The following is a 56,687-nucleotide window of genomic DNA, read 5'->3' as shown; positions in this document are numbered from 1 at the left end:
CGCCGGGAGGCCGATTTCGTCGAGCGGCATGATGCTAGAATAATCGGTCTATGCTGCTGAAACATCGAGGAGGAAGCCGTTCGTGCGAGCCAACAAACGCCAGCTAGTGGTAGACAAAGCGACCGAACTGTTCTCCAGGCACGGATTCCATCCGGTGGGCGTCGACTGGATCATCGACGATTCCGGTGTCGCCCGCATGACGCTGTACCGGCATTTTGCGAGCAAGGACGAGCTGATCCGCGAAGTGCTGCTCCAGCGCTACGACCTGATCGTCGGCAGCATCGCCGCGCAATTGCAGCACGTCGCCGATCCGGTCGAGCGCGTCAAGACCATCTTCGACTGGTACGCGGCGTGGTTCAGGACGCCTGAATTTGCCGGCTGCCTGTTCGAGCGCGCGCTGGCCGAATTCGGCACCGCTTATGCGCCGATCTCGGATGTCGCGATCCGCTATCGCCGCAAAATGGTCGAATGGATCGCAGAACTGATCGAGGCCCTCGTGCCGCCCGAAGCCGCCAACCGGCTGGCAACGGTCTTCATGATGCTGCTGGATGGCGCCACGGTCGAGGCACGGGCGTTCAACGATTCCGCTGCTGCCGCGCGCGCGTGGCAAGCCGCGCACGCCCTGCTCGAACAGGCGATGCACGCGACGGTTCCGGCCGCCGACGGTGCGGCTAGCCCGACGTAACGCAGGTCGCGCGCCGTCGTATTGCAGGCAAACCGTCGGTGGGAAGGCGCCGGGCAAGGTCGACGCAGGCGACATCGCGAAGTCGAACGGGCCGTAACGCCCGCCCGGGCCGCCAGTGCGCGACGCGCCCGACCAGGCACGGCGATTGCGCCTGCTGGACTCCCGGGAGGCCGCGATCATGAACGACAACGATTTTCTCCAGCCGGAGCCGACGGAGCCCGCCCCGAATGCGGCCACGTGGGTCCGGCGTCTCGGTCCCGGCCTCGTCACCGGCGCCGCCGACGACGACCCTTCCGGCATCGGCACGTATTCGCAGGCGGGTGCGCAGTTCGGCTTCGAATTGCTGTGGGCGCTGCTGTTGACGTACCCGCTGATGACGGCCATCCAGCTGGTCAGCGCGAGAATCGGCCGCGTGACGGGCAAGGGTCTCGCGTCCAACATGCGCACGCACTATCCGCGATGGCTGCTGTACGGGACGGTCGTGCTGCTGATCACGGCCAACGTGATCAACATCGCGGCCGACCTGTCGGCCATGGGCGCGGCCGTCAATTTGTTGCTGCCCGGCCCGCAACAGCTCTACATCGTGTGCCTCGGCGGCGTGTCGGTCGTGCTGCAGGTGTTCGTTCCGTACGACCGCTACGCGCGATTGCTCAAATGGACCGCGCTGACGCTGCTGGCGTATGTCGCGGTCGCCCTCATCGTGCCCGTCAGCTGGGCCGAGGTCGGCCGCGCGATCGTGCAGCCCCATGCGCAACTGACCGCCGCTTATCTGACCACGGTCGTCGCGGTGCTCGGCACGACCATCAGCCCGTATCTGTTTTTCTGGCAGGCGTCTCAGGAAGTCGAGGAATTGCGCGCCGCGCCGAACCAGCGGCCGCTGCGACGCATGCCGCGTCAGGCGCCCGCGCAGTTGCGTCGGATCAGCTTCGATACGTGGTTCGGCATGGGCGTCTCGAACGTGATTGCGTTCTTCATCGTGCTGACGGCGGCGGCCACGCTGAACGCGCATCACATCGACGTCAAGACTTCCGCGGACGCCGCGCGGGCGCTCGAGCCGGTTGCCGGTCACTTCGCGTACGTGCTGTTCGCGCTCGGCATCGTCGGCACCGGCCTGCTGGCGCTGCCGGTGCTCGCGGGATCGGCCGCGTATGCGGCGGCCGGCACGTTCCGCTGGCGCAACAGTCTCGCGTTGCAGCTGGGCGTCGCGCCCGAATTCTATGCGGTGATCGTGTTGGCGATCGTCGGCGGAATCGCGTTCACGTTCACGCATTTCGACCCGATCCGCGCGCTTTACTGGAGCGCCGTCATCAACGGGGTAAGCGCCGTGCCGATCATGGTCGTGATGATGCTGATGGCGAGAAGCAGACGCGTCATGGGGGAGTTCGCCGTCAGCGGCACGCTTGCGTGGGGCGGATGGATCGCGACGCTCGCGATGGCGATCGCGGCGCTGGGCGTGTTCGTACCGGGATAAAGCCCGCGGCGCGGTTGGCGCGGGTCGCTGCGCTCACTTCAGTTCGCCCCTGTTTATCGCCGCGCCGACCGCATTGCGCAGCACGTCCGCGAGCCGCTGGTTTTCGTCGATGCGAGCCTGTTCGATCGCGACGTCCTCGGCGTTGCCCGTGCGGCGCGCCCATTCCTGGCGCTCGCGCGCAAAGATCATGCGCTCGTGAACCGCGCGGATGGCCCCCCATATCGCATCCTCTGCTTTCTGGGCTTCGGCGTCGTCGAGCGAAAGCACGGAGAACGCATGCCCGGTATGGCATCGATATCGCAACGGACGATCGTCGCGCATGCGCCAGAGCACGCCGTTGCAACTGGGGCACGTGAGGGCGGAACGCGTCCCGATCTCGTCAAGCAGTCCCGGGTCGACGAGGCCGTCCTCTGCAATCCGGCTCTCATGGTCCAGGTCGCGCAAGTCTGCCATTTTCCGCTGCTCCTTCACACGTGCGCCGTAGACCGCTGCATGAATGGTCCCCGGCAGTTCCCCGGCCTTTGCGACCGCATCGGCTCCCGTCGCGGCCAGCGCGCTGCGCGGCATCGACGGCGCTTCGCATTCGTCGGGGTCCTGAACGATACCGTAGCCGCCCCGTGCGCGAATCGCCGCCAGGCCGGCCGCGCCGTCATCGAGATCGCCGCTGAGGACGACGCCGATCGCACCGGCGCCATATTCGCGGGCGGCAGACCGGAACAGCGGATCGGCGGCCGGTCGGGCGAAGTTCTCGGCCGCGGTATCGAGCAGCCATAGATTTCCGTCGCGCACGATCATGTGCCGGTCGGGCGGCGCCACGTAAATTCTGCCCGCTTGCGGCGGTTCCCCTTGTAGCGCCACGCTCGCATCCAGCGTACCCCATCGCGACAGCAGCTCCGGCAACATCGTCCGATGTCGACCAATGTGCTGCACGATGCAAATCGGCACCGGAAAATCCGCGGCGACGCCGGCCACCAGCGTCCGGAGGACCGGGAGACCGCCTCGGGACGATGCGATTACGACGATATCTCGACGATCCATAGCCCCCCCTTTGCGGAGATAGCCGCAAATCGGGTGCCTGAACCGGGATTCCGCGACGGGCGGCCGCCCACGCCGCAATGCGGGTCGAATGGCGATTGCCGGAAACGCCGCCGTGGCAAGCCGCGCCCGAACGACCCGCGACGCACGCGCGGGCCGTCGGCGGTCATCGGGTGTCCCGACGCGCGTCGCCGAGTGCCGCGAGCAACATCCCGAAATCGAGCGGTTTTGACAGATGGCTGTCGAAGCCGGCTTCCGCCGCGGCCCGGACATCGTCCTGGCGATTGCGGCCGGTCAGCGCAACGGTCCGGAGCGTGGCCCAGCGCGGATCGGCCTTGATCCGGCGAAGCAACGCGTAGCCGTCCATGTCGGGAAGCCCGATGTCGGACACGATCGCATCGACGGACGCCTCCTGCAGCATCGCCAGCGCCGCGGCTCCGTTTTTCGCGGTCTGGACTACCGCCCCCGCCAGTTCCAGCAGCGCGGTGAGCGACATCGCCGTCTCCTGATCGTCCTCGACCAGCAGCACGCGCAGGCCGGCGATATTCCCCTCCGGCACGCCGCTGCCCGCAGACACGGCGCGCTCGATCGGTGCGGCCGGCAGCCATACCGTCATCGTGGTGCCGGACCCCGGGCCGTCGGACGTCGCGGCGATCCGGCCGCCGTGCATTTCGACGAGTTGCCGAACGAGCGCCAGCCCGATACCGAGACCGCCGCGGGTCCGGTCGCGCGGCGCCTGCCGGAACATGTCGAAGACATGCGGCAGCGTATCTTCGTCGATCCCCCGCCCGTCGTCGATCACGTCGACACGCAGCATCTTGCCCTCATGCGCGAGCCGCACGACGATCTCGCCGTGCGGCTGCGTGTACTTGAGCGCGTTGGACATCAGGTTCCAGAAGATCTGCTCGCATCGCACCGGATCGGCAAGCGCGATGGCCGGCTCCGTCGGCAGCTCCGTTTGCAGGATCAGGCCGCGCGCGTGCACGTCGAGCTCGCAGGTATCCGTGATGCTGCGCAACATCGCCGTCAGATCGACCCGGCCCAGCTCGAGCGCGAGCTTGCCGGTCTGGATGCGCGACAGATCGAGCAGGTCGTCGATGATCTGCGCCTGTGCGCGCACGGCCTGCCGAATCGAATCCGCGGCGTCGCGCACGGCGGGAATGTCGCGCGTCTCCGGCAGGCGCGGCAGCATTTCCGACTTGACGCCGATCAGGTTGAGCGGATGCCGCAGCTCGTGGGACACCACCGCAATGAACTCGTCCTTCAGCTGGCTCGAACTGAGCGCCTGCTCGCGTGCCGCCTGTTCCCGCGCCAGCGCTTCGCGGTTCGCGTCGTCGCTCTGCTTGCGCAGCGTCATGTCGCGCACGATCTTCGCGAAGCCGTTGAACGACGTATCGGAAATCGGCGTGACGACGCCGCTACAGAAAATCCGCCGTCCGTCCTTGGTCCGGTGCCAGCGCTCGTCGTCCGCGCGCCCTTCGCGGGTCGCGATGTCGCGCTCGCGCGTCGGCACGAGCGCCTGTCGGTCGCTCGGCTCGTAGATCAGATCCACGTCCTGGCCGATCATCTCTTCTTCCGTATAGCCGAAGATGCGTTCCGCTCCGGCGTTCCAGCTCACGATGGACCCGTTGCCGTCCTGGATGATGATCGCGTAGTCCTTGGTCGATTGCGCGACCAGACGCAGGCGCTGCTCGCCTGCCCGCGCCGCCTCTTCCGCGTGATGCCGGTCGGTGATGTCGATCAGCGTGATCACCGCGCCGTCGATGTGGTCGTCCGCCGTCCGGTAGGGCAGCAGGCGCATCAGATACCACCGGCCGGCCTCGCTCTCGATCTCGCGCTCGATCAGCCGCAGCGACTGAAACGACTGCCGGACGTCGTCTGCCAGCGTCGGATACCGCAGTGCGTGGGTAATATGAAATAGCGACCTACCCAGGTCCGTATCGATCAGATTGAAAATCGCGGTGGCGTTGGGCGTAAACCGCTTGACACGGATTTCCTTGTCGACGAACACGGTCGCGATCTCGCTCGACGCGATGATGTTGTGGAGGTCGTCGTTCGCTTTCGCGGTGTCTTCGATCCTTGCCTGCATTTCGGCGTTGGCCGTCGTCAACTCCTCGTTGACCGATTGCAGTTCCTCCTTGCTGCTTTCCAGCTCCTCGCTCGTGGAGCGCAACTCTTCGTTGATCGCCTGCAGCTCCTCGTTCGACGCCTTCAATTCCTCGACGGATGTTTCGTACTGCTCGATGATCGTCGCGAGTTGCTCGCGGCTGTGCTGCAGCTCCTGTTCGAGCTGGGCCAGACCCGGATCCTGCCCGCTCGTCTCGACCTAGTCCTCCTCGGTCATGCGGCCGGCCACCTCGTCGAACACGATGAGCAGGAATTCCGCATTCGCGACCTTGTCGTGAAACGGCCTGACCGTCATGTTGATCTACGACACGCGGGCATCGTGTGCCCATTTCACCCGGCGCGCCTCGACGCTCGTGCCCGTTTGCAGCGCACGGAAAATCGCGGTGCGCAGATCGAGCCGCAGATCCGGCAACACCAGCGTCATGATGTTGCTCGACAGCTCGCCGCCGACGTGCCGCAGGAACCGGCCCGCGTTATCCGACAGATGAACGACGTTCGATTCCTTCGTCGGATGCGCTGGATTCGACCTGGAACAGCGGCGGAAAGCCCGTGGCCGGCTTCGCGCGATGCGTGACGACGCGTGCGCGGTAGATCCGGCGTTTCTTGTCCACGACGGCAAACAGATCGTCCGACGCGTCGGCGGACTCCGCGGTGCCGAGGAACAGATAGCCGTTGGGGCGCAACGCGAAATGGAACAGCTCCAGGATTTGCCGCTGCACCGCCCGCTCGAGATAGATCAGCACGTTGCGGCACGAGATCAGGTCGAGATGCGAGAACGGCGGATCGCGCAGCAGGCTGTGCGCCGCGAACAGGATACGTTCGCGTACCGCCTTCGCGATCACGTAGTGCGCGCCTTCTCGCGTGAAATACCGCTGCAGCAGCGGGGCGGGCACGTCGCTCGCGATCGACAGCGGGTAGGAACCGGTCCGCGCGCGGACGATCGCCGCTTCGTCGATATCGGTCGCGAAGACCTGGATGGCCTGGCTCGACATCGCGGCCTCGCGCGCCCGCGCCAGCAGCAGCGAGATCGAGTACGCCTCTTCGCCCGTCGCGCATCCGGCCACCCACACGCGTACCTGCTCCTCGCCGGACTCCGACGCGAACAACGAGCCGATCACTTCCCGTTCGAGGAAATCGAAGGCTTCGCGGTCGCGGAAGAACTGGGTCACGCCGATCAGCATGTCCGCCAGCAGCGCGTTCGCTTCTTCCGGCGTGGCCCGCAGGAAATCCCGATACGCGAGGAGATCGCGCTGGCCGTTGACCTGCATGCGCCGCTCGATACGTCGCAGCACGGTCGCCCGCTTGTACAGCCTGAAATCGTGGCCGGTGCGTACCCTCAGGTGCATCAGAATGTCGGAGAGCGCCCGTTCGGGATCGTTGACCGTCGGCCGATCGACGTTGTGCAGCGATTGCGCGAATTCGAGGCTTTGCTGTTCGATGCGGCGCGCATTCGACCAGAGTTCGAGCAACCGTTGCGGCATCTCGGCCGCCGGCAGCACGATATCGACGCGCGCCATCGCAATCGCGTGCTGCGGCATCTCCGCGTGCTCGGCGTCGTCCGGCGTTTGCGCGAGCGTGATGCCGCCCGCCTCCTTGATGCGGCTCAAGCCCGCGGCGCCGTCGGAGCCGGTGCCGGACATCACGATGCCGACCGCGCGCCAGTCGTGCGCGTCCGCCAGCGTCCGAAAGAAGTGGTCGATCGTGAACGGAACCTCGTCGGACGGGTCACGGCTGCGGCAACGAAGGCAACCGTCCGACATCTCGAGCTGCATGCCCGGTGCGATCACGTAGATATGGTTTTTCTCGATCGGTACCGTGGACGTCACCTGATGCACCGGCATGCCCGTCGTGCGCTGCAGGACGGCGTCCATATGACTGACCTGTTCCGGCGCGAGATGGACGACGACGACGAACGCCATGTCCATGCCCGTCGGCGCGCTCTCGAAAAAGGTCTGCAAGGCCATCGTGCCGCCTGCCGACGCACCGATGCCCACTACCGGAAACGACAGATCGCTCTTCAACGTCGCGGGCGATGGAGGCAGCTCCTTGTGCGTAGGCGCTTGCCGTGCCATTGAATTCTCCTGATGGTGTGCGGAACATCGTGTGCCGAGCGCCGATCGGTGCCGGGTCGCATCGCCCTCGTCCGGTCGTCCCACGATCCCGCTGGTGATACTTCCCCCTAGGCTTCCATGCGCATTGCACGGCACCGGAAAGCGCGACCGGGCGCCTGACGCGAGGCTTGCAACCCTCGTGCGGCGGAGCACCACGCCCGCACACGGGTGTGTCACCGGAACGTCATTCGTGCCGACATACCATTTCCGTCGGTTGGCGCAACGCGATGCCTCCCCCGCCGATCGCCACCGGGAACGAATCGTGCTCGGGCGCCGGCCCGTCGGATTCAATTTATTTCCTTTGACGGATGCCGTATTACCGGCGAATATTCGCGTCGATCAAGTGGTTAGTACCGCTCAAAAACAAAACGAAACGATGCTCGCCCACGCAGTCGGGGACGTTACGCTGCTTCGCCAACAGATACTGAATCGAAGGGGAAGAAATGACGCCGTTTTCCCAGGATGTGAGCAAGCAAACCGCCGCCGTCTCCAAGGCAGCCACGCCGTCGCCCGTTTTCTGGAAAGCGGGGCCGATCGTCGAAGCCGCTCCGCCGGAGCCGAAATCCGCGACGCCGGACCTGCGCGATTTCTTCGCCGCCGCCGCGCTGCAGGGCTTGCTGTCGCGCGACGCCGGGCGCAACGTGTCGACGATCGCCGACTACGAATCGAAGCGCGCGGTCAGCGCCTATCGGCTCGCCGACGAAATGCTGAAAGCGCGCTGAACACGGGCTGCCGCGATCGTCCGGACGCTGACGCTCGGGCCGTTCAGTCGCCGCCCAACCGCAACGCCATCGCGCCGATCGGCCCCGCCAGCAACACGGCATTCAGCCCGACGACGACGGCAGTCGCGCCAAGCGCGGCGCAGCGCGCGATACGTCCGCTCGCGAAGGCGCCCATGACGTCACGTCGTCCGCAGAAGTAAATCAGCGCCAGCATCGGCACCGGCAGGACGACGGACAGCACGACCTGGCTGATCACGAGCGCCTGCATCGAATCGACGCCCATCCCGACGACGACGAACGCGGGCGCCATCGTGACGAGCCTGCGCAGCCAGACCGGAATCCGGAACCCGACGAAGCCCTGCATGATCATCTGCCCGGCCATCGTGCCGACGACGGAACTCGAGATGCCGGCGCTCATCAGCGACACGAGAAAGCAGGTCGCGGCGACCGGGCCGAGCAACGGGGTGAGCATCCGGTACGCCGCTTCGATTTCCACGACATCGCGATGGTCGGCATGAAACGCCGCGCTCGCCATCACGATCATGGCCATGTTGATCGCACCCGCAACGGACAGCGCGACGATCACTTCCCGATCCGAGAAGCGCACCATCATCCGGCGCTGCGCGTGGTCGAGCCCCGCCGCGCGTCGCTGCGTGAGCCCGGCGTGCAGATACAGCGCATGCGGCATGATCGTCGCGCCGACAATGCCGACCGACACCATCAACGCATCGCCGCGCGGCCATTCCGGCACGACGGCATGCCACGCGACGTCGGCCCACGCGACCGGCGCGATCGCGCCGCCGAGAAATTCGGCGAGCTCGGTCGCCATCGCGGCGAGTTCGCTCGCGAGCCACATGGCGAACACCAGCGGCCGCGGGAAATGCATGCGGCACAGCTCCGCGAGATTCCGGCCGGTGACGATGCCGAGCTTCGCGGACAGCGACTGGAACAACATCGCGATGCCGTTCGCCATCAGCACCACCCAGAGCAGCGTGTAACCGAACTGCGCGCCGGCCCGGATGTTCGTCGCGAAATTGCCGGGGTCCATATAGGCGACCGACGCGACGATCGCCGGCCCCGCGAACGGCAGCGCCGCCTGCGGCCCGCGCCGTCGGCCGGCAAACACCTCGCGCATGTCCATCGCGGTGCGCTCCGTCGCCGCGTTCCTGTCGAGCGTCGCCATCTGCACTCCTTTTCAAAACCGCCATCACGTGCGTGCCGACGCGCCGCGCCGCACCCTTGCCCGGCGTGGTACGGCCCATGCCGCCGAAATGACAACTGCTTGAAAATCCGGCAACGAGGGCTTCAGGTCATGCGATGCGCGCTCGTATTGCCGTCGACTCCACCCTTCCCGCGTGCCGCATCCGTGCATCGACAGCGGTCCGCGCCGTTCGCGAGAAGCGACGCCTCGCGACCCGGTCGCGCCGTCTCCATCCGGCGCGCGTCCGTGCCTCGCCGGCCGTTGTCGCCTGCCGTCGCGATACGCGCGCCACTCAACGAACGCTGCCGGCGTCGACGGGAAACCGCTGCCGCTACACAGCCCGCACCAGCCAGCACCGCGCGTACCCGGCTGTGGCGGTGGCCACGGGATCGATTCGTGCTGGGTCGCCACCGCGAATGTCGCGCAACCCTTTCCATGGAGATGCCATGTTCATCCACAACACACGGCTTCAGTACACGGTGCGCGTGGGCGCGCCGAACCCCGGCCTCGCCAATCTGCTGCTCGAGCAGTTCGGCGGCCCGCAGGGCGAACTCGCCGCCGCGATGCGCTATTTCACTCAGGCGATCACCGAGGAGGATCCCGGCCGCAAGGACATGCTGCTCGACATCGCCACCGAGGAGCTGAGCCACCTCGAAGTGATCGGCTCGATGGCCGCGATGCTCAACCGCGGCGCCAAAGGCGAACTCGCCGAAGCAGTCGACGAACAGGCCGAGCTGTACCGCAAGCTGCACGGGGCGGGCAACGACAGCCACGTGACGCAGGTGCTGTACGGCGCGGGCGCGCCACTGACGAATTCCGGCGGCGTGCCGTGGTCGGCCGCGTACATCGACACGATCGGCGAGCCGACCGCCGACCTGCGTTCGAACATCGCGGCCGAAGCGCGGGCGAAGATCATTTACGAACGGCTCATCAACGTGACCGACGATCCGGGCATTCGGGACGCGCTCGGCTTCCTGATGACGCGCGAGGTCTCGCACTTGAAGTCGTTCGAGAAGGCGCTGTATGCGATCACCGCGCATTTCCCGCCGGGCAAGCTACCGCCGAAGGCGCCGTACGACAGCGTGTACTTCCGGATGCAGCCGGACGCGGCGCCGCTGGTCGGCCCCTGGAATCATGGAGAGGGTCTCGAAATCCGCGACGCCGAGCCGGCCGTCGACGGCGGCACCGGTATTGCCGAAGGGATGCTCGAGCCGCAGCAGGTGGACGCCATCGAGGCGATGGCGCAGCGGCTCGCGTCCGATCCGAACAGCGACCCGGTGACGGGCGCCGAACTGGGTGCAGGCCAGCCGGTCCCGCAGAGCCGCGCGCCCGGCAAGCCGGACGGTGGTACCTGACCGGAAGCGCGAAGACGGGCGCTCGGACATCACCGCGAGCGCCTCTTCGTTCTACTGATGATGAAATGACAACAGCCTGACGCTGCAGGCGACGAACGTTCGATGGACTGGCTGCGCGACGCGCACGCGCTCTCGCACGCTCCATCGCGTGTTCGGCGTGCGTCAGGCGCCTGCTTCGCCGCGCCCGGCCTGGTCGGCCTGGTCGGCCATCAGGTACTGGATGACCAGCGTCGGATCGGCGATGTCGAGAATCAGGCGGCGCATCACGCGCTTGCGCATATGGTCGTCATCCAGCGTCCACGGCCCCGCCGCATCGCCGAGGTAGCGGCCGATCGCGACGCGATGGTCGCCGTCCGGAGGCAGGCCGAGCCGCGCCGCGAGCAGGCCGGCGATGACGTCGTCGAGTTCGACGTGCAGCGGCCTGGAATCGATCGAGAGTTCGAGCTTCATGGTCGGTTTCGCAAACATGAAAAGGCGGCGCGGCGCGCCCCCGCTGTCGCGCGCGCCGGGAAAGGCCGCTCCGGCCAGCGGCCGTTCGACGATCGCAGGCAAGCCTGCGACGCCGGTCAGTAGCCGAGTTCGGGCGCGGGAGCCGGCTCGGCGCTGTCCTCTTTCGGCGCTTGCGCGACGGTCGCATCGGTCGTCAGCACCAGGCTCGCGATCGACGCGGCGTTCTGCAGCGCGGTACGCGTGACCTTGGTCGGGTCGACCACGCCCGCGTCCACCAGATCGCCGTACTCGCCGGTCGCCGCGTTGTAGCCGAAGGTCCCGGTGCCTTCGAGCACTTTCGACACCACGACCGACGGTTCGTCGCCCGCATTGGCCGCGATGACGCGCAGCGGCGCCTCCAGCGCGCGCAGCACGATCCGGATGCCGGCGTCCTGGTCCGCATTCGCGCCCCGCATGTCCGACAGCGCCGCGCGCGCACGCAGCAGCGCGACGCCGCCGCCCGGCACGATGCCTTCCTCGACCGCGGCGCGCGTCGCATGCAGCGCATCGTCGACGCGATCCTTCTTCTCCTTCATTTCGACCTCGGTGACCGCGCCGACCTTGATCACCGCCACGCCGCCCGCGAGCTTCGCGACACGCTCCTGCAGCTTCTCGCGATCGTAGTCGCTCGTCGCTTCGTCGATCTGCACGCGAATCGACTTCACGCGCGCGTCGATGCGCGCCGCATCGCCCGCGCCGTCGATGATGATCGTATCGTCCTTGCGCACCTCGACGCGCTTCGCGCTGCCAAGATCCTCGAGCGTGGCCTTGTCGAGCTGCTTGCCGGTTTCCTCCGAGATGACCGTCGCGCCGGTCAGGATCGCGAGATCCTCGAGCATGGCCTTGCGTCGGTCGCCGAAGCCCGGCGCCTTGACGGCGACGACCTTCAGGATGCCGCGCATCGAGTTCACCACGAGTGTCGCGAGCGCTTCGCCTTCGACATCCTCGGCGACGATCAGCAACGGCTTGCCGGCCTTGGACGCCGCTTCGAGGATCGGCAGCAGGTCGCGGACACTGGAGATCTTCTTGTCGTGCAGCAGAATCAGCGCATCGTCGAGATAGGCCGCCTGCTTCGCCGGATCGTTGATGAAATACGGGCTCACGTAGCCGCGATCGAACTGCATGCCTTCGACCACGTCGAGTTCGTTCTCCAGCGACTTGCCGTCCTCGACGGTGATCACGCCGTCCTTGCCCACTTTCTCCATCGCGTCGGCAATGATCTTGCCGATCGCCTCGTCCGAGTTCGCGGAAATCGCGCCGACCTGCGCGATTTCCTTGTGGGTCGAAATCGGCCGGGACAGCTTGCGCAGCTCGTCGAGCACCGCGCCGACGGCCTTGTCGATGCCGCGCTTCAGATCCATCGGATTCATGCCGGCCGCGACGTGCTTCATGCCCTCCTGCACGATCGCCTGCGCGAGCACGGTGGCGGTGGTCGTCCCGTCGCCGGCCACGTCGGCGGTCTTGGATGCGACCTCCTTGACGATCTGCGCGCCCATGTTCTCGAAGCGGTCCTTCAACTCGATTTCTTTCGCGACCGACACGCCGTCCTTCGTGATCACGGGCGCGCCGAAGCCGCGTTCGATCACGACGTTGCGGCCTTTCGGGCCGAGCGTCACCTTCACCGCGTCGGCCAGCACGTTCACGCCCTTGACGATCTGCTGGCGCGCGCCATCGCGGAATTTCACGTCTTTTGCAGTCATTTTCTTGCTCCGGATACAGTCGTTGAACGGGATGCCGCGCGCATCGGGCTGCCACCCGTGCGACGCGGCCGAATCGGCATTCAGGCCGCTTTCCTGGCGGCCGGCGATTCGGGTTCGAGTACGCCCATGACGTCCTCTTCGCGCATCACGAGCAGTTCCTCGCCGTTCACCTTCACGGTCTGGCCTGCATATTTGCCGAAGAGAACCTGGTCGCCGACCTGGAGCTGCAGCGGGCGCTGCGAGCCGTCCTGGAGCAGCCGGCCGCTGCCGACCGCCATCACTTCACCCCGCTCGGGCCGTTCGGCGGCCGAATCGGGAATCACGATGCCGGAGGCCGTCGTCCGCTGCTGTTCGATTCGCTTGACGATAACCCGGTCGTAGAGGGGACGAATCTGCATTTTCATCTCCTGAGCGATGAGATCACCTGGAAAAGGGAATCCGCTGGCGCGTGCGCAAGGCTGCGCTGCGCCGGCGTGCCATCGATTGGCGAAAAGCGAAATAGTGGCGCGGGAAGCGCGCTTCAAGAGGGTGAAAAAAGGACGTTTGTAACAAAATGTTTCAACACGGAATGGACTGTTTGATGATCGGCGGTTGTCTCGCGACGGGCCATGCGAATCGTCGCGAAGCGGCGCTTGAAATCCGCGCTTCCCATCCTATTTTGGGTAGCGCTCAAGCAGCCGCGGCTTATGCGCTGCGTGTTTCGATTGGTTTGTCAACGAGGCCTCTCGTGGATCGACGAACTGGAGCGCGTAGTCCGGTTTGTCCTCCGTGCGAGGTTCAACCCGGAGCGAATCATGAACGATCCTTACTTTATCTTCGATCGGCTGCCGGAGGTCGGCCGCCGACCGCGACGCGCCGCCCGCGTCGTCACGGGCCTGCCGGTCGGCCTGCGGGCGGCGCGCAACGGCACGCGTCGCTTCGCGCCGACCGGCGCTCGCGTACGTGCTGTGCGCAAGCCGTTCGCGTTGCGCGGCGCGCCCCAACCCGCCGCGATCGGCCGACCGAAGCCGCCGCGCCGTCGGATCGCCGCGCGCGGACGCGTGGTGCACCCTGTTTCGTTTTTCCGCGTCATGCCCGCTGTCGGCGGCGCCGTACGCGACGGGGGGCGGCCATGCTGAGCCCGCATGAATTCGCGACGCTGATGCTGGTGTGCCAGGCGCCGGATCAGCTCGACATGAATCGCGCCGAACTCGATGCGTTGCTCGAACGGCAACTCGTCATGCTCGAACATGGCGCCCCCGGCCGCCGACGCGCGTATCTGACGAAGAAAGGCCGATCGATTCTCCATGCGCTCGGGGCCGACATCGCTTCCCGCCTGAGCCATGGGTCGACGACGGAGCGCGGCGGTCAAGGCGAAGCGCCCGCCGCGCCATCGGACGACGCCGGATGACGCGGCTCGGTCGCCGACTCGGCGACCGAACTGCTTACGATGTCATTCGCTTTGGCAATGACAGGGGCGTCCACCATTTTTCCATCGACGCTAATGGCCGAGCCGTCGCTTTCCTGAACGGCAGAAAGGACGCGGTGCGCCCACTCGATCTCTTCCAGGCAAGGGCGGAGAGCCGCGTGTACATGCTCGATTTGTTTGGGGTGGATGCACAGCTTGCCCCTGAAACCGAGATTGCGAGCTCGAACCGTATCCCGACGGATCCTCTGGGCATCATCGATTGCTGCAGTGACTCCGTCCACGGGCGCCGCGATGCCGGCAATCCGTGACGCTATGGTCAGTTGCGAGCGGAAGTACACGAGCTCATCGCCATCACCTTGAATACCGGTGTCGACCTGAAAGTCCAAGGTTCCGAACAGAAGGCGCTCGACTTTCGGCACCTTCGCAAGCGAGCGGAGGTCATCAAATGCAACCGCGGTCTCGATGAGCAGCAGCAGTGCCGCTTCATCGGAGATCTCGTTCGCAAGGTTCGACAGCAGGTCGGCTCGCTCAGCCTTGGGGACGACGATGCCCTGGAGGCTCCGACACGTCCGAAGAGCCGCTATATCGTCCTTGTACCACTCGGTATCCACCGCGTTCGCTCTCACATACGCTCGTCCACCATTCCTGAGCCACGACATGACGGCATCACGAGCCTGCGCTTTTGCGGTGGGTGGCACCGCGTCTTCGAGGTCAATGATTACCGCGTCTGCGCCCGCAGCGCACGCTTTGTCGAATCGTTCCGGTCGATTGCCGGGAACGAACAAATAGGATCTCGGATACATACGATTTGTCCAGGGGCTGAGCTTGCGTCTTGCAAGCCGTAACAGGCATCGGTCTTCCGACGCGAGCATCGTGATGAGCTTAGCGAGCGACCTCTACGAAACGCTCTGATACCGACTTCTGTTCGACAGTCTTTTGCCTGCCAAGGAAGAACGCCGCGCACGCGCTGACGACAGACATGGCCGCGAGAAAAGCGGCAACGGCGTAGGCGGAATGGAACGTCTGAAACAGCCAGAGCGAAATCATCGGTGCGGGGCCGCCGGCAATAATCGACGCGCCTTGGTATCCAAGCGACGCACCGCTGTAGCGAATGCCGGGAGGAAACGACTCGGCAATGAAAGCGGCCTGCGACCCGTAGAGCGCCGCGTGAATGACCATGATGACGACCGTGCCTGCAATGACGGCGAGCGGAATCTTCGTATTGAGCAAGGCGAAGTACGGGAAAGCGAACAACATCATGCAGATGGCTGCCGACATGTAGGTCTTCCGACGGCCGATACGGTCCGCCAGATGCCCAAAGTACGGCAACGCGAAACACGCGACGACAGCAGCAATCAACACCGCGTTCAGGATGAACGCCTTGCCGAGGCCAAGGTTCTTCGAACCGTACAGCATGGCAAACGACGTGAGCATGTAGAACGCGGCCTGTTCGCCGGGACGGACGAGCGCCGAAAGCAATATCGCTTTCCACTCGGTTCTGATGGCTTCCCGAATCGGACTCCTGGTGCGATCGATCGACTTGTTGGCCTCGACGAAATCCCGGGTCTCCGGCACGCCCATACGAATCAGCAGGCCGAACACCAAAAGCACGCCGCTTGCATAGAAGGGAACGCGCCAGCCAAATTCCATCAGCGAGTCGCCGCTCCAGCGGCTGCAGACGCTCCACACGAGCACCGAGATAACGAGGCCGAGAGGAACGCCAACATTCGGCAACGACGCCATGAAGCCGCGACGCTTGCCTTGATGACTTTCCATTGACAGGAGGACAGCGCCACCCCACTCGCCGCCCACGCCGATTCCCTGGAGGAACCGAAGTCCGATCAGAAGCCAGCCGGCAGCGGGTCCAATCTGTTGCGAGGTGGGCAGTAACCCCACGAACAACGTCGCAACGCCCATCAAGGTCAGCGTGGCGACGAGCGTCGATTTGCGGCCGACACGGTCACCCATGTAACCGAAAATGGCTCCGCCCAACGGGCGCGACAGAAAGCCCACGAAAATCGTGGCGAACGACTCCATGAGGCCTTCCGAGCTGCCGTGTGCAAAGAAAAGCTTCGGGAAAACGAGCGCGGCTGCGGTGCCGTAGATGAAGAAGTCGTACCATTCGATCGTGGTGCCAATGACACTTGCGATTGCGGCGCGGCGCTCGATGCGCTTTGAGTCTTTCGACAGGGTCGAGGCATCGGCCTGACCGAGAGGGGCGTTCGGGTGCATCCATGTCTCCAATCTTGAAAAATTTTGTCGAGGCAAATTTGTGTGCGTTCAGAACGAGGCTTCGGCTCGCATGGACACTGCACCGCCGGGCAGGCTCACCCAAACGACGAGTGGGTCGCCGTCTGGCGCGGCGTTGAACTCCAATTCGTTGCCCAGCACCGACGGCTGAATGCCGCGATAACGAAAGTGCTTCAGGCGACGTCCGCTCACTTCCTCCGCGAAGCTTGCAAGGAGCGTTGCATTGAGGGGCCCGTGAATCACGAGATTCGGATAGCCCTCGACCGCTCGGCAGTAGTCCGCGTCGTAGTGAATGCGGTGGCCATTGAACGTCAGCGCGGAGTAGCGGAACAGCATCGTCGAATCGGGTTTCACTCGACGCGTCCGCTGCGGTTGGGGCATGTCCGTTTGCGCAGGCGTGGCGCCGCCCTTCGACGCTTCCTTGTAGACAATGTCGTGGTGCTCGGTGACAAGCACCTTCCCTTCGCGCACGACTTCATGCAGGACGGTCACGAAGACGAGTTCGCCGCTTCGTCCTTGTTTGTGCTCGACCGATGCGATGCTCGAACGCTTTTCAACTTCCGCGCCAAGCGGCAGGTCGCCATGAAATTCGAGCTTGCCCCCGGCCCACATGCGGTTCGGCAACGGGACGGGAGGCAGGAAGCCGCCTCTTGCGGGGTGCCCGTCTCGACCGAGCGCCGAAGGTGCGTCGCCACTCAGGAAATAGAGCCAATGCCAAAGCGGGGGCAATCGTGCGCCGTCGACGAAGTCGGACTGAGGCATTCCGAGGGTCGCGGCCATCAGTCGCGCGTGGCGCGACGACAGGACGTCACGGTCGGACTGGCTCTTGCCGATCCATTCGCGGAGGTGGGCAATGTCGACGACGCTCATGCGAATTCTCCCACTAGTTTCGTGGCGAACTCGGCGCGAATCCGCTCGGTGTGTTCTCCCAACTTAGGTGCTGCATCAAAGTGTTGGCTGTCCCACGGCGCGCGAACCGCCGGCGCAATCATTCGCAATGCTTCGCCGTCGACTGTCATCGGCCACGTCCGCAACGCGGGGTGTTCAGCCATCTGGGCAACCGAGCGAACCTGACCATACGCGGTGTTCGAGATTGACAGGCGTTGAAGTGCTTCGCTGGAGTCGACCTTCGCGAATGCGTCGGCAATCACCCGTTCGAGGGATGCGCGGTTTTGCACGCGATTCGTGTTGGACGAGAAGCGCGCGTCTTCCGCCACGTCCGGTTGCTGGAGGAACGCCGAGCAGAACTGACGCCACTCGCGCTCGTTTTGAATGCTGATGACGATTTCGTCACCGTCCTTGGTCTTGAACGCGCCATACGGCGCAATGGAAGGATGCTTCAGCCCCTGGCGTGCAGGTGCTCCATTTCCGTAAACGTGGTGTACGTAGGGGATCGTCATCCAGTCCGCCGCACCGTCGAACAAGGAAACCGAGACACCCGATCCCTTGCCGGTGCTCGAGCGAAGCGCGAGAGCCGACAGCACCGCAATGGTCGCGTTCATCCCCGCGCCAATGTCGCAGATGGAAACGCCAACGCGCCCACATGCATCCGGTGCGCCGGTGATACCCGCCAGACCGCTTTCGCACTGCACGAGAAGGTCGTACGCCTTGAGATGGCTCGCAGCGTTGTTCGTGCCGTAGCCGCTGATATCGCAGGTGATCAGACGCGTGTGCATTTCACGCAGTCGTTCGCTGCCGAATCCGGCTCTATCCAATGCGCCGGGCGCCAGGTTTTGAATGAAGACATCGGCCTCCGCGATAAGCCGATGCAGGAGGGCGGCGTCATCGGCGTCCTTGAAGTCCAGCACGACCGATTCCTTGCCGCGATTTGTCCAGACAAAATACGACGATTGACCGTTCGCGGCCGCGTCGTAGCCACGCGCAAAATCGCCTTCCGCGCGTTCGATCTTGATGACCCGCGCCCCCATTTCCGCCAGGCGTCCTGTGCACAAAGGCGCCGCCAGCGCTTGTTCGATGGAGACGACGACGACGCCGGCGAGTGGCTTCGCCGAGGATGCTTCACCCACTGATGCGACCATCACTGCCTTCCCGAGTTAGGTTGATGGCGACCAGTATCGGAAAACGCGGCGGTCGATTACAGCGAGATTTCACGAAAGGATCGTTCGGAATTAACGAAATCGTGCAATGCAGCAATTTGCGTACCGCAAGCTGGCGAGTGCTGCTGTGCTATAAAGCGGGCGTCATCTTCGCCAAATTCGAACACGATGAGCTATGACTTGACTGACCTGAAGGTGTTCGTCGCCGTCGCCGAAGAAGGCAACGTCTCGCGCGGCGCCGAACGCTGCCACCTTGCGCCATCGTCTGCGAGCCTTCGCGTGAAGAATCTTGAAGACTCGGTAGGGGTGACGTTGCTGAGTCGGCATCCGAGAGGCGTCGCGCTGACGGCGGCGGGCCAGGTTCTCGTGGAGCACGCACGGCGTTGTCTCGCTCAACTCGACCAAATGCGCTCGGATCTTTTGCCTTTCACCGAGGGAATGACCGGGCACGTCACCGTATTCGCCAACAACAACGCGATCAGCTCCCATCTGCCGGACGACCTCGCTCGTTTCTTCGCGGCGTTCCCGAGCGTGCGCATCACACTGGAAGAACGACTGAGTCACGACATCGTCGCCGCGGTGGTGGCCGGTCGAGCGGATGTCGGTGTCGTGGCCTTGGATTCCGGGCATTCGGCGCTGCGATTCGTACCGTACAAGAAGGACCAGTTGGTCTTGCTCGCGCCTGTGACCCACGCGCTCGCCACGCAGAGCGAAGTCAGCTTCGAGGCGTGCCTGGGTCAGCCGTTCATTAGTCTGCAATCAGGGGCGGCGCTGCACACGTTTCTGGTGAACCATGCCGCCGCGCTGGATGGACGACTCGACATTCGCGTGCAGGTATCCGGTTATCGGGCTATCGCTCGCCTCGTATCGTCGGGAGCTGGAATGGGTATCGTTCCGCGAACAGCGATCGAATCATCGGATGAAGGAAAGATCGCGGTCATCCCGCTGATCGAGCCTTGGTCTCAGCGTAACCTGCACGTATGCGTACAGCGCAGTCCGGCAGAGAAGAACCTGTACCGAGACAAGTTGGTCGACACGCTGTGCCATGCTTCGGAGTGATTCGCCGAAAAATAAAACAAGTACATCGGCCTCACTCAGCGCTCCGTGACGGCTCAGAGATCCAGCACCAGCCGTTCGCCGCGGCATCGCGACACGCACGGCATCATGCAGTCGTTGCGGGCCTTTTCCGCCGCGCTCAGGAACGCGTCACGATGATCGGGCGTGCCCTCGAGCACGGTCGTCCGGCATGCGCCGCACACGCCCGCCTCGCACGACGTGGCGACCGCGATGCCGTGCTCGTACAGCACATCGGTGATCGACTGCCCCGGCGGCACGAGCAGCGCGCGCTGCGAGCGCGCGAGCTCGATCCGGAACGCGTCGGCCTCGCCGTCGGCAGGCTCCGCGGCTGGCGCGGAAAAATACTCGTGATGAAGCCGCGCATCGCCGAGCGCCGGGCGCGCGATCGCGTCGACGGCCGCCATGAACGGCGCCGGTCCGCAGAAATACAGATGCGAGCGCGAATCCATCGCGCCGACGATCGTCGCGATCGCGTCGCGGGTCGCGTCGGGCGTCAGCCCCGTGTGCACCGTCGCGACGTCCGCGAGCCGCGACGCGAGCGTCGCCCCGTACGCGGCCGCGTCGGCCGAACGCACGAAGTAGTGGAACGCGAGCGGCCGCCCCGCGCGCATCAGGCTGTGCGCCATCGCGAGTAACGGCGTCACGCCGATCCCGGCGGCGAGCAGCACGGCCGGGCTGTCGTCCGGCGCGAGCGGGAAGTAATTCAGCGGCGCGCCGATCCGCAGCACGTCGCCTACCCGGATCGCATCGTGCACGTGCGCGGAGCCGCCGCTCGACGCCGGCTCGCGCTTGATCGCGATCTCGTACACGCCGCGCTCGACCGGATCGTTGCACAGCGAATACTTGCGCGTGAGCCCGTCGCGCAGATGCAGGTCGATATGCGCGCCGGCCTCGAACGCGGGCAGGGGGAGACCCGGCGCGTCGCTGACGAGCCGCAGCGAAATCACGTCGCACGCGACGCGCTCGCGCGCAATCACGCGCGCGGCAAGCAGATCGTTTTCGATCATTGGATTCACCGTTCAGGAAAACTCACAGCAGCCCGATCAGCCGCCACCACAACGCATTGATCGGGATCACGAACACCACGCCCAGCAGCGCCGTCGCGATGCAGTACCGGAGCACCGCCCCCCGGTCCAGCTGCGCGAGCGCGTTGCCGAACACGATCGGCGGCGACTGGTACGGCAGGACCGTGGTCGCATAGCCCATCACCTGCGCGAGCAGGCCGGCCTTCAGGTGCAGCCCCTGCGCGAGCAGGCGCGACACGATCGGCACGTATAGCGCCGGTTCCGCATTCGACGTGACCGCGAAGCAGACGACGATCGACAGCGCGGTCAGCGCGAAGTACATGAGCATCGGGCTGTCGCGCAGCGCGTCGAGCGCGAGCGTGTCCGGCACGCGCATGTCGAGATGGTTGACGAGCGCGGTCAGCCCGATGATCGCCGCGATGAACCACAGCAGGTCCATCTTCAGCGTCGCGGTGAAGCGCTCGAGCTGTGCGGGCGGCGACGTGCCGAAGTAGACGAGCGCGAAGCCGAGCCCGACCCAGCCGGGCGCGATGCGATGCACGGCGTCGGTGAACCAGAACGCGAGCGTGATCGCCAGCAGCACGATCGCGTGCCATTCGCGGCGGCCGAGCGCGACGCGCGCCGCCGGTATCTCGACTTCGCCGACCGTATCCGCGAACAGCCACCAGGACGCGAACACCAGCACCGCGCCGCGCACGATCACGCCGGCCGGAAAGAACAGCAGCAGATACTCGGAGAAGCGCAGATGCATCCCGTGCGACTGCTCGAGAATCCCCGCCATGATCACGTTCGGCAGGTTCGCGGGCAGCACCGCGGCAGCCAGCTCGTACGAGCCGACGATCACGAGCAGCAGGATGCCGCGCCGCCCGTTCGCGTGCGCGCCGAGCTTCACGACGTCGCAGTAGCCGATCGCGATCGGAATCAGGATCGCGATCCGCCCGAACGTCGACGGCATCACGAGCGACAGCAGGAAGCTCAGCGTCGCGAATGCGAGCAGCGCCTTCAGATACGAGCCGCCGATCCGGCGCGCGAGCGCGATGCCGATCCGTTCGCTCAGGCCGCTCTCCTTCAGCGCGAAGCCGATCGCCGCGCCGCTGAACACGAGCCAGAACGCGCTCGACCCGAAGCCGGAGAAGATCTCGGCGGTGGGCACCGGCGTGCAGGTCGCCGCGAGGAAGAAAAACAGCAGCGACACCCACAGGCTCGCGACCGCGCCGGTCGCCCACAGCACGATGCAGGTGAACACGATCGCGACGATGCGTGCGTCGCCGGCCGACACCGTGCCGCGCGCGCCGAGCGCGGCGACGCTCGCGAGCCCCGCCGCGAGCAGCGCAACCGTGACGCGGCCGGCCGTCAGCATGCCGGCGCCGCGGCCCGGCCCGCCGAGCGCACCGCCGCTCAAGCGCGCATCACCGGCGAGTTCGCCGGGATCTCGTACTCGACGTGCGACTCGTCGAAGATGTCGCCGAATTCGCGCTGCTGGCGGAACGTCGGGTCCGGCGCGCAGCTCATCGGCAGATAGCCGCCCATCCACGCGCGCAGGTCGGTCACGTCCGGCGCGCCGCCGTACACGTTCGCGACCGGCCGCTCGCCGCGCGCGACCGCGTCGATCTGCTCCTGCAGCATCTGGCGGAACATCACGATGCCGCGATCGGACGCGCCGAGGTTCTCGCGCGAACGATCGAAGATCGGGCCCTGCGTCTCGACCGCCATCGCATCCTGGCTCATGAACGTGTCCATCAGGTAGCGGCCCGCCGCGTCGGTGCGCGCCGGCTGCCGGACGATCTTCGGCGCCTCGTGAGCGGGCGGCTGCGCGCCGTCCGCGTTCGGCGTGAACGACACCCAGACGATCCGCGTCGTCGTATCGTCGACCGGCACGCGCCAGTGCATCTCGGTCATGATCCGCAGCATGTTCGGGAACACCATCAGGTTGCCCCAGCCGCGGCCCTCGCCTTCGTATTCCCAGCTCTTCACGATGCCCCAGTCGAAGCGCTGGAAGCCGAACCGCTTGAACGGCTTGCCGAAGCCGGACGCGTCGCGCATGCCGAGGCGCTCGAAGTATTTCGAGTGCGTATAGAAGGTGTGCGTGACGTCGACCGCGTTTTCCTGCACCTGGAACCAGTTGCACGCGAGATCGTCCTGCACCTCGAAATGGCGGACGCCGTCGTTGCGCACGAGGATGTCCCAGTTCGGAAACGCGGGCTTGTGCTCCGCCGGCCCCATGTACGCGAAGATCAGCCCGCCGCATTCGTGCGTCGCATAGCTGTCGATCAGCTTCTTGCAGACGCGGCTCGCCTTCGCCGATTCGAACGGCCGCTCCACGCATTCGCCGGCCGCGTTGTACTGCCAGCCGTGATACGCGCAGCGGATCGTGGCTTCCTCGACGAAGCCGTACAGCAGCGATGCACCGCGATGCGGGCAACGCTCCTGCACGAGCAGCACGCCGCCGTTGCCGGTGCGCGCGAGCACCAGATCCTCGCCGAGAATCCGCACGCGTTTCGTCTGGCCGGCTTCGGCCAGCTCCGACGAATAACCGACCGGATGCCAGTAGCGACGCAGCAACTCGCCGCACGGCGTGCCGGGCCCCACGCGGGTCAGCAATTCGTTGGTGGCGTGGTCAAGCATGAATACACCTCTCTCTCAGGTTGTAGCGGGCTGTATCGCCCCGGAGACGGCTGCGTACCGGCGAACCCTCGAGTCGCGATACGTCCGTCGATAAATCTATTTTTTTAGACTAAATAAAGTGAAGGAAAAATGCAAGGCGGGAAAATCCACAATTTTCAGCCCATCATCGCCGCCGCATCACCAGAAATCGGTCGATGTGTATAATTAAAAAGACGAACGGTGCGCGCGATCGCCGAGATCGACACGCCGCGCGTCGGCCAACCAGGAGGACAAGATGGCGATCATTGGCGTGATGGGCTCGGGCAAGAACGAATGGCCGGAGTGGGCGACGCCGCTCGGAACGTGGATCGCCGCGCAAGGATTCGACCTGCTGACCGGCGCCGGCCGCGGCGTGATGCTGTCGGTCGCGCGCGCCTACGCGACGACGCCGGGGCGCCGCGGCCGCTCGATCGGCATCGTGCCGAGCGAAGCGCACCCGCTGTTCGGCTTCGTGCCGATCGCCGGCTATCCGAATCCGTTCATCGACCTGCCTATCGTCACGCCACTGCCGCGCAAGGAAGCTGACGCGCCGGACGACGCATTGAGCCGCAACTACGTGAACGTGCTGACGAGCGACGTCGTCGTCGCGCTACCGGGGAGCAAGGGCACGCTCGACGAGATCCGCCTCGCGACGCGCTTCGCAAAGCCGTTGATCTGCACCGGGCCCGCGAGCGCGTTCGATGGCGTCGCGGCCGGCACGCGCATCGTGTCGGCGCTCGATGACGTCTATGCATTCGTGCTCGCGCACGTGAACCGCGCGGCGGGCGGCGCAGGCGCGCACGTTCCGTCGGCGTGAACCGCACGCGTTCCGGCTCCACGGCGCGTCGGCCGCCATCGCTTCCCGTCGCTTCCCGTATTGCCGGTCACAGCCGCGCAATCGTGTCGGCGAGCACGCGCACGCCCAGCATGAAATCATCGATCGACATCGCCTCGTGCGGGTTGTGCGATCCGTGATCGTTGCGCACGAACAGCATCCCGCTCGGCACGCCCGCGTTCGCGAACAGCGCCGCGTCGTGGCCCGCGCCGCTCGGCAGCGTCGCATACGGCACGTCGAGCCGCGTGCACGCGTCGGCAAGCGCGGCGCGCAGGGTGGCATCCATCCGCGCCGGCGCGCTCGCCAACCGTCGGTCGAAATCGAATCGCACGCCACGCTCGCGCGCGATCGAATTGCATTCGGCGATCAGCAGCTCATGGAAGACGTCGAGCGTCTCCGTGCTCTCGCTGCGCGCCTCGAAGCTGAAATGCACCTGGCCGGGAATCCGCGAAATCGAATGCTCGTCCTGGTCGGTCGACACGATGCCGGTCGTCACGACGAGATCGATGTTGCGTTCGAGCAGCCGGCGCCAGTGCTCGTCGAGCCGCGTGATCAGCTCGGCGACCGCGAAGATCGCGTCGTGCCGCAGGTCGCGCGGCACCGCGCCGGAGTGGCCGGCCTCGCCGATGCAGCTGATGGAGTTGTGCCGCACGTTGCCGCGAATGCCGGACACGACCGCGACCGGCAGCCCGCGCGCGACCATCACGGGCCCCTGCTCGATGTGGAGCTCCAGATACGCATGCGCGCGCCGCACGTCGAACAGCGGCTTGCGCGCCCGCACCGCGTCGATGTCGACGCCCGCCGCCGCCATGCAGTCGGCCAGCGGGCGGCCGGTGCTGCGATGCTTCATCGCGAGATCGTCCGGCGTCAGCCGGCCGAACAGCGCGCTCGATCCCATGTAGGCCTTGCCGAACCAGGCGCTTTCTTCGCCGCGCAGCGCGATCACGTTCAACGGGTGCGGCGACGCGGCGCCGCTGCGCCGTTGCGCGACGAGACACAGCAGCCCCGCGACGATGCCCGCGAGCCCGTCGTAGTTGCCGCCATGCGGCACCGAGTCGAGATGCGAGCCGACCCAGATCGCACGCGCATGCGGGTCCGCGTCGGGCAGGCTGAAGACCAGGTTGGCCGCACGGTCCACGCGCACCGCGATGCCCTCGCGTTCGGCGTGCGCCGCCAGCCGCTGCGCGGCCGCCGTTTCGCTGTCGCCGTAGCTCTCGCGCGTGACGCCGACGCCGTCCGCCGACAGCACGCGGATCTCGTCGAACCACTGCTCGGCGAGCGCCGTCAGTTCGGCAAGCGGCAGCGCCGCCGCGTCGTGCGCTTCGAGGTCCGCCGGCGCGTCCGGCCTGTCGGTATGCGCGTTCATCACGCCCCCGCCGTCGTGCCGCCCGCGCGCGCCGGCGCCGCGCAAAAGCGCTGCCAGCGCTCGCTCAGCTCCGCGTCGAGCCTGACCTGCCCGGTCAGCGACGCGATCGCGCCGACGCCCTCGTCCGCGCAAAACTGCTCGAGCCCGTCGATGATCGTGCGCATCACGCCCGGATCGCGGAACGACGCCGTGCCCACCTGCACCGCGCTCGCGCCGGCGAGCAGGAACTCGATGGCGTCGGCGGCGCTCCGGATGCCGCCGCAGCCGATCACCGGAATCGACACGGCGCGATAGCACTGGTGGACGAGCCGCAGCGCGATCGGCTTGATCGACGGCCCGGACAGGCCGCCCATCACGTTGCCGAGCGACGGCCGGCGCGTGCGCACGTCGATCGACATGCCGAGCACCGTGTTGCCCATCACGATCGCATCGGCGCCCGCGTCCTGTGCCGCTTGCGCGATCTTCGCGATGCTGCCCGCGTTCGGCGTCAGCTTCACCCACAGCGGATGCCCGGTGCGCATGCGGATCGCGTCGACGACCTGCCGCGTCATGCCCGCGTCCATCCCGAATGCCATGCCGTCCGCCTCGAGATTCGGGCACGAGATGTTCGCCTCGATCGCCGCGACGTCCGGCCGCGACAGCGCCTCGCACGCGCGCGCGAACGCGTCCGCCGTATCGGCGGACACCGACGCGACGACCGGCGTGCCGTGGCCCGTGTACGCGGGCAGCACGTGTTCGAGATAGTCGTCGATGCCGCGGCTCGGAATGCCGATCGAATTCAACATGCCGTCACCCGCGTCGGCGACACGCGGCGTCGGGTTACCCGGGCGGCTGACGGGCGACACGCTCTTGATCACGAGCGCGCCGAGCCCGGTCAGGTCGAGCGCATCGCGATACTCGATCGCGAAACAGCCGGATGCCGGCATCACGGGATTGCGCAGGCGCAGTTCGCCCACGCGTACGCTCAGGTCAGCCAACTTCCACCTCCCCCTCCGTCACCACGTCGCGAATCGCGAATACCGGTCCCTCGCGGCACACGCGCCGGAATGCGCGGGTCGCGCCGTCGTCGAACATCCGCACGCACGACAGACAGACGCCCATCCCGCATGCCATCCGCTGCTCGAGCGCGACCTCGCCGCGCATCGACGGATGGTCGGCGAGCACGCGCTGCAGCAGCGCGAGCAACCGTTGCGAGCCGCACGTGTAGACCGCGTCCGGCCGATCGCGCGCGATTCTCGCGCGCAGCAGCGCGTCCACGTTCGCGACCGCCGACGAGCCGTCGCTGTCGAACACCGCATGCACGTCGGCCGGCGCGCCGCGCAGGAATTCCGCGGTCATCAGGTCGTCCGGCGTGCGCGCCGACATCACGACCGTCAGCGCAAGGTCCGCCCGCGCCGCGCGCTGCACGAGCGGCGCCATCGTCGCGAGACCGACGCCGCGCGCGACGAGCAGCAGCCGTCGCGCATCGGCGTCGAGCGTGAACGGGCGGCCGAGCGGCCCGACGATCGACAGCCGCGCGCCGACGCCGAGTTGCGCGAGCGCACGCGTGCCTTCGCCGGTGACGTTGTACAGGAACTCGATTTCGCCGGCGCCGGGGCCGACGCCGTACACGCTCATCGGGCGCGGCAGGAATGGCCGGTGCAGATCGCTGACGGGGCAGACGAGCTGATAGAACTGGCCGGCCTGCGTGACGCTCGCGAGCGGCGCGTCGGCGCGCACGCGCAGATAGCGATAGCGCCGGTTCACCGCGCGATGCGCGACCACGTCGCACGCGTGCGTGGCGACCGTGGCCGCCCACGGCTGCGCGCAGGCGCGCGCCCCGTCGATCACGTCCATCGTTCTCTCCTCGTTACGGTTGGGCGGAGGCACGCGCGTCAGTCGAGCGCGCGGTCCTTCAGTTCCGGAATCAGCGTGACCGTGACGATCATGTCGAGCACGTAAAGCGCGGCCAGCATCGCGATCGCGATCTGAAACGAATAGCGCGCGGCGAGCGCGCCGACGACGAGCGGCCCGAGCCCGCCGATCGCACGGCCGACGTTCCACAGCACGTTCTGCGCGGTCGCGCGCACCGCGGTCGGATACGCTTCGGACATCAGCGTGCCGTAGCCGCCGACCATGCCGTTCACGAACATGCCCATCAGCGCGCCAGCCCACAGCATCGTGGCCGGGTCCGTCAGCCGCGAATACACGAATACCATCGCCACCGCGCCGAGCTGGTACAGCAGGAACGTCGGCTTGCGGCCGATCCGGTCGGCCAGATGTCCGAACAGCCAGACGCCGGCCATCATCCCGAGCACGGTCACCGCGGTCCACACTCCGGATTTCGTCAGCGAGAAGCCGAGCTGCTTCGACAGGAACGTCGGCATCCAGATCATGATCCCGTAGTAGCCGAAGTTCTGCACCGCGCACAGCACGACGATGCCGATGCTCGTGCGGGTCGTGCGCGCATCGGCGAACAGCAGCCGGAAACGCGCGCCCGTGCGCGCCGGCTGCTGGCTCCGGACGAACACTTCCGGCTCGTGCAGCTTGTTGCGCAGCACCCAGGCGACGATCGCGGGCAGCACGCCGATCGCGAACATGCCGCGCCAGCCGACGCTCTGCAGCAGCAGCGGCGTCAGCAGCGACGCTGCGAGCACGCCGCTCTGCCAGCCGAGCGCCACGTACGACGACACGCGGGCGCGCTTGGCTGCAGGCCACGCTTCGGCCGCGAGCGCCATGCCGATGCCGAATTCGCCGCCGAGGCCGATGCCGGCGATGGTCCGGTACGCGAGCAGATCCCAGAAGCCCTGTGCGAACGCGCATAGCCCGGTGAACACCGCGAAAAGCAGGATCGTCCAGGTCAGCACGCGTACGCGGCCGTAGCGATCGCTGAGCGTGCCGAAAATCACGCCGCCCGCGACCGCGCCGACCAGCGTCCACGTGACGAGCGCCCCCGCCTGCTGCGCGCCGAGCTGCAGCGACGCCGAAATTGCCGGCAGCATGAAGCCGAGGATCAGCAGGTCGAAGCCGTCCATCGCATAGCCGATGGCCGAGCCGGCCAGCACTTTCCACGCGTAGCGCGACACCCGTTCGGGCGGTGCGCCGGCGGGCGCGGCCGCGGAGGATCGAAGGTTCGCTTCCATGATTTTCCGTATCGTGAGGAGGAAATATCGATGCCGGCGGTCCGTTTCGCGGTCGTTTGTCGTTTTTTCTAGACAAACTGACCGCGACCCGATCGTCGGCATCGCACAGCTTAAGGGCGCGGCCCGGGCAGATTCGCGCCGGCGTCGCGCATCAGACGACCAGTTCCTTCGACACCTGCGCGGCGAAGCCGTTGAGCGCCGCGAGCAGCGCGTCGTCCGAGCGCCCGCTCGCATCGCTCAGCCGCCGCGCGTGCTCGCGCAGTTCGGCGAGAAACGCCTGCACCGTCTCCGTGCAGACCGCCACGCCCTCCTGCCGTTCGGCGAACGTCGCGGCCGCCTGTGCGAGCAGCACCAGCGCCGCCGATTCCCGCCCGTGCGGCGCCGCCGCGTCCCGGCAGCGCGTCGCGAACCGGTGAATGTCGGAAAAGCCGACGACGTCCTGTGCCAGCCACTGCGTGGCGTCCATAAGGTTCATGCTTTCCTCCTCGTCTAAATATTTAGACTACCCGCATCAAAAACGGAATGCAAGCGTCCGATGTATCGGGGTAAACCGCGAAGCCTCGCATCGCGATGCCTGCGTCAGAAACGCGTGCGCAGGCCCGCGCCGTACGTGATGCCGGTCGACAGCCCGCCGACGTGATCGACCTTGATCGCCGAATAGAGGTCGGTGCGCTTCGACAGCAGATAGTCGTAGCCGAGCGCACCGGTGCTGCGATGCGCGCCGTCGGCGAGCGCCCCGCTCGAATGCGTATACGCGTAGCTCGCCAGCAGCGAACCCACGCCGATCGGCACGCTGACGCCGGCCTGCAGCGTATCGCCGTGGAAGTTGCCGCGCTGCGCGCGGTTCGCGACGTTCATGTACTGCGCGAACAGCTTCACGACACGCCAGTCGTACCACGCGCCGACCTGCACCGTGCGCTGGCTCGACAGGCCCGGCGCCGCGGCGAGCGCGCCGTCGAGATCGCCAGGCGTCGCGCTGAAATTCACGTACTGGAAGACCACGGCGGTCGCGAACGCGCCGCGCGCGTAGTTCGCGTTGACGCTCCATTTCTTGGCGCCGTTCCGGCCGGCCGTATTGCCGAGTGCATACAGCAGCCCCGCATTGAAGCCGCCGAACGTCGGGCTCGTATAGGCGAGCGCGTTGTTCCACGCCGAATCGCCGACCACGCCCTCGGCGCCCACGCCCTTGAACGTGTGGAAGATCATCGGCGAGAACGTGTACGAATTGAACAGCGGGTTGAACTGGATCGTCGCGAGATACAGCGGCGTCGTGATCCGGCCAAGACGAAGCTGGCCGAACCGCGTCTGCAATCCCGCGTACGCATTGCGCGAAAACAGGCTGTCCCCGGCGTAGCGGCCGTACGCGCCGCTTTGCGGTTGAAAGTAGCTTTCGAGCACGAAGAACGCCTTGTTGCCGTTGCCGAGATCCTCGCTGCCGCCGAGGCCCCAGAACGACGTCGTCATCCCGCCGCCCGACTGCACGAGCGCCGTGCGAGCGCCGGGTTGCTTCACCGAACCGACGAAAGCGTCGGCAACGCCGTACAGCGTCACGCTCGACTGCGCGTGCGCGAGCGGCGCGATGCCAATGGCGCCTGCCGCGCCGGCCATCAGGAATCCTGCCCGAAATCGGGCGCACGGGGTGCGCAACGTCATGCTTTTCTCCTCCCGGCGCAATGGGCCGGCACGTGGGAATGTCTGGAAGGTGCGATGCCTCTATCGCCGACACGTCTGCGCGCGCGCCGTTCGTCCAAATATTTAGACGGCGTGCCCGCGCACGGACACGGGCCGGTCGCAGGCCGTTACCGCGCACAAGACGAGCGCAAGCCGCGGGTGTGCGAGCATCCGTCGTCGGCTACGTTAAAATACCCGATACAAAAAAATAGACAAACATCGATCTTCGCGATGCCCCCGGCAGGATGGCGGCGCGGTCGCGCAACCGGTGTCTGTCGATTTTTCACCCGCCACCTAGAGGTACTTCATGTCCACCGCCGGTTCCCGAAAAACACGTCTGCGCGGCGCGCGCTTCGACTTCGACAGCATTGGCGAGCGCTTGCGCGCGTACCGGATGGCTGCCGAGTTGCGCAGCGAGGATGTCGCCGAGCGCCTGAACATCTCGCGCGCGGCGGTCTACAAGCTCGAACGTGGCGAGATCGTCAAGATCGATACGCTCGAGCGGCTCGCCGCGCTGTTCGGCGTGTCGCTCGCGAACCTGATGGGCGTCGAGGTCGAGTATCACGATTCGGCGATCAGCTATTTCGAGCGCATGCGGCAGATCGAGAGCCGCTCGCAGCGGATCTTCGCGCATTTCGATCCGTTCTCGTTCCTGCTGACCTCCGACGATTACGAAGGCTGGCTGCGCCAGATGCTCGAGGAAAGCATCCCGCCGTCGCTGACCGATGCCGCGTGGCGGCAGACGCTGTCGAAAGTGATGGCGATCCTCGCGGACCGGAAAGCCGCGTTCCGACGCGCACCGCTGAACGTGACGAGCCTGATCGGGCTGCGCCAGATCGAGCAGTTCCTGCACCACGGCCTGGTCGGCCGCCTCGGGCTGCCGCCGGGCGTGCAGCTCGAGCGCAAACTGGCGGCGCGCCGGGAAGTGATGCGAATCGTCGGGATGCTCGAGGACGATGCGAAAGGCGTGCGTATCGGCATCGTCAGCGACAACCTGCCGAACGAGACCTTCCAGATCTTCGAGGACGACGACAGCGCGCATATCGCGGTATCGCCGTTCCGGCTCGGCGAGCTGCCGAACATCCGTACCGGCATCGCGACGATCACCACGTCGGCGGATGCCGTCGCGATGTACCGGAAGATGATCGACCGGCTGTGGACCGATTCCACGAAGGGGGCCGCAGGGGCCAGGCTGCTCGTCGACCTGCTCGACCGGGCGTAGTGCGGCGTCGCATCGACCATGCGCGGTCCGGTGGACCCGCATCGCGTGCGTTCCTGCACCGTTCTTCCTGACCTGGCCCCCTGAAGTTTCTACATAAAAACCGTCAAACTTCCGCGTCCACACGCGCATCGGCCGCCCGACGTGATGCGCAACCGCGATCCAACCACGCTCGTATCCCGATCCGATTCGACCGGCAAGCCCAAGTCCGGATTCATCACGCGGCTCGACGAACACTAAAAAGACAATAAAAACCGCGTCTCGAACAGATGCTCGGTCAACATCGGCCGCTCACCCGCCCGATGGCCGTTGCCAGCTGGCGCTTCGGCAAATTCCAGCGCACCGCGACGGAACATCCCGATCATCACGATTCGTTTAACTTTCCGTGAGGACTTCGACACCGGCCGCCGCCTACGATGGGCGCATGTTTTCAGCACCTGCTTCCAGGAGCCCATCATGCCCACCCGCAGACATCTGCTGTTCGCCGGCGCCACCGGCCTCGCCGCGCTCGCGGCGCTGTCGTCCGCCGGCCACCGCGCGCTGGTCGGCCGCGCGTTCGCCGCGCCGCCGGCCGGCTCGCCGAAGGCCGCCCCGTTCGAGATCACGCTCAGCGACGCCGAATGGCATCGCCGGCTCACGCCCGCCCAATACACGGTGCTGCGCGAAGCCGGCACCGAGCGGCCGTTCACCAGCCCGCTGAACGACGAGCACCGGCACGGCACGTTCGCGTGCGCCGGCTGCGACCTCGCGCTGTTCTCGTCGGCCACCAAGTTCGACAGCCATACGGGCTGGCCGAGCTTCTGGAAACCGCTCGACCATGCTGTCGGCACCGACACCGACGCGTCGTTCGGGATGGTCCGCACCGAGGTGCACTGCCGCCGCTGCGGCGGCCATCTCGGCCACGTGTTCGACGACGGCCCCGCGCCGACCGGCCTGCGCTACTGCATGAACGGCCTCGCGCTCGCGTTCCACCCGGCTGCCGCCTGATCCGGCCCCGCCCCATCCGACTGGAGAACGCCTCATGCTGCTCATCGTCCTTGCCTATCTCGGCGGCGTGCTCACGATCCTGAGCCCGTGCATCCTGCCCGTGCTGCCGTTCGTATTCGCGCGCGCCGACCAGCCGTTCGTGCGCACCGGCCTGCCGCTGCTCGCCGGCATGGCGCTCACGTTCGCCGTCGTCGCGACGCTCGCCGCCGTCGGCGGCGGCTGGGTCGCGCAGGCCAACCAGGCCGGCCGCTGGATCGCGATCGTGCTGCTCGCCGTGTTCGGCCTGACGCTGCTGATGCCGCGTTTCGCGGAACACCTGACGCGCCCGCTCGTCGCCGCCGGCAACCGGCTCACCGGCTTCGCGCAACGCGACGGTCGCCCGGCCGGCCCGGCGTCGTCGCTGCTGCTCGGCGTCGCGACGGGCCTGCTGTGGGCGCCGTGCGCGGGCCCGATCCTCGGCCTCGTGCTGACCGGCGCCGCGCTGCGCGGCGCGAGCGTCGGCACGACGCTGCTGCTCGTCGCATATGCGGCCGGCGCGGCGACGTCGCTCGGCGTCGCGCTCGTGATCGGCGGCAAGGTGTTCGCCGCGATGAAGCGCTCGCTCGGTGCCGGCGAATGGATCCGCCGCGGGATCGGCGCGGCGCTCCTGGCCGGCGTCGGCGCGATCGCGCTCGGCCTCGATACCGGCGCCCTCGCGCAACTGTCGACGGTCACCACGGGCGGGCTCGAAACGAAGCTCGTCGACCGCCTCGGCGGCCGCTCGAACGGCGCGCCGGCGGCACCGGCGGCACCGGCGGCACCGGCTGCGACCGCCGCTACCGACGACGCGACGGGCGGCGCGATGATGGCCGCCGCAGCCGATGGCGCACCGGCCGGCGGCGGTGCGATGGCCGGCAGCGCGATGATGCGCGCGGCCGGCGCCACCGCGTCCGCGCTGCCGGTCGAAGGCACGCTGCCGTCGCTCGACGGCGCGGTGCAGTGGCTGAACTCGCCGCCGCTGACGGCGGCCGGGCTGCGCGGCAAGGTCGTGCTGGTCGATTTCTGGACGTATTCGTGCATCAACTGCCTGCGCACGCTGCCGTACACGACTGCGTGGGCACGCAAGTACGCGCCGTACGGGCTCGTCGTGATCGGCGTCCACGCGCCGGAATTCGCGTTCGAGCGCGACATCGGCAACGTGAAGAAGGCCGTGCACGACCTCGGCATCGACTACCCGGTCGCGATCGACAACGGCTATTCGATCTGGCGCGCGTTCAACAACGAATACTGGCCCGCGCACTACTTCATCGATGCGCAAGGGCGGATCCGCCATCACCACTTCGGCGAAGGCGAATACGCGCAGTCGGAACGCGCGATCCAGTCGCTGCTCGCCGAAGCCGGCCACCCGGACGCGCTGAACGTGCCGCTCGGCCTCGCCGGCGCGCCCGCGAAGGGTGCGCTCGCGGCGGCCGACAGCGCGGACGTCCGCTCGCCCGAAACCTATGTCGGCTATGCACGCGCGGAAAGCTTCGCGTCGCCGGGCGGCGTCGTGCGCGATGCGGCGCACCGCTACGACGCGCCGGCCGGCCCGGATCTGAACGGCTGGGGCCTCGCGGGCACGTGGAACGTCGGCGCCGAGCGCGCGTCGCTGGCCGCGCCGGATGGCCGGATCGTCTACCGCTTCCATGCACGCGACCTGCACCTGGTGCTCGGCCCGGGCACGAGCGGCCGGCCCGTGCGCTTTCGCGTGACGCTCGACGGCGCCGCGCCCGGCGCCGCGCATGGCACGGATGTCGACGCGCAGGGCTACGGCACCGTCACCGGCCAGCGCCTGTACCAGCTCGTCCGGCAGACCGGCACGATCGCCGACCGCACGTTCGCGATCGAGTTTCTCGATCCGGGGGTCGATGCGTACGCATTCACTTTCGGCTGATCGCGCGCGCTACCGCCATCCCGGCGCCGCTTTTCCCAACGCATTCCGAAGGAGCAAAACATGAACCCGATCCCTATCCGCGATGCCGCCGGACGCCGGCGCGCCGCCATGCTGCGCCGCATCGGCGCCATCGCCGTCGCGGCGGCCGCCGTGTTCGGCTACCAGCGCATCGTCAATTCCGCCGAGCCGATGCGCACCGTGCCCGCGCCGACGCTCGACGAAACGCCCGGCGCGTCGCACGACGAGACGGCCGTGTTCGCCGGCGGCTGCTTCTGGGGCGTGCAGGGCGTGTTCGAGCACGTGAAGGGCGTGAAGCAGGTGACCGCCGGCTACGCGGGCGGCGCGTCCGAAACCGCGCACTACGCGCTCGTCGGCTCGGGGCTCACGGGGCACGCGGAATCGGTACGCATCGTCTACGACCCGACCCAGGTCACGTACGGCCGGCTGCTGCAGGTGTTCTTCTCGGTCGCGCACGATCCGACGGAGCTGAATCGGCAGGGCCCCGACGAAGGGTCGCAGTACCGCTCCGCGATCTTCCCGACCACCGCGCAGCAACGCACGGTCGCGACCGCGTACATCGCGCAGCTCGGCGGCGCGCATGTGTTTGCGGCGCCCGTCGTCACGCGCGTCGAAGCCTACAAGGGCTTCTATCCGGCCGAGGCCTATCATCAGAACTACCTCGAACTGCACCCCGACGCGCCGTATATCGCGTTCAACGACCTGCCGAAGGTCGCCGGGCTGAAGCAGCGCTTCCCGGCGCTGTACCGCGCCGACCCGGTGCTATGGCGCGAAGCCCGCTTATGATTCGTTCATGAATCGCTTGCGACCGTCTGCTCGCGGCATGACGGGGCTGCCGCCCGTCGCCCGGCAGAGCCGCCGGCACCACGCACCAGCGGCGTCCCGTTTGCGCCGGATCAACGAACCGGCGGACGCGATGCCGGGGCAAACCCGCATCGCATCCGCCGCGATCGGCAACTTCGCGTAGACTCTCCTGATTCCCGCCGCTTCTTGCGGCGTTCGACATTCAGTCCCGCCAGGAGGCGTCACGCATGCGCGCAGTGCCTTTGCCTGACAGCAACACCCTCGAAGAACCGTCCACCGGCGCGGTCGTGCGCGACCTGCGCCGCGTGCCCATTCACCCGGATCACTGGTACCCGCTCGCGTGGTCGCGCGAGCTCAAGCGCGGCAAGACGCTCGGCGTGCGCTTCGCCGGCGATCCGATCGTGCTCGTGCGCACCGAATCGGGCGCCGTGTATGCGCTCGAAGATCGTTGCGCGCACCGCCAGGTGCCGCTGCACGCGGGCGTCGTGAGCGGCGAAACGCTGCGCTGCTGCTATCACGGCTGGACCTACGCGTGCGACAGCGGCCGCTGCGTCGACGTGCCCTACCTCGGCCGCGAGCGCTTGCCCAACGGCGTGCGCGCGTATCCGTGCCGCGAGGCACACGGGCTGATCTTCGTGTTTCCGGGCGACGCGACGCTCGCCGACGAACGGCCGTTCCCCGCGCTCGAATCCGCGGACAATCCCGCGTACAAGACGCGCCGCTTCGGCCGCGAGGTCAAGTGCCACTACTCGTTCATGCACGAGAACCTGATGGACATGAACCATCAGTTCCTGCATCGCAAGCAGATGGGGCAGATGCGCGCGCGCTCCGTGGGCCGCCGCCGCGGCGACGACTGGGTCGAGGTCGACTACACGTTCGCGCGGATGGAGGGCAAGCAGCCGGTCGGCGAGGCGCTCGTGTTCGGCGCGAGCAAGAAGCCGGCCGACCAGTCCGACAAGAGCGTGATGACGGTGCGCACCGGCTACCCGTACCAGACGCTGCAGATCCGCTCGAGCGAAGGCACGCTCGTGATGGACCTGTGGATCGTCTACGTGCCGCTCGACGCCGAACAGCGCACCAACCGCACGTTCGGGCTGCTGTCGATCCACAAGCCCGGCATCCCGTTCGCGCTCGATCTCGCGTGGCCGCTGCTCGTGTGGTTCACCGAGCGGATCTTCCGCGAGGATCGCTGGATCGTCGAGCGCGAGCAGGAAGCGCACGACGCCCAAGGCGCCGACTGGAACCACGAGGTGTTTCCGGTCATCAACGAGCTGCGCGACCTGCTGCGCCAGTGCGGCGCACGCACCGTGATCCCGATCCGCGACGCGCGCGACAGCGCGTGACATGACGCATGCGACGCGCGGCGGCTCGCCGCCGCGCGTGTCGTTACAGCGTGAACGCGCCCGGCAGCAATGCGCGGGCCGTCGTGACCTCGACGGCCCCTTTCAGGTTCGCGAGGATCACCTCGATATCGGGCTTGCCGATCTCGATGATCACCTGACGACATGCGCCGCACGGCGCGATCGGGCCGTCCGTGTCGCCGACGACCGCGAGCCGCGCGAAATCCCCCGGCCGATGGCCGGCGGCGATCGCCGCGAACAGCGCCGTACGTTCCGCGCAATTGCACAGTCCGTACGACGCGTTCTCGACGTTGCAGCCGTGGAACACCGTGCCGTCGCGCGCCAGCAGCGCCGCGCCGACCTTGAAGCGCGAATACGGCGCATACGCGCGTTCGCGCGCCGCCTTCGCCTGTTCGATCAGTTCGTCTCGTTCCATCGTGGTGATGCCTCCGGGAGCAGGGTCAGCCGATCTGCTGGTAAAGGGTCGGCGGCGCTTCGCCGGTCTCGCCGAGCACGTAGCTGTGGCGCACGGCGTCCGCCGCGTGGGCCGCGGCCGCTTCGTCGCGGGCATGCACGAAACCGAGCGGCTCGCCCGCCTCGATGCGCTGCCCGATCTCTGCAAGCGCCGTCAAGCCGACGCTGACGTCGATCGCGTCCTCCGCGCGCGTGCGGCCGCCGCCGAGCGCGACCACCGCCAGCCCGAGCGCGCGGCAATCGACGCGCTGCACCACGCCGCTCGCGGGTGCCGCCACCGGCACGATCACGGCCGCCCGCGCCAGATGCCGCGCGGGCGCGTCGATCAGGTCGGCCGGGCCGCCGAGCGCGACGACCATCCGCGCGAAACGCTCGGCCGCCGCGCCGGAATCAAGCGCCTGCTGCAGCTTCTCGCGTGCGTGGGTGGCATCGCGCGCCAGCCCGCCGGTCACGAGCAATTCGGCCGACAGCGCCATCGTCACGTCGTGCAGACGCGCGGGACGCGACTTGCCCGTCAGGTAGTCGATCGCGCACGCCACTTCGAGCGCATTGCCCGCGCACGGCGCGAGCGACTGGTTCATGTCGGTGAGGATCGCGGTCGTCTTCATGCCGGCGCCGTTGCCGACGTCGACGATGCTGCGCGCCAGTTCCGCCGATTTCTCCGCGGTCGGCATGAACGCGCCGGAGCCGACCTTGACGTCCATCACGAGCCCGTCGAGCCCTGCCGCGAGTTTCTTCGACAGGATCGACGCGGTGATCATCGCGACCGATTCGACGGTCGCCGTCACGTCGCGGATCGCATAGATGCGCTTGTCGGCCGGCGCGAGCCGCGCGGTCTGCCCGATGATCGCGACGCCGACCTCGCGCACCGTGCGGCGAAACGCGTCCGTCTCGGGCATCACGTCGTAACCGGGAATCGCGCTGAGCTTGTCGAGCGTACCGCCGGTGTGTCCGAGCCCGCGCCCCGAAATCATCGGCACGTAGCCGCCGCACGCGGCGACCATCGGCCCGAGCATCAGCGACACGACGTCGCCGACGCCGCCCGTCGAATGCTTGTCGATCACCGGCCCGCCGAGATCGAGCGCGCGCCAGTCGAGCACGTCGCCGGAATCGCGCTGCGCGAGCGTCAGCGCGACGCGTTCGTCGGTGCTCAGGTCGTTGAAATACACGGCCATCGCGAACGCGGCCACCTGGCCCTCGGTCACGCTGCCGTCGGTCACGCCGCGCACGAACGCGGCCATCCCGTCGCGATCGAGCGGCTGCCCGTCGCGCTTCCTGCGAATGAATTCCTGCGGTAGAAACATCGTTGCCTCGCCTTGATCGGTCGGAGTCTGCTGCACGGTTCAATGCAGCGAGAAAAACAGCCCGGCAATCGCCGCGCTCATCAGGTTCGACAGCGTCGCGGCCGTCAGCGCGCGCAAGCCGAGCCGCGCGACGTCCGAGCGGCGCTCCGGCGCGATCGCGCTGAAGCCGCCCGCGAGAATCGCGATCGACGAGAAGTTCGCGAAACCGCACAGCGCGAACGACACGATCGCGAGCGTCTTCGGGTCGAGCACCTGCAGGCCGGCCGCCGCCGCATGCGCGCCGCCCTTCAGGTACGGCGACAGGTCGCCGTACGCGACGAATTCGTTGAAGATCAGCTTCTCGCCGATGAAGTTGCCGGCCAGCGTCGCATCGTGCCACGGCACGCCGATGATCCACGCGAGCGGCGCGAACAGGTGGCCGATGATGCCGACCAGCGTGACCTGCGGAAAGCCCGCGAACGCGGCCGCGCCGCCGACGATCAGGTTCATCAGCGCGATCAGCCCGACGAACGCGATCAGCATCGCGCCGACGTTGATCGCGATGCGCAGGCCGACCGACGCGCCGGATGCAGCCGCCTCGATCACGTTGGCGGCGCGCTTGTCGTCGAAATCGAGGCCGTCGACCACCACGCGGCTCGGCTCGACGGTCGGAAACAGCAGCTTGCCGAACAGCAGCCCGCCCGGCACCGCCATGAACGACGCGGCGAGCAGGTACTCCATCTTCACCCCGAGGCCGGCATAGCCGACCAGCACCGAGCCCGCGACCGACGCCATCCCGCTCGCCATCACCGTGAAGATCTCGGCGCTCGTCATGTTGCGCACGAACGGCTTCACGAGCGCGGGCATCTCGCTCTGCCCGAGGAAGATCGTCGCGACGGCCGAGCACGCCTCGATGCGGCTCACGCCCAGCACTTTCGCGAGCCCCGCGCCGAGAATCGCGACGATCCACTTCATCACGCCGATGTAGTACAGCACCGAGATCAGCGCGGTGACGAAGATGATCATCGGCAGCACGCGCAGGCCGAATACGAACCCGCCATCGCCGAACAACTGGAACATCCGTGCGTCGACGAGCCCGCCGAACACGAACGCGATGCCGTGATTGCCCATGTCGAGCACGCGATTGACGCCGTTCGCGGCCGCGGCCAGCGCTGCGCGGCCGGACGGCACGAACAGCACGAGCGCGCCGATCGCGAACTGCGTGAGCAGCGCGGCGATCATGGTCCGCGCGCTGACCGCGCGGCGGTTGTTCGACAGCAGATACGCGACCAGCAACAGAAACAGCATACCGAGGAGACTGCGCAGAATATCCACCTTTGTGCTCCTTTCTCACTATTTGAACTGTCCGGCGGGCGGCCCGTGCCCGCGACCCGCGTGATCGGGTGGGTGGATGTTACTCGCTCGATATGCACGCCCGCAACGTCGCCAAAATCGCCGCGATCAATGGCATCGATCGTTTCTGTTTTCGTCTTCGAGAACTTGATCAGTTGTTCTATCTACGCCGCTAAAACACGCGCGGGGCGTGCCGTCAGAACGGACACGCCCCGCGCGACACGCATCGTTCAACCCGCGCGCTCGACCGGATGCGGCTCGCGCAGCCGGTTCGCGATCCGCGCGGCCTCGTAGTAGCCAGCCGCCGGCGGACGTTTCAGATAGCGGCCCGCGCCACGCACCGCGCGCAAGTCGCCGTCGGCCCATGCGAGTGCGCCGCGCGTGAGCGTGTGCGTCGCGACGCCCTGCACCGTCATCCCCTCGAACACGTTGAAGTCGACCTGCTGATGATGCGTCTTCACCGAGATCGTCTTCGTTGCGGCCGGGTCCCACACGACGAGATCGGCGTCGGCACCGACCTGCACCGCGCCCTTGCGCGGATACAGATTGAAAATCTGCGCGGCATTGGTCGACGTGATCCGCACGAACTCGTTCGGCGTGATGCGGCCGTGATTCACGCCGTGATGCCACAGCACCGACATGCGATCCTCGACGCCGCCGCAGCCGTTCGGGATCTTCGTGAAATCCTCGCGGCCCATCGCCTTCTGCGATGCGCAGAATACGCAGTGATCGGTCGCCGTCGTATGCAGCTGCCCCGACTGCAGCCCGCGCCACAGCGCCTCGCGATGCTCGGCCGAGCGGAACGGCGGGCTCATCACGTGGGCCGCCGCGCGCGTCCAGTCCGGATCGCGATAGACGGCCTCGTCGATGACCAGATGCCCCGGTAGCACTTCGCCGAACACGCGCAGCCCTTCGCTACGCGCGCGCGTGATCACGTCCACCGCGTCCTTCGCCGACACGTGCACGATATACACCGGCACGCCAAGCACCTGCGCGATGCGGATCGCGCGGTTCGCGGCCTCGCCTTCCACCTCGGGCGGCCGCGATAGCGGATGCGCCTCCGGCCCCGTGATCCCGCGCGCAAGCAGCGCCTTTTGCAGCTGGAACACGAGCTCGCCATTCTCCGCGTGCACGGTCGGCAGCGCGCCGAGTTCGAGCGAACGCGTGAAGCTGTTCACGAGCACCTCGTCGTCGGCCATGATCGCATTCTTGTACGCCATGAAGTGCTTGAAGCTCGAGACGCCATGCTCGCGCACGAGCGTGCCCATGTCGCGGTGCACGCTCTCATCCCACCACGTCACGGCCACGTGAAAACCGTAATCGGAAGCCGCCTTCTCGGCCCAGCCGCGCCATGCGCGGAACGCGTCCATCAGCGGCTGCTTCGGGCTCGGAATCACGAAGTCGATGATGCTCGTCGTGCCGCCCGACAGCCCGGCCGCCGTGCCCGAATAGAAATCGTCGCTCGCGGTCGTGCCCATGAACGGCAGTTCCATGTGCGTATGCGGATCGATGCCGCCCGGCATCACGTACTGGTCGTGCGCGTCGACGACGGTTGCGCCGGCCGGCGCGTCGATCCGCTCCGCAATCTGCAGGATCGTGCCGCCGTCCTGCGGGTCCGCGCAGAGCACGTCCGCGCGATAGGAGCGGTCCGCATCGACCACGGTGCCGCCACGAATCAGGATTGCCATGTCGTTGCCTCCTCGTTGACTGTCGGGTGCCGCATGCCGCGCGCGAGTCGCCTCCGGCTCGCGCGTCATGCGCTCGCGATCTGCGCGCGCGGTCCGGCGCGCCACTTCATCCAGGTGCCGTACACGCCGGACGCCAGCACGAGGCCGACGAACCACGCGTACGTGTAAAGCGTGTTGAAGAACGCCGGCACGTTCGGAAACGACGCCGGAAACGCCGTATGCAGGAAGCCCGGCAGGTTCGGCAGCACGCCGACCGCGAGCGCGACGAGCGCGGCCGGGTTCCAGCCGCGCGCATAGCTGAAGCCGCCGCGCTCGTCGAACAGCGCGCGCGTGTCGAGCTGCGTGCCGCGAATCAGAAAATAGTCGACCATCAGGATGCCCGCGACCGGCCCGAGCAGCGCCGAATAGCCGACGAGCCAGGTGAAGATATAGCCGTCCGTCGTCGCGAGGATCTTCCACGGCATCATCACGATCGCGATCGTCGCGGTGATCATCCCGCCCGTGCGGTACGAGATCGCCTTCGGCCACAGGCTCGAAAAATCGTAGGCAGGACCGACCAGGTTCGCCGCGAGGTTGCAGCACATCGTGTCGAGCGTGAGGATCACGAGCGCGATGCCCACGCCGATGCCGGTCATCCGGCTCGTCAGGTCGATCGGATCCCAGATCGCATTGCCGTAGATCACGACGGTCGCCGACGTGACGACGACCGACACCACCGACAGCAGCGCCATCGGCAGCGGCAACCCGATCGACTGACCGATCATCTGGTCGCGCTGCGAATGCGCGAAGCGCGTGAAGTCGGGAATGTTCAGCGCAAGCGTCGCCCAGAAGCCGACCATCGCGGTCAGGCCCGGCCAGAAGGTCGCCCAGAACAGCCCGGCCTTCTTGCCGCCCGCCGCGAACTGCGACGGCGCCGACAGCATCGAGCCGAACCCGCCCGCCTTCGACGTCGCCCACCACACGAGCGCCACGCACATCACGACCTTGATCGGCGCGGACCAGCTTTCGAGCCAGCGGATCGAATCGGTGCCGTGCCAGATGAAGTACAGCTGCAACACCCAGAACACGAGAAAGCACGCGAGTTGCCCGAACGAGATGCCGAGGAGCGGCAGCGTCGCGCCGTGCAGCGCGTTGCCGGTCAGGATGTTGAGCAGCGTGTAGATCGCGCTGCCGCCGAGCCAGGTCTGGATCCCGTACCAGCCGCATGCGACGATCGCGCGCAGCAACGCCGGCAGCTTCGCGCCCTGCGTGCCGAACGACGCGCGCACGAGCACCGCGTACGGAATCCCGTGCTTCGCGCCCGCATGGCCGATCAGCAGCATCGGCACGAGCACGATCAGGTTGCCGAGCAGTACCGTCATCACCGCCTGCCACGGCGACATGCCTTCCTGGATCAGCCCGGCCGCGAGCATGTACGACGCGATGTTCATTACCATCCCGACCCACAGCGCCGCGAAGTGGTACCACTTCCACGTGCGCTGCGCCGGCGTCGTCGGCGCGAGGTCGTCGTTGTACAGGCTGCCGCCGTGCGCCGCGGCGCTGTCGGGATCGGCGGGAATCGCTGCGTGATTCATCGAACACACTCCACGAAAACGTCAACGCCGGCATCGTGCGATGCCGGCCCGGGTGGAACGAAAGGCGGCGGTGCAGGATGCCCCGCATCGCCGGACGCCGGTCAGGCAGCCTGCTTCGCGTGCTTCGCGTGCTTCTCGGGCGCCGCGGCGCCTGCACTCGGCCCGGCCTCCGCGCTCGCCGGATTGTTCGGATGCGTGGTCCAGTTCGCGTAGTCGCCCGCGTCGACGCGCTCCATCGTGATGCATTGCTCGACCGGACACACATGCATGCAAAGATTGCACCCGACGCACGCCGAATCGATCACTTCGAAGTGCCGCACGCCGTCCTTCGTCGCCGTGATCGCCTGATGCGACGTGTCCTCGCACGCGATATGGCACAGCCCGCACTGGATGCAGCGATCCTGGTCGATGCGCGCCTTGATGTCGTACTTCAGGTTCAGGTATTTCCAGTCCGTCACGTTCGGCACCGCGCGGCCGCGGATGTCGTCGAGCGTCGCGTAGCCCTTCTCGTCCATCCAGTTCGACAAGCCGTCGGCGAGATCCGACACGATCCGGAAGCCGTAATGCATCGCGGCGGTGCACACCTGCACGCTGCCGGCGCCGAGCACCATGAACTCGGCCGCGTCGCGCCACGACGAGATGCCGCCGATGCCCGAGATCGGCAGGTTCGGCGTTTCCGGATCGCGCGCGATCTCCGCGACCATGTTCAGCGCGATCGGCTTGACCGCCGGCCCGCAATAGCCGCCGTGCGTGCCCTTGCCGTCGACGGTCGGCATCGGCGCCATCTGGTCGAGATCGACCGCGACGATCGAGTTGATCGTGTTGATCAGCGACACGCCGTCCGCGCCGCCCTTGTATGCGGCGCGCGAGCCCATCCGGATGTCGCTGATGTTCGGCGTGAGCTTCACGAGGCACGGCAGCTTCGTGCCTTCCTTCACCCAGCGCGTGACCATCTCCACGTATTCGGGCACTTGCCCGACCGCCGCGCCCATCCCGCGCTCGCTCATCCCGTGCGGACAGCCGAAGTTGAGTTCGACCGCGTCGGCGCCGGTATCCTCGACGAGCGGCAGAATCCATTTCCAGTCGCGCTCGTTGCACGGCACCATCAGCGACACGATCAGCGCGCGGTCCGGCCAGTCGCGCTTCACCTGCGCGATTTCTCTCAGGTTCACGTCGAGCGGACGGTCGGTGATCAGCTCGATGTTGTTCAGCCCCGCGATGCGCTGCCCGTTCCACTGCACCGCGCCATAGCGCGAACTGACGTTGACGACGTGCGGATCGAGCCCGAGCGTCTTCCACACGACGCCGCCCCAGCCCGCCTCGAACGCGCGATTGACGTTGTAGGCCTTGTCGGTCGGCGGCGCGGACGCCAGCCAGAAGGGATTCGGCGAAGTAATGCCTGCGATGGTGCAGCGGAGATCGGCCATGTTCGGCTCCGTGAGAAGGGGGTCGTGTTCGGTGTGCGTGCGGTGCGTCGCGCGTTCAGGCCGCCTTCGCGTCGCGCGCCGCGAGCGTCGCGTCGATCGACGCGGCCGCGCGCTTGCCGTCCTGCACGGCCTGCACCGTGAGGTCGATGCCGCCCGTCGCCGCGCAGTCGCCGCCGGCCCATACGTCCGGCAGCGCCGTGCGCCCGTCCGCATCGACCGCGATACGCGAACCGTCCGCGGTCAGCAATTCCGCCGCGATGCCGTCCGGCACGAGCGTCTGGCCGATCGCCTTCAGCACCATGTCCGCGTCGACGCTGAAACGCTCCCCCGACGCGGCCTCGAATTCGACGCCCGTGACCTGCCCGTCCGTACCTGCGATACGCACCGGCTTCGCGTGCGTGACGAGCGTGACGCCGCTCTTCTGCGCGAACTCGCGCTCGGCCCACGTCGCGCTCATCGCATCCACGCCGCGCCGGTACACCATCGTCACGCGCTCGGCGCCGAGCTTGCGGCTCTGCACCGCCGCATCGATCGCCGTGTTGCCGCCGCCGATCACGACCACGCGCCGCCCGACCGGCACGTTCTCCAACCCGTCCGCCTGCCGCACCTGCTCGATGAAATCGACCGCGTTCATCACACCGCCCAGTTGCTCGCCGTCGATCGCGAGCGTGCGCACACCGCCGAGGCCCATCGCGAGAAATACCGCGTCATGCTGTTCGCGCAATGCGTCGAGCGTGACGTCGCGTCCGAGCGCCATACCCGTTTCCAGCGTGATGCCGCCCACCGACAGCAGCCATTCGACTTCGCGTTGCGCGAAATCGTCGACGGTCTTGTACGCGGCGATCCCGTATTCGTTGAGGCCGCCGGCCTTCGGCCGCGCGTCGAACAGTGTGACGCGGTGCCCGGCGAGCGCGAGCCGGTGCGCACAGGCGAGCCCGGCCGGCCCAGCGCCGACCACCGCCACGTGGCGGCCCGTCTCGGGCGCGCGCCGGAACTGAACTGCGCCGGTCTCCATCGCCCAGTCGGTCGCGTGCCGCTGCAACGCGCCGATCGCGACCGGCTGTGCATCCTGATGGTTGCGCACGCAAGCGCCTTCGCACAGGATCTCGGTCGGGCACACGCGGGCGCACATCCCGCCGAGCGGATTCGCGGACAGGATGTCGGTCGCCGCGCCTTTCAGGTTACCGTTGCCGATCTTGCGGATGAAGCTCGGGATGTCGATCTGCGTCGGGCACGCGTGCACGCACGGCGCGTCGTAGCAGTAGTGGCAGCGGCTGGCGGCAGCCGCCGCGGCGGTCGGATCGAGCAGCGGCGCGATATCGGCGAATTCGCACGAGAGTTGCGTGGACGACAGGCGATGCGCGGCGATATCGCCGGTTGGCTGGGTGGTCATACGCGTTCCTTCGACTGGGTGGAGACAAAGCCGTCCCCGCCGGCTGCGAATGCACAGTCGGGGCGGTCATGCTTAGGAATGCTATGGTCGAACTGTGCGCGGTCTACTGGCCGCGCTATATCCGATCCGTCATGAAGCCGGCTCGCACGCACGCGACAGCATCGCGTGCAGCAGCACATTCGCGCCGGCCTCGATCCATGCGGGCGTCGCGTCCTCGATCTCGTTGTGGCTGATGCCGTCGATACATGGCACGAACACCATCGACGTCGGCGCGACCTGCGCCAGATAGCACGCGTCGTGGCCCGCCCCCGACACGATGTCGCGATGCGAGTAGCCGAAGCGGTCGGCCGCATCACGCACGGCCGCCACGCAGGCGGGGTCGAACGCGACCGGCTTGTAGTAGAAAATCTGCTCGAGTTCCGTGTCGAGCCCGATGTCGCCCGCGATGCGCGCGACGCCGTCGCGCAGCGCCGCGTCCATCTTCGCGAGCACGGCATCGTCCGGATGACGGAAATCGACGGTGAAGAACACGCGGCCGGGAATCACGTTGCGCGAGTTCGGGTGGACCTGCATCATGCCGACCGTCGCGCAGCCGAACGGCGCATGATCGAGGCCGATCCGGTTGACGAGATCGACTACCCGCGACGCGCCGAGCAGCGCGTCGCGGCGGCGCGGCATCGGCGTCGGTCCCGCGTGCGCTTCCTGGCCAGTGAACGTGATCTCGTACCAGCGCTGTCCCTGCGCGTCGGTCACGACGCCGATCGTCTTGCACTCCGCTTCGAGAATCGGCCCCTGCTCGATATGCAGCTCGAACGCCGCGTGCAGCTTGCGCCCGCCGCACGGCACGTCGCCCGCGTAGCCGATGCGCGCGAGCTCCTCGCCGATCGTCTTGCCGTCGACGTCCTTGCGCGATAGCCCGTAGTCGAGCGTGAACACGCCCGCGAACACGCCCGACGCGACCATCGCCGGCGCGAAGCGCGAACCCTCCTCGTTGGTCCAGATCACGACCTCGACCGGATGCTCGGTCTCGATGCGGTGATCGTTCAGACTGCGAATCACCTCGAGGCCGCCGAGCACGCCGTAGATGCCGTCGAAACGCCCGCCGGTGGGCTGCGAATCCGCGTGCGAACCCGTGACGACCGGCGCCGCGTCGGCCACGCGGCCCGCGCGGCGCATGAACACGTTGCCCATCGTATCGACCGTCACCGTGCAGCCAGCGGCCTTCGCCCAGCCGACGATCAGGTCACGGCCGGCCTTGTCGAGATCGGTCAGCGCGAGACGGCACACACCGCCCTTCGGGGTCGCACCGATTTTCGCGACTTCCATCAGGCTGTCCCACAACCGCCTGCCGTCGACCTTGATCGACGTGTCGAAAGCTGCCTGCTTCACTGTTTCCGATACCGCGTTCATTCGTATCGCTCCTGTGGGGTCGGTGATGTCGTCGGCCCGGTCTGTGCCGGTGCATGTGAGACCTGTTTCGGGGCACGCCGCCCGGATGCCGTGCATGCCCTGTCGGTTCGCGAAACGCGTTAAATCCTGTCCGATTGGACAGGTTTTAGACGATCAAAATGACCAGCGCAACGTCTTTCTTGCGCGACGCACCGGAGCGAGAAACGTGCCATCGCAACGCAGCATCGCCGCGGCGTGGCGGCATCCATCTGCGTGCGCGCGACGCGAATCAGCGGCTAGAATGAAGCCCAACGCGGCATGGCCGCCGCGCGAGGGTAACGATGAGACATGACGAGGCGACGATCGAAGCCACCGACCGGGACGAAACGCCGGCGCCTTTGCGGCGACGCAAGGCGCACATCCGCGAGTCCAACGAAGCGCATCTGCTCGCGTGCGCGGAGGCCGTATTCGCGGAACGCGGGCTCGCCGGCGCCAGCACCGCGATGATCGCGGAACGCGCGGGTCTGCCGAAGGCGAATGTGCACTACTACTTCCCGACCAAGCTCGCGCTGTACCGCCGCGTGCTCGACGACCTGTTCGAGGACTGGCATCGCGCGGCCGGCTCGTTCGAGGCCGGCGACGATCCGGTCGAGGCGATCGGCGGCTACGTGCGCGCGAAGATGGCGCTGTCGCAGCGACGCCCGCTCGGCTCGAAGGTGTGGGCCAACGAGATCATCCACGGCGCGGAGCACATGCAGGACATCCTGTCGCAACGCGTGAAGCCGTGGTTCGACACCCGCGTGAAGGTGATCGAAGGCTGGATCGCACGCGGGCTGCTCGCGCCGATCGACCCGCATGCACTGATGTACCTGATCTGGGCGACCACGCAGCACTATGCGGATTTCGATGCGCAGATTCGCGCGCTGAGCGGCAAGCGCGCGTTCACGAAGAAGGCGTTCGACGAAAAGACCGAGCAGGTCGTGCAGCTCGTGATTCGTGCGTGCGGCGCGGTGTCGCCGAACGCGAAGCCGTAGCGCGACACGACGATCCGCCGAATAAAAACGGGCGGCGCGCACCACACGGGATGTCCCGTGCGATACGCGCCGCCCGTGATGCCGCGTGCGAGCGTGCGAGCGATGCGATGCGATGCGTTACGCGATGTATTACGCGATGTATTACGCGACCCGCTCGATCGCAACCGCCGTCGCTTCGCCGCCGCCGATGCACAGCGAGGCGATGCCGCGCGTCAGGCCGTACGTTTCGAGCGCGGCCAGCAGCGTCACCATCACGCGCGCGCCCGATGCGCCGATCGGATGCCCGAGCGCGCACGCGCCGCCGTGCACGTTCACCTTCTCGTGCGGCAGGTCGAGGTCGCGCATCGCGGCCATCGGCACCACCGCGAACGCTTCGTTGATCTCGAACAGATCGACGTCGCGCAGGCTCCAGCCGGTTTTCTCCGACAGCTTGCGCAGCGCGCCGATCGGCGCGGTCGCGAACAGGCCGGGCTTGTCCGCATGAGTCGAATGCCCGACGATCACGGCCTTCGGCGTGAGGCCGAGGCGCTCGGCTTCCGAGCGGCGCATCATCACGAGCGCGGCCGCGCCGTCCGAGATCGACGATGCGTTCGCGGCCGTCACCGTGCCGCCGTCGCGGAACGCGGGCTTCAGTGTCGGGATCTTGTCGAGTTTCGCCTTGCCCGGCTGCTCGTCGATCGACACGACGCTTTCCGTCTTGCCGGCCTTCACGGCCACCGGCGCGATCTCCGACACGAAATGCCCTTCCGCGATCGCGCGCTGCGCGCGCGTCAGCGACGCAATCGCGAACGCATCCTGCGCTTCGCGCGTGAACTGGTAAGCCTGCGCGCAATCCTCGGCGAACGTGCCCATCAGGCGGCCTTTTTCATACGCATCCTCGAGCCCGTCGAGGAACATGTGGTCGAGCACCTGCCCGTGCCCCATGCGCATGCCCGCGCGCGCCTTCGGCAGCAGGTACGGCGCATTCGTCATGCTCTCCATCCCGCCCGCCACGGCCACGCCCGCCGAACCCGCCAGCAGCAGGTCGTGCGCGAACATCGCCGCCTTCATCCCGGAACCGCACATCTTGTTGACCGTGGTCGCGCCCGCCGCGAGCGGTAGCCCGGCCTTCAGCGCGGCCTGGCGCGCGGGCGCCTGGCCCTGGCCGGCCGGCAGCACGCAGCCGAACACGATTTCATCGATGCGTTCGGCCGGCACGTTCGCGCGCTCGAGCGCCGCGCGAATCGCCACCGCGCCGAGGTCGCTGGCGCTGGCCGCCGCCAGGTCGCCCTGAAAACCACCCATCGGCGTGCGCGCCGCGCCCACGATTACGATCGGATCCTGAGTCGTCATGATTCGCTTCCTCCAGTGTCAGCGCGGTGCCATGCGCAACGCGCCATCGAGACGGATGACTTCGCCGTTCAGCATCGTGTTCTCGGCGATGTGGCGCACCAGCGCCGCAAATTCTTCCGGGCGGCCGAGCCGCGGCGGAAACGGCACGCTCTTGCCGAGCGCGTCCTGCACGTCCTGCGGCATGCCGGCCATCATCGGCGTCGCGAAGATGCCGGGCGCGACCGTCACGACGCGAATGCCGAAGCGTGCGAGCTCGCGTGCGATCGGCAACGTCATGCCGACCACGCCGCTCTTCGACGCCGCATACGCGGCCTGTCCGATCTGCCCGTCGAACGCCGCGACCGACGCGGTGTTGACGATCACCCCGCGCTCGCCTTCCGCGTCGGCGTCCTGCTTCGACATCGCTTCGGCGGCCAGCCGGATCATGTTGAACGTGCCGACCAGGTTGATCGATACCGCCCGTGCGAAGCGGTCGAGCGAATGCGGGCCGTCGCGGCCGACGACCTTCTCGCCCGGTGCGACGCCCGCGCAATTGACGAGCGCATCGACGCGGCCGAACGTGTCGCGTGCTGCCGCGACGGCCGCCTGACCGTCGGCTTCACTCGTCACGTCGGTCTTCACGAAGCGCGCGGCCGCGCCGAGTTCGTTGGCGAGACTCGCTCCCGCCTCGTCGTTGACGTCCAGCAGCACGGCCTTGCCGCCTTGCGCGACGACCATGCGCGCCACCGCGGCGCCGAGGCCGGAACCGGCGCCCGTAATCAGAAAAACGCGATCCTTGATATTCATTGGCAGTCCGTATTCAGGGTTGAGCGGCCTTCTCGGCTTCCATCTTGCGCAACACGAAGCGCTGGATCTTGCCGCTCGGGGTTTTCGGCAGCGCGTCGACGAAGTCGATCGCGCGCGGATAAGCGTGAGCGGACAGCCGCCGCTTCACGTGCAGACTCAATTCCTCGGCCAGTTCGGGCGTGCCGTCGAACCCTTTCGACAGGACGACGAACGCCTTCACGATTTCCGTGCGCTCCGGGTCGGGCACGCCGATCACGGCGGCCTCGCTGACGGCCGGATGCTCGATCAGCGCGCTCTCCACGTCGAACGGGCCGATCCGGTAACCGGACGACGTGATCACGTCGTCCGCGCGGCCGATGAAGCTCACGGCGCCGTCCGGCTCCAGCTCGACGTTGTCGCCGGTCCGGTAGTAACCGCCCGCGATCGCCGGCGTGTCCTGCTGCCAGTAGCCGCGGAACCACAGCAGCGGCGAGCGCCCGATGTCGATCGCGAGGTTGCCGGGCTCGCCGGGGCCAAGCTCGCGGCCCGCTTCGTCGAGCACCGCGACGCGATAGCCCGGCATCGCGAAGCCGGCTGAACCGACGTGCACCACGTGCGCGAGGCCGTGATGGTTGTTTACGACCATTCCGAGCTCGGTCTGGCCGTAGTGATCGTGGATCGGCGCACCGAGCGCCGCGTGGAACCAGCGCACGACTTCCGGATTCAGCGGTTCGCCCGCGCTGCTCACCACGCGCAGCTGGCCCTTCATGCGCGCGGCCGCTTCCGGCCCGGCCGCCATCAGCATCCGGAACGCGGTTGGCGAACCCGCGAGGCTCGTGATGCCGAGCCGTTCGATCACGTCATACGTGCTGTCTACCGTGAAGCTGCCCTCGTAGAGCGTCGTCGCATGGCCGAGGAGGAGCGGGCCGGTGATCGCGTAATAGAGGCCGTACGCCCAGCCCGGGTCGGCGATATTCCAGAACCGGTCAGTGGGGCGCAGATCGACCGCTTCGCGCATGTACGCGCCGAACGCGAGCAACGCGTACAGCGGCACCGGCACGCCCTTCGGCAAGCCCGTCGTGCCCGACGTCGACATCATCATGAACAGGTCCGACCCCTTGCGCAGCACGGGCTCGAACGTATCGGACCGCGCGTCGAGCGCCGCGCGGAAATCGATGTCGTGCGCCGACAGCGTCTCGCCTGCTTCGCGCACCGTCGCCACTGGCGGGCACTCGGCAATTTCGTCGAGCTTCGCGCGATTCGCGACGTTGGTCACGATCAGCCGCGCATCGCTCATGCGCAATCGGTGCTCGATCGCCTTCGGGCCGAACGCGGTGAACAGCGGCTGATACACGGCGCCCGCGCGCCACGTGCCGAGGATCGTCGCGACGAGTTCCGGCGTGCGCGGCAGCAGCCCGGCCACCACGTCGCCCGGCTTCACGCCCTGCGCAACGAGCAGGTTCGCGACCCGGGCCGACAGCGCCTGCATCTGCGCGAACGTGAAGCGGTGGTGCTGTCCGCCGGCGTCGATCCAGTCGAGTGCGATAGCGTCCGACTTCGCGTGCCGGTCGCAGCATTCGATGCACGCGTTCAGGCCGCGCTCCAGGTCGCCGCTCAGTTGCGCGGCGGCGGTCTCGATACTGAATCGGGCCACGGCGTCGGCGTAAGCCGGCACCGCCCGGGCGGTAGCTCCTTCTGGCATGCGTGTCTCCTGTGCGTTATGGCCGCCGGCGAGCCAGGGGCGCGACGGGGATACATCGATAGTAGACAGCCCATACATTGCAATCAATGACAAACGGAATCTAGAATCGTGATCGTTTTTGCCACGTCGGGAGGACGCAGGAAAATGGGGCCGCAGATGATTTCGCCGGATTTCGTCGACGATGCGCTCGCGTGCCTGCGCCGGCACGACCTGCCGACGGCGCCCGTGCTGCGCACCGCCGGGCTGCCGGCCGTCGTGCGCGAGCCCGTCACGCCGCAGCAGTACGGCCGACTGTGGCTCGCGATCGCGGGCGTGCTCGACGACGAATTCTTCGGCCTCGCCGCGCGCCCGATGCGGCGCGGCAGTTTCACGCTGCTGTGCCACGCAGTACTGCATGCGGGCACGCTCGACAAGGCGCTGCGGCGCGCGCTGCAGTTCCTCCGGGTCGTGCTCGACGAACCGCACGGCGAACTCGTCGTGGCCGACGGGCACGCGCAGATCGTGCTGGCGCAATCGGGCACGCCATACCCGGCGTTCGCGTACCGGACGTTCTGGCTGATCCTGCTCGGCGTCGCGTGCTGGCTGATCGGCCGGCGCATCCCGCTGCAGCGCATCGATTTCGCGTGCCCGAGCCCCGGCCAGCGCAGCGACTATCACCAGTTCTTCGGCGTCCCCGTGCATTTCGACCGGCCTGACAGCCGACTCGCATTCAACGCCGCCTATCTCGCGCTGCCGACGATCCGTTCGGAGCAGGCGCTGAAGACCTTCCTGCGCGGCGCGCCTGGCAATCTCCTCGTGCGCTACCGGCACGACACGGGCTGGGTCGCGAAGACGCGCGCGTATCTGAAGGCGCTGCCGGCCGCCGAGTGGCCCGACTTCGACACGCTGGCCGCGCGCCTCGACACGACGCCCGCGACGCTGCGGCGGCGTTTGCGCAGCGAAGGGCAAAGCTTCGCGGCGATCAAGGACGAGTTGCGCGGCGCGCTGGCCCAGTCGCTGCTGCGCGGGCACGCGCTCAGCGTCGCGGAGATCGCGGCCGAACTCGGCTTCACCGAGCCGAGCGCGTTTCATCGCGCGTTCCGGAAATGGACGGGCACGAGCCCCGGTGCATTTCGGCGCGACGTGCATGCGGCGAACGCGGAGTCTTGAGTGGCATGCAGGCGCGGAGCGTCTCGCCACGCGCCGCTGATACGATGCACCCACGTGGCTGCCGTCCGTTGTCCGCGGACCGCGGCGAACACCGATCCACCATCACCGCTCACGCTCCGATGCAAGCCACCCGCTTTTCCGACACCGAACTGGCCGATCTGCGCGCGCACGGTATCGTGCTGTTTGCCGGCCGCGTGATCTTCGACGCACAACCGCCGATGGCGGCCGACCAGATCGCAGCCGTGCAGGCCTGCTGTCATGGCGACATTCCGCTTCCGTTGCTCGAGCTATGGCGCGTCACGGCCGGCGGCAGCCTCGACTACGACCTGACGCTGGAGATGAACGGCAATGTCGAAGCGATCAGCTGGAGCGAGTTGTTCTACAACGGCAGCGACGGTTACCGCGACCTGCAGGGATGGATCGACCATGAACTCGAACTGGCCGAAGAAGCCGCGGAAGAGAACGCGCGCACGTGGAACGGCAAAATCGGTGCGCTGCCGTTCGGCGGCTTCGAATATTGCGACCGCATCTACGTCGTGACGGAGCCCGGCGCCCACGACTATGGCCATGTACTTGCGTGGAAACAGGGGTTGCCGCCCGCGTGGCGCGGCGCGATGCACGAGGACGGTGTCGCGACGATCGCCCCCGATCTGTACGCGGCATTCGGCGCGCTGCAGCTTCATGTCGATCCGCTGGCGCCCGGCGGCGAACCAGGCACCGGTGTCACGCTGCTCGAATACGTCGATGAACGCCGCGACGATCATGGCCTGTCGGCATCGCTGGCGGACAAGCTGATCGCGTTCTATCGACAAGCGGTGATCGACTGGCGCACGCCGCTCGACGACGGCACACTCGGCGCGCAGCCGGTGCTCGCACGTCACGCATTGCGCCATGCGATCGATCACGACGATGCGGCACTCATCGCGCGATTGGCGCCGCTCGTCGCCGATCTCGGCGTGGCGCTCGCCGGCAGTTCGATCCCGACGGATTACGCGCTGCGACGCCAGAAGTTTTCCGCCGCCGCCGCGTTGCTCGGAGCGGGCGCACCGGTCGTGCCCGATGCGCTGGCATCCGTGTCCGGCGCCATACCGGCCACGCTGATGCGCATGCTGCTTGACGCCGGCGTGCAGCCGGATGCCGACGCAATGGCGCGTTGCGTCGCGGGCGGCGGCACCGATAGCGCACGGCTGATCGGCGCAGCGCTGTCGGCCCATGGCGTCGATACAGCAGCTGCCTACCGCGCGGCGAGCGAGAAACTGCTGGACAAGCTGCAGGCCGACATCCGCAAGGTTCGCGCCGGCAAGCTCAGCCACTATCTCGGGCTCGACGGGCTCGAAGAACACGCCGAGCGCCTGCGGACATTCGATTGCTGACGTCAAGCAGGCGCCGATGCGCCGTGGGTTTGCCTGCAGCATCGCCGTCCGGGTGCCGTTTGTTTGGATCGGATTTCTCCCACGTTCCGGTGCGAATCTGCATGAAGCTCGCCGCACCGCAGCGCGCGTATGACGTTGCACCCCGATCCGTCAGACCACATACTGGTCGGCCGGTCTGAACGAGGTTGCGCCGATGGTGAATGTCGATGGGAGCGCCGCTTCGATCTTCGGCGTGATCGGAACGGCCGTGTCGTTGCTGGCAGCGATCCCTTACGCGCTCGCGATCTACCGGCGCACCGTTCGCCCGCATCTGTTCACGTGGCTCGTGTGGTCGGTCGTCACGGCGATCGCGGCCGCCGGCCAGTTCGTCGCGGGCGCGGGGCCGTCCGCGTGGTGCACGGCGGCGATTGCCGTCACGTGCTTTTTGACGCTGATCGCCAGCCTGTTTCGCGGCGAGCGTGGCTGGACGGGCCTCGACTGGTTGTTCCTGTGCGCGGCACTGTCGGCCATTCCGCTGTGGATGCTGACCGACGATCCGACGGTGTCGATCTGTCTGGTCACGCTGATCGAGCTTGCCGGCCTTGGCCCGACCGTGCGCAAGACGATCCGCGATCCGTGGAGCGAGAGCCTCGCCTATTTCGCGCTTTGCGTGCTCAAGTACGCACTGGCGTTGCTGGCATTGAGCACGTGGAGTGTCGCGGTCGCGTTCTATCCGGTCGTCAATCTCATCGCGTCGATCGGCATCTGCCTGGTGATGCTGGTCCGACGTCAGTCGTTGTCAAATGCGCGGTAGGCTGCGTTTGTCGCCGCCGTGCCGCTTCCCTTCCGAAATGATGCGAGGTCTGACATGGATGCAATCCGTACCGTCATCGAACCCTGCGAAACCGCGCTCCGCGCAGCGATGCTGGCCAACGATGTCGAAGCGCTCGACGCGCTACTGGACGACGATCTGGTATTCACTGTCCCGACCGGCCAGATCATCTCGAAGGAGGACGACCTCACCGCGCATCGCGCGAAGCTTCTGCGTCTCGACACACTCGACGTCCACGAAATGCGTGCATGCGCGATCGACGAGATGATCCTGACCACGACGCGAGCGAAGCTCGCAGGCCATTTCGATGGCGCGGCATTCGCCGGTACGTTTGCCTATACGCGACTTTGGCGTCGATCGGACGCCAAATGGCGGGTCGTTGCCGGACATGCATCGCAGGTCATGTCATTGCGCCGGCCGTGCGGGGATCAATAGTGTCGGGCAAAGCCCCCGCGAGCATGCTGGCCATCAATCGGGCAGTGCTACGCCGCGGTTCTGACGATGCACTGATGAAGACGCCGGCCGACGTGGTGTCGGCAGTGATGAGAGACGAAATGCACAACCTATTTGCCGTGCGTTCTGCGCGTGCCGCGGACGCGGACGAACTCGCGCGACTGGCGCGCCTGTCGAAAGCGCACTGGGGCTACCCAAAGGAATGGCTCGACTTGTGGCAAAAAGATCTTACGATTTCGCCGGAGACGATCGAAGGGGCGATTGGCTACGTCGCGGAATCAGGCGAGTCGATCATCGGGTTCTGGATCCGAGCATCATTGGATTCGGATCTGCCGACACCCGGATGGCTGTTCGTTCATCCCGATCATATGGGCCAGGGCGTCGCCCGTGCTCTGTGGGAATCAGTTCGGACCGAAGCCGCCGCGAGAGGAATTAAGCGCTTTGTGATCGAAGCCGATCCCAATGCTGCACCGTTGTATCTGGCGTTGGGAGCCGAAAAAATCGGCGAAAAAGAATCGGGTGTCATCCCGGGTAGATTCTTTCCGATCTTGCGGATTACGGTCTGATAGGAGCAGATGGCGGCAAGATCGCTCACCGCGTGCAATTGATGGGATTGAGCTACCGACTGCGGTAACAGAGGTTGCAGCGGAAACAGCGGAGTTGGATCAGTCCGGCCAGCGGGCCTGATAACGCCGTTTACGCCCCAGCTCGTGTCGCGAGGCACACCGAACATTTCCGCCGCCGAAATGCAAAAACCCCCGCCTTTCGGGCGGGGGTTTCTGGCTTAGGGAGCCTGACGATTACCTACTTTCACACGGGAATCCGCACTATCATCGGCGTAGAGTCGTTTCACGGTC

50 protein-coding genes and 1 pseudogene are annotated in these 56,687 nt (G+C 67.0%); 20 read left to right on the top strand and 31 right to left on the bottom strand.

Annotation, left to right across the window (positions count from 1 at the left end; genetic code table 11):
• Window positions 1-82 precede the first annotated feature (82 nt).
• Window positions 83-685: a TetR/AcrR family transcriptional regulator gene (locus J8I35_RS31270; protein ID WP_209928821.1), complete on the top strand. Its 603-nt coding sequence runs from the start codon at window positions 83-85 to the stop codon at window positions 683-685.
• A 178-nt stretch (window positions 686-863) separates the two neighbouring features.
• The gene (locus tag J8I35_RS31265) at window positions 864-2,156 is read left to right on the top strand and encodes a divalent metal cation transporter (protein ID WP_089490232.1); all 1,293 of its coding nucleotides are present in this window, start codon (window positions 864-866) and stop codon (window positions 2,154-2,156) included.
• A gap of 33 nt (window positions 2,157-2,189) precedes the next feature.
• Here the strand turns inward: J8I35_RS31265 and J8I35_RS31260 are convergent, their stop codons facing one another.
• Together J8I35_RS31260 and J8I35_RS31255 are read right to left on the bottom strand one after the other, a co-directional pair.
• Entirely contained in the window at window positions 2,190-3,194 is a 1,005-nt protein-coding gene (locus J8I35_RS31260; RefSeq protein WP_209928818.1) for a chemotaxis protein CheB, read from the bottom strand.
• A gap of 163 nt (window positions 3,195-3,357) precedes the next feature.
• Window positions 3,358-7,390, bottom strand: a pseudogene (locus J8I35_RS31255) (CheR family methyltransferase).
• A 482-nt stretch (window positions 7,391-7,872) separates the two neighbouring features.
• Between J8I35_RS31255 and J8I35_RS31250 the strand changes: the two are divergent.
• A complete protein-coding gene (locus tag J8I35_RS31250; protein ID WP_050016086.1) occupies window positions 7,873-8,151 on the top strand; it encodes a hypothetical protein in 279 nt (92 codons plus the stop codon).
• 43 nt (window positions 8,152-8,194) lie between these two features.
• Here the strand turns inward: J8I35_RS31250 and J8I35_RS31245 are convergent, their stop codons facing one another.
• Window positions 8,195-9,334, bottom strand: coding sequence for an Nramp family divalent metal transporter (locus tag J8I35_RS31245; RefSeq protein WP_209928813.1), 1,140 nt, complete (start codon window positions 9,332-9,334; stop codon window positions 8,195-8,197).
• A gap of 464 nt (window positions 9,335-9,798) precedes the next feature.
• Between J8I35_RS31245 and J8I35_RS31240 the strand changes: the two genes are divergently transcribed.
• A complete protein-coding gene (locus tag J8I35_RS31240; RefSeq protein ID WP_050016090.1) occupies window positions 9,799-10,707 on the top strand; it encodes a manganese catalase family protein in 909 nt (302 codons plus the stop codon).
• A 162-nt stretch (window positions 10,708-10,869) separates the two neighbouring features.
• On the opposite strand, the gene J8I35_RS31235 is transcribed toward J8I35_RS31240, so the two are convergent.
• From J8I35_RS31235 to J8I35_RS31225, 3 genes are all read right to left on the bottom strand, one after another.
• Window positions 10,870-11,157 (bottom strand): hypothetical protein, encoded by a 288-nt coding sequence (locus tag J8I35_RS31235; protein WP_209928811.1) that lies wholly within the window; start codon window positions 11,155-11,157, stop codon window positions 10,870-10,872.
• Window positions 11,158-11,273: 116 nt separating this feature from the next.
• Complete coding sequence (gene groL, locus J8I35_RS31230) at window positions 11,274-12,896, bottom strand: chaperonin GroEL (protein ID WP_124595165.1); 1,623 nt, start codon at window positions 12,894-12,896, stop codon at window positions 11,274-11,276.
• An 80-nt stretch (window positions 12,897-12,976) separates the two neighbouring features.
• On the bottom strand, window positions 12,977-13,294 hold the full coding sequence (locus tag J8I35_RS31225) for a co-chaperone GroES (protein WP_209928829.1): 318 nt from the start codon (window positions 13,292-13,294) through the stop codon (window positions 12,977-12,979).
• A gap of 210 nt (window positions 13,295-13,504) precedes the next feature.
• On the opposite strand from J8I35_RS31225, the gene J8I35_RS34745 reads away from it, so the two are divergent.
• Window positions 13,505-14,014 carry a hypothetical protein gene (locus J8I35_RS34745; protein ID WP_245170507.1) on the top strand — a complete coding sequence of 170 codons (510 nt, stop codon included), beginning with the start codon at window positions 13,505-13,507 and terminating at the stop codon, window positions 14,012-14,014.
• Entirely contained in the window at window positions 14,008-14,286 is a 279-nt protein-coding gene (locus J8I35_RS31215) for a hypothetical protein (RefSeq protein ID WP_089490227.1), read from the top strand. Before J8I35_RS34745 ends, J8I35_RS31215 begins: the two co-directional genes overlap by 7 nt.
• On the opposite strand, the gene J8I35_RS31210 is transcribed toward J8I35_RS31215, so the two are convergent.
• The 4 genes from J8I35_RS31210 to J8I35_RS31195 all read right to left on the bottom strand — a co-directional run bounded on the left by J8I35_RS31210 (window position 14,244) and on the right by J8I35_RS31195 (window position 18,593).
• The gene (locus J8I35_RS31210; RefSeq protein WP_209928809.1) at window positions 14,244-15,107 is read right to left on the bottom strand and encodes a CoA ester lyase; all 864 of its coding nucleotides are present in this window, start codon (window positions 15,105-15,107) and stop codon (window positions 14,244-14,246) included. The two genes, J8I35_RS31215 and J8I35_RS31210, sit on opposite strands and share 43 nt — an antisense overlap.
• A 79-nt stretch (window positions 15,108-15,186) precedes the next feature.
• A complete protein-coding gene (locus tag J8I35_RS31205) occupies window positions 15,187-16,536 on the bottom strand; it encodes an MFS transporter (protein ID WP_209928805.1) in 1,350 nt (449 codons plus the stop codon).
• Between the two features lie 48 nt (window positions 16,537-16,584).
• Entirely contained in the window at window positions 16,585-17,424 is an 840-nt protein-coding gene (locus J8I35_RS31200) for a MaoC family dehydratase N-terminal domain-containing protein (RefSeq protein WP_050016099.1), read from the bottom strand.
• Window positions 17,421-18,593, bottom strand: a complete 1,173-nt coding sequence (locus J8I35_RS31195; RefSeq protein WP_209928803.1) for a CaiB/BaiF CoA-transferase family protein — start codon at window positions 18,591-18,593, stop codon at window positions 17,421-17,423. The genes J8I35_RS31200 and J8I35_RS31195 overlap by 4 nt, the downstream gene beginning before the upstream one ends.
• A 23-nt stretch (window positions 18,594-18,616) precedes the next feature.
• On the opposite strand from J8I35_RS31195, the gene J8I35_RS31190 reads away from it, so the two are divergent.
• Complete coding sequence (locus J8I35_RS31190; protein WP_160300523.1) at window positions 18,617-18,790, top strand: hypothetical protein; 174 nt, start codon at window positions 18,617-18,619, stop codon at window positions 18,788-18,790.
• A 1-nt stretch (window position 18,791) separates the two neighbouring features.
• Window positions 18,792-19,670, top strand: coding sequence for a LysR family transcriptional regulator (locus J8I35_RS31185; RefSeq protein WP_245170506.1), 879 nt, complete (start codon window positions 18,792-18,794; stop codon window positions 19,668-19,670).
• A 53-nt stretch (window positions 19,671-19,723) separates the two neighbouring features.
• Here the strand turns inward: J8I35_RS31185 and J8I35_RS31180 are convergent, their stop codons facing one another.
• Genes J8I35_RS31180 through J8I35_RS31170 form a run of 3 tightly spaced genes read right to left on the bottom strand, consistent with a single transcriptional unit; the run spans window position 19,724 to window position 23,338 of the window.
• Window positions 19,724-20,695 (bottom strand): PDR/VanB family oxidoreductase, encoded by a 972-nt coding sequence (locus J8I35_RS31180; RefSeq protein ID WP_209928793.1) that lies wholly within the window; start codon window positions 20,693-20,695, stop codon window positions 19,724-19,726.
• Window positions 20,696-20,717: 22 nt separating this feature from the next.
• Window positions 20,718-22,115, bottom strand: a complete 1,398-nt coding sequence (locus J8I35_RS31175; protein WP_209928791.1) for an SLC13 family permease — start codon at window positions 22,113-22,115, stop codon at window positions 20,718-20,720.
• The gene (locus J8I35_RS31170; RefSeq protein WP_209928789.1) at window positions 22,112-23,338 is read right to left on the bottom strand and encodes an aromatic ring-hydroxylating dioxygenase subunit alpha; all 1,227 of its coding nucleotides are present in this window, start codon (window positions 23,336-23,338) and stop codon (window positions 22,112-22,114) included. Before J8I35_RS31170 ends, J8I35_RS31175 begins: the two co-directional genes overlap by 4 nt.
• Window positions 23,339-23,612: 274 nt before the next feature.
• Between J8I35_RS31170 and J8I35_RS31165 the strand changes: the two genes are divergently transcribed.
• Entirely contained in the window at window positions 23,613-24,173 is a 561-nt protein-coding gene (locus tag J8I35_RS31165; protein ID WP_050016115.1) for a DNA-binding protein, read from the top strand.
• 67 nt (window positions 24,174-24,240) lie between these two features.
• Here the strand turns inward: J8I35_RS31165 and J8I35_RS31160 are convergent, their stop codons facing one another.
• From J8I35_RS31160 to J8I35_RS31135, 6 genes are all read right to left on the bottom strand, one after another.
• Window positions 24,241-25,557: a Zn-dependent hydrolase gene (locus J8I35_RS31160; RefSeq protein ID WP_209928787.1), complete on the bottom strand. Its 1,317-nt coding sequence runs from the start codon at window positions 25,555-25,557 to the stop codon at window positions 24,241-24,243.
• The gene (locus J8I35_RS31155) at window positions 25,557-26,534 is read right to left on the bottom strand and encodes a dihydroorotate dehydrogenase (RefSeq protein WP_209928785.1); all 978 of its coding nucleotides are present in this window, start codon (window positions 26,532-26,534) and stop codon (window positions 25,557-25,559) included. Before J8I35_RS31155 ends, J8I35_RS31160 begins: the two co-directional genes overlap by 1 nt.
• On the bottom strand, window positions 26,527-27,393 hold the full coding sequence (locus tag J8I35_RS31150) for a dihydroorotate dehydrogenase electron transfer subunit (RefSeq protein ID WP_209928783.1): 867 nt from the start codon (window positions 27,391-27,393) through the stop codon (window positions 26,527-26,529). Before J8I35_RS31150 ends, J8I35_RS31155 begins: the two co-directional genes overlap by 8 nt.
• Before the next feature lie 38 nt (window positions 27,394-27,431).
• Window positions 27,432-28,679, bottom strand: coding sequence for an MFS transporter (locus tag J8I35_RS31145; protein ID WP_050016119.1), 1,248 nt, complete (start codon window positions 28,677-28,679; stop codon window positions 27,432-27,434).
• Between the two features lie 151 nt (window positions 28,680-28,830).
• Window positions 28,831-29,154 (bottom strand): hypothetical protein, encoded by a 324-nt coding sequence (locus tag J8I35_RS31140; RefSeq protein ID WP_011660795.1) that lies wholly within the window; start codon window positions 29,152-29,154, stop codon window positions 28,831-28,833.
• Between the two features lie 104 nt (window positions 29,155-29,258).
• Window positions 29,259-30,332 (bottom strand): porin, encoded by a 1,074-nt coding sequence (locus tag J8I35_RS31135; RefSeq protein ID WP_209928781.1) that lies wholly within the window; start codon window positions 30,330-30,332, stop codon window positions 29,259-29,261.
• A 325-nt stretch (window positions 30,333-30,657) separates the two neighbouring features.
• Here J8I35_RS31135 and J8I35_RS31130 point away from each other — a divergent pair, with 325 nt between their 5' ends.
• A complete protein-coding gene (locus J8I35_RS31130; protein ID WP_124557031.1) occupies window positions 30,658-31,572 on the top strand; it encodes a helix-turn-helix transcriptional regulator in 915 nt (304 codons plus the stop codon).
• A 233-nt stretch (window positions 31,573-31,805) separates the two neighbouring features.
• Here the strand turns inward: J8I35_RS31130 and J8I35_RS34890 are convergent, their stop codons facing one another.
• Window positions 31,806-31,934 carry a hypothetical protein gene (locus tag J8I35_RS34890; protein ID WP_260436430.1) on the bottom strand — a complete coding sequence of 43 codons (129 nt, stop codon included), beginning with the start codon at window positions 31,932-31,934 and terminating at the stop codon, window positions 31,806-31,808.
• Between the two features lie 91 nt (window positions 31,935-32,025).
• On the opposite strand from J8I35_RS34890, the gene msrB reads away from it, so the two are divergent.
• From msrB to J8I35_RS31110, 4 genes are all read left to right on the top strand, one after another.
• The gene (gene msrB, locus J8I35_RS31125) at window positions 32,026-32,556 is read left to right on the top strand and encodes a peptide-methionine (R)-S-oxide reductase MsrB (RefSeq protein ID WP_050016152.1); all 531 of its coding nucleotides are present in this window, start codon (window positions 32,026-32,028) and stop codon (window positions 32,554-32,556) included.
• Window positions 32,557-32,590: 34 nt separating this feature from the next.
• On the top strand, window positions 32,591-34,468 hold the full coding sequence (locus tag J8I35_RS31120) for a cytochrome c biogenesis protein DipZ (protein ID WP_209928776.1): 1,878 nt from the start codon (window positions 32,591-32,593) through the stop codon (window positions 34,466-34,468).
• A gap of 60 nt (window positions 34,469-34,528) precedes the next feature.
• Window positions 34,529-35,272: a peptide-methionine (S)-S-oxide reductase MsrA gene (msrA, locus tag J8I35_RS31115; RefSeq protein ID WP_209928775.1), complete on the top strand. Its 744-nt coding sequence runs from the start codon at window positions 34,529-34,531 to the stop codon at window positions 35,270-35,272.
• Window positions 35,273-35,517: 245 nt separating this feature from the next.
• A complete protein-coding gene (locus J8I35_RS31110) occupies window positions 35,518-36,633 on the top strand; it encodes an aromatic ring-hydroxylating dioxygenase subunit alpha (RefSeq protein WP_050016159.1) in 1,116 nt (371 codons plus the stop codon).
• A 43-nt stretch (window positions 36,634-36,676) separates the two neighbouring features.
• On the opposite strand, the gene J8I35_RS31105 is transcribed toward J8I35_RS31110, so the two are convergent.
• The 8 genes from J8I35_RS31105 to J8I35_RS31070 form a co-directional block, all read right to left on the bottom strand.
• Window positions 36,677-37,066, bottom strand: coding sequence for a cytidine deaminase (locus tag J8I35_RS31105; protein WP_050016161.1), 390 nt, complete (start codon window positions 37,064-37,066; stop codon window positions 36,677-36,679).
• 25 nt (window positions 37,067-37,091) lie between these two features.
• The gene (gene deoA / locus J8I35_RS31100; protein ID WP_124557663.1) at window positions 37,092-38,408 is read right to left on the bottom strand and encodes a thymidine phosphorylase; all 1,317 of its coding nucleotides are present in this window, start codon (window positions 38,406-38,408) and stop codon (window positions 37,092-37,094) included.
• Window positions 38,409-38,447: 39 nt separating this feature from the next.
• A complete protein-coding gene (locus J8I35_RS31095; RefSeq protein ID WP_209928770.1) occupies window positions 38,448-39,722 on the bottom strand; it encodes a NupC/NupG family nucleoside CNT transporter in 1,275 nt (424 codons plus the stop codon).
• 248 nt (window positions 39,723-39,970) lie between these two features.
• Complete coding sequence (gene hydA, locus J8I35_RS31090) at window positions 39,971-41,428, bottom strand: dihydropyrimidinase (protein ID WP_124631973.1); 1,458 nt, start codon at window positions 41,426-41,428, stop codon at window positions 39,971-39,973.
• Between the two features lie 65 nt (window positions 41,429-41,493).
• Window positions 41,494-43,002 carry an NCS1 family nucleobase:cation symporter-1 gene (locus J8I35_RS31085; protein ID WP_209928765.1) on the bottom strand — a complete coding sequence of 503 codons (1,509 nt, stop codon included), beginning with the start codon at window positions 43,000-43,002 and terminating at the stop codon, window positions 41,494-41,496.
• Between the two features lie 101 nt (window positions 43,003-43,103).
• Window positions 43,104-44,429, bottom strand: a complete 1,326-nt coding sequence (gene preA, locus J8I35_RS31080; RefSeq protein WP_209928763.1) for an NAD-dependent dihydropyrimidine dehydrogenase subunit PreA — start codon at window positions 44,427-44,429, stop codon at window positions 43,104-43,106.
• Window positions 44,430-44,484: 55 nt separating this feature from the next.
• Complete coding sequence (locus J8I35_RS31075) at window positions 44,485-45,822, bottom strand: NAD(P)-dependent oxidoreductase (RefSeq protein WP_209928760.1); 1,338 nt, start codon at window positions 45,820-45,822, stop codon at window positions 44,485-44,487.
• A gap of 129 nt (window positions 45,823-45,951) precedes the next feature.
• Window positions 45,952-47,232, bottom strand: a complete 1,281-nt coding sequence (locus J8I35_RS31070) for a Zn-dependent hydrolase (protein ID WP_209928754.1) — start codon at window positions 47,230-47,232, stop codon at window positions 45,952-45,954.
• Window positions 47,233-47,552: 320 nt separating this feature from the next.
• Here J8I35_RS31070 and J8I35_RS31065 point away from each other — a divergent pair, with 320 nt between their 5' ends.
• Window positions 47,553-48,245 (top strand): TetR/AcrR family transcriptional regulator, encoded by a 693-nt coding sequence (locus tag J8I35_RS31065; protein WP_050016176.1) that lies wholly within the window; start codon window positions 47,553-47,555, stop codon window positions 48,243-48,245.
• Window positions 48,246-48,386: 141 nt separating this feature from the next.
• Here J8I35_RS31065 and J8I35_RS31060 read toward each other — a convergent pair whose 3' ends face one another.
• From J8I35_RS31060 to J8I35_RS31050, 3 genes are read right to left on the bottom strand one after another with little or no spacing between them, the layout of a single operon-like run.
• Window positions 48,387-49,577, bottom strand: coding sequence for an acetyl-CoA C-acyltransferase (locus tag J8I35_RS31060; RefSeq protein WP_124557668.1), 1,191 nt, complete (start codon window positions 49,575-49,577; stop codon window positions 48,387-48,389).
• An 18-nt stretch (window positions 49,578-49,595) separates the two neighbouring features.
• A complete protein-coding gene (locus J8I35_RS31055) occupies window positions 49,596-50,363 on the bottom strand; it encodes a 3-hydroxyacyl-CoA dehydrogenase (protein WP_050016180.1) in 768 nt (255 codons plus the stop codon).
• 13 nt (window positions 50,364-50,376) lie between these two features.
• The gene (locus J8I35_RS31050; protein ID WP_209928752.1) at window positions 50,377-52,044 is read right to left on the bottom strand and encodes an acyl-CoA synthetase; all 1,668 of its coding nucleotides are present in this window, start codon (window positions 52,042-52,044) and stop codon (window positions 50,377-50,379) included.
• Window positions 52,045-52,188: 144 nt separating this feature from the next.
• On the opposite strand from J8I35_RS31050, the gene J8I35_RS31045 reads away from it, so the two are divergent.
• The 5 genes from J8I35_RS31045 to J8I35_RS31025 all read left to right on the top strand — a co-directional run bounded on the left by J8I35_RS31045 (window position 52,189) and on the right by J8I35_RS31025 (window position 56,396).
• A complete protein-coding gene (locus tag J8I35_RS31045; RefSeq protein WP_089490203.1) occupies window positions 52,189-53,193 on the top strand; it encodes an AraC family transcriptional regulator in 1,005 nt (334 codons plus the stop codon).
• Between the two features lie 119 nt (window positions 53,194-53,312).
• Entirely contained in the window at window positions 53,313-54,566 is a 1,254-nt protein-coding gene (locus tag J8I35_RS31040) for an SMI1/KNR4 family protein (RefSeq protein ID WP_209928749.1), read from the top strand.
• A 193-nt stretch (window positions 54,567-54,759) separates the two neighbouring features.
• Window positions 54,760-55,359: a hypothetical protein gene (locus J8I35_RS31035; protein WP_175978263.1), complete on the top strand. Its 600-nt coding sequence runs from the start codon at window positions 54,760-54,762 to the stop codon at window positions 55,357-55,359.
• Window positions 55,360-55,413: 54 nt separating this feature from the next.
• The gene (locus J8I35_RS31030; RefSeq protein WP_124594573.1) at window positions 55,414-55,812 is read left to right on the top strand and encodes a nuclear transport factor 2 family protein; all 399 of its coding nucleotides are present in this window, start codon (window positions 55,414-55,416) and stop codon (window positions 55,810-55,812) included.
• A 119-nt stretch (window positions 55,813-55,931) separates the two neighbouring features.
• On the top strand, window positions 55,932-56,396 hold the full coding sequence (locus tag J8I35_RS31025; protein WP_209928823.1) for a GNAT family N-acetyltransferase: 465 nt from the start codon (window positions 55,932-55,934) through the stop codon (window positions 56,394-56,396).
• Window positions 56,397-56,687 lie beyond the last annotated feature (291 nt).

The sequence above is a fragment of the Burkholderia sp. CpTa8-5 genome (assembly GCF_017815045.1).
Lineage (GTDB): Bacteria > Pseudomonadota > Gammaproteobacteria > Burkholderiales > Burkholderiaceae > Burkholderia > Burkholderia sola.
Note: the sequence above shows the minus strand (reverse complement) of the source record. Positions and strands in the feature narration are given on the sequence as shown.

Excerpts from the sequence above, each read along its gene's own strand:
- J8I35_RS31060 (WP_124557668.1), bottom strand. The coding sequence starts at position 49,577 with ATGACGACTCAGGATCCGATCGTAATCGTGGGCGCGGCGCGCACGCCG.
- J8I35_RS31135 (WP_209928781.1), bottom strand. The coding sequence starts at position 30,332 with ATGACGTTGCGCACCCCGTGCGCCCGATTTCGGGCAGGATTCCTGATG.
- J8I35_RS31045 (WP_089490203.1), top strand. The coding sequence starts at position 52,189 with ATGGGGCCGCAGATGATTTCGCCGGATTTCGTCGACGATGCGCTCGCG.
- J8I35_RS31265 (WP_089490232.1), top strand. The coding sequence starts at position 864 with ATGAACGACAACGATTTTCTCCAGCCGGAGCCGACGGAGCCCGCCCCG.
- J8I35_RS31240 (WP_050016090.1), top strand. The coding sequence starts at position 9,799 with ATGTTCATCCACAACACACGGCTTCAGTACACGGTGCGCGTGGGCGCG.
- preA (WP_209928763.1), bottom strand. The coding sequence starts at position 44,429 with ATGGCCGATCTCCGCTGCACCATCGCAGGCATTACTTCGCCGAATCCC.
- J8I35_RS31190 (WP_160300523.1), top strand. The coding sequence starts at position 18,617 with ATGGCGACCAGTATCGGAAAACGCGGCGGTCGATTACAGCGAGATTTC.
- J8I35_RS31070 (WP_209928754.1), bottom strand. The coding sequence starts at position 47,232 with ATGAACGCGGTATCGGAAACAGTGAAGCAGGCAGCTTTCGACACGTCG.
- msrB (WP_050016152.1), top strand. The coding sequence starts at position 32,026 with ATGCCCACCCGCAGACATCTGCTGTTCGCCGGCGCCACCGGCCTCGCC.
- J8I35_RS31030 (WP_124594573.1), top strand. The coding sequence starts at position 55,414 with ATGGATGCAATCCGTACCGTCATCGAACCCTGCGAAACCGCGCTCCGC.
- J8I35_RS31145 (WP_050016119.1), bottom strand. The coding sequence starts at position 28,679 with ATGGAAGCGAACCTTCGATCCTCCGCGGCCGCGCCCGCCGGCGCACCG.
- J8I35_RS31140 (WP_011660795.1), bottom strand. The coding sequence starts at position 29,154 with ATGAACCTTATGGACGCCACGCAGTGGCTGGCACAGGACGTCGTCGGC.
- J8I35_RS34890 (WP_260436430.1), bottom strand. The coding sequence starts at position 31,934 with ATGATCGGGATGTTCCGTCGCGGTGCGCTGGAATTTGCCGAAGCGCCA.
- J8I35_RS31055 (WP_050016180.1), bottom strand. The coding sequence starts at position 50,363 with ATGAATATCAAGGATCGCGTTTTTCTGATTACGGGCGCCGGTTCCGGC.
- J8I35_RS31040 (WP_209928749.1), top strand. The coding sequence starts at position 53,313 with ATGCAAGCCACCCGCTTTTCCGACACCGAACTGGCCGATCTGCGCGCG.
- J8I35_RS31050 (WP_209928752.1), bottom strand. The coding sequence starts at position 52,044 with ATGCCAGAAGGAGCTACCGCCCGGGCGGTGCCGGCTTACGCCGACGCC.
- J8I35_RS31165 (WP_050016115.1), top strand. The coding sequence starts at position 23,613 with ATGGCGATCATTGGCGTGATGGGCTCGGGCAAGAACGAATGGCCGGAG.
- hydA (WP_124631973.1), bottom strand. The coding sequence starts at position 41,428 with ATGGCAATCCTGATTCGTGGCGGCACCGTGGTCGATGCGGACCGCTCC.
- J8I35_RS31150 (WP_209928783.1), bottom strand. The coding sequence starts at position 27,393 with ATGGACGTGATCGACGGGGCGCGCGCCTGCGCGCAGCCGTGGGCGGCC.
- J8I35_RS31180 (WP_209928793.1), bottom strand. The coding sequence starts at position 20,695 with ATGATCGAAAACGATCTGCTTGCCGCGCGCGTGATTGCGCGCGAGCGC.
- groL (WP_124595165.1), bottom strand. The coding sequence starts at position 12,896 with ATGACTGCAAAAGACGTGAAATTCCGCGATGGCGCGCGCCAGCAGATC.
- J8I35_RS31035 (WP_175978263.1), top strand. The coding sequence starts at position 54,760 with ATGGTGAATGTCGATGGGAGCGCCGCTTCGATCTTCGGCGTGATCGGA.
- J8I35_RS31130 (WP_124557031.1), top strand. The coding sequence starts at position 30,658 with ATGTCCACCGCCGGTTCCCGAAAAACACGTCTGCGCGGCGCGCGCTTC.
- J8I35_RS31085 (WP_209928765.1), bottom strand. The coding sequence starts at position 43,002 with ATGAATCACGCAGCGATTCCCGCCGATCCCGACAGCGCCGCGGCGCAC.
- J8I35_RS31195 (WP_209928803.1), bottom strand. The coding sequence starts at position 18,593 with ATGGTCGCATCAGTGGGTGAAGCATCCTCGGCGAAGCCACTCGCCGGC.
- J8I35_RS31260 (WP_209928818.1), bottom strand. The coding sequence starts at position 3,194 with ATGGATCGTCGAGATATCGTCGTAATCGCATCGTCCCGAGGCGGTCTC.
- J8I35_RS31225 (WP_209928829.1), bottom strand. The coding sequence starts at position 13,294 with ATGCAGATTCGTCCCCTCTACGACCGGGTTATCGTCAAGCGAATCGAA.
- deoA (WP_124557663.1), bottom strand. The coding sequence starts at position 38,408 with ATGTTTCTACCGCAGGAATTCATTCGCAGGAAGCGCGACGGGCAGCCG.
- J8I35_RS31200 (WP_050016099.1), bottom strand. The coding sequence starts at position 17,424 with ATGAGCGTCGTCGACATTGCCCACCTCCGCGAATGGATCGGCAAGAGC.
- J8I35_RS34745 (WP_245170507.1), top strand. The coding sequence starts at position 13,505 with ATGCGAATCGTCGCGAAGCGGCGCTTGAAATCCGCGCTTCCCATCCTA.
- J8I35_RS31250 (WP_050016086.1), top strand. The coding sequence starts at position 7,873 with ATGACGCCGTTTTCCCAGGATGTGAGCAAGCAAACCGCCGCCGTCTCC.
- J8I35_RS31075 (WP_209928760.1), bottom strand. The coding sequence starts at position 45,822 with ATGACCACCCAGCCAACCGGCGATATCGCCGCGCATCGCCTGTCGTCC.
- J8I35_RS31120 (WP_209928776.1), top strand. The coding sequence starts at position 32,591 with ATGCTGCTCATCGTCCTTGCCTATCTCGGCGGCGTGCTCACGATCCTG.
- J8I35_RS31215 (WP_089490227.1), top strand. The coding sequence starts at position 14,008 with ATGCTGAGCCCGCATGAATTCGCGACGCTGATGCTGGTGTGCCAGGCG.
- J8I35_RS31235 (WP_209928811.1), bottom strand. The coding sequence starts at position 11,157 with ATGAAGCTCGAACTCTCGATCGATTCCAGGCCGCTGCACGTCGAACTC.
- J8I35_RS31210 (WP_209928809.1), bottom strand. The coding sequence starts at position 15,107 with ATGTATCCGAGATCCTATTTGTTCGTTCCCGGCAATCGACCGGAACGA.
- J8I35_RS31025 (WP_209928823.1), top strand. The coding sequence starts at position 55,932 with ATGCACAACCTATTTGCCGTGCGTTCTGCGCGTGCCGCGGACGCGGAC.
- J8I35_RS31160 (WP_209928787.1), bottom strand. The coding sequence starts at position 25,557 with ATGAACGCGCATACCGACAGGCCGGACGCGCCGGCGGACCTCGAAGCG.
- J8I35_RS31205 (WP_209928805.1), bottom strand. The coding sequence starts at position 16,536 with ATGCACCCGAACGCCCCTCTCGGTCAGGCCGATGCCTCGACCCTGTCG.
- J8I35_RS31170 (WP_209928789.1), bottom strand. The coding sequence starts at position 23,338 with ATGCTTGACCACGCCACCAACGAATTGCTGACCCGCGTGGGGCCCGGC.
- J8I35_RS31245 (WP_209928813.1), bottom strand. The coding sequence starts at position 9,334 with ATGGCGACGCTCGACAGGAACGCGGCGACGGAGCGCACCGCGATGGAC.
- J8I35_RS31065 (WP_050016176.1), top strand. The coding sequence starts at position 47,553 with ATGAGACATGACGAGGCGACGATCGAAGCCACCGACCGGGACGAAACG.
- msrA (WP_209928775.1), top strand. The coding sequence starts at position 34,529 with ATGAACCCGATCCCTATCCGCGATGCCGCCGGACGCCGGCGCGCCGCC.
- J8I35_RS31110 (WP_050016159.1), top strand. The coding sequence starts at position 35,518 with ATGCGCGCAGTGCCTTTGCCTGACAGCAACACCCTCGAAGAACCGTCC.
- J8I35_RS31105 (WP_050016161.1), bottom strand. The coding sequence starts at position 37,066 with ATGGAACGAGACGAACTGATCGAACAGGCGAAGGCGGCGCGCGAACGC.